Origin of the sequence: Mesorhizobium sp. IMUNJ 23033 (assembly GCF_044778005.1) — a bacterium.
GTDB classification, from domain to species: domain Bacteria; phylum Pseudomonadota; class Alphaproteobacteria; order Rhizobiales; family Rhizobiaceae; genus Mesorhizobium; species Mesorhizobium amorphae_A.
Genome location: NZ_JBJACT010000038.1, coordinates 1 through 54,353, shown reverse-complemented (window position 1 = coordinate 54,353; position 54,353 = coordinate 1). Strand labels below are relative to the sequence as shown.

At 64.3% G+C, this 54,353-nt stretch carries 55 protein-coding genes and 1 riboswitch (1 of these 56 running past the window's edge); of the genes, 31 read left to right on the top strand and 24 right to left on the bottom strand.

Annotation, left to right across the window (positions count from 1 at the left end):
* Nucleotides 1-172: the 5' portion of a hypothetical protein gene (locus tag ACFX5Q_RS30380; RefSeq protein WP_404283802.1), read on the bottom strand. Its footprint begins 116 nt before the window's first position; the window shows 172 of its 288 coding nt (coding positions 1-172); it begins with the start codon at nt 170-172; the stop codon falls past the left edge of the window.
* Between the two features lie 198 nt (nt 173-370).
* Here ACFX5Q_RS30380 and ACFX5Q_RS30375 point away from each other — a divergent pair, with 198 nt between their 5' ends.
* Nucleotides 371-1,273, top strand: coding sequence for a DMT family transporter (locus ACFX5Q_RS30375; protein ID WP_404283800.1), 903 nt, complete (start codon nt 371-373; stop codon nt 1,271-1,273).
* Here ACFX5Q_RS30375 and ACFX5Q_RS30370 read toward each other — a convergent pair.
* Complete coding sequence (locus tag ACFX5Q_RS30370; RefSeq protein WP_192182506.1) at nt 1,243-2,094, bottom strand: YihY/virulence factor BrkB family protein; 852 nt, start codon at nt 2,092-2,094, stop codon at nt 1,243-1,245. The genes ACFX5Q_RS30375 and ACFX5Q_RS30370 overlap by 31 nt on opposite strands.
* Nucleotides 2,095-2,151: 57 nt before the next feature.
* Here ACFX5Q_RS30370 and ACFX5Q_RS30365 point away from each other — a divergent pair, with 57 nt between their 5' ends.
* From ACFX5Q_RS30365 to ACFX5Q_RS30335, 7 genes are all read left to right on the top strand, one after another.
* Nucleotides 2,152-3,018 (top strand): SDR family oxidoreductase, encoded by an 867-nt coding sequence (locus ACFX5Q_RS30365; protein ID WP_404283798.1) that lies wholly within the window; start codon nt 2,152-2,154, stop codon nt 3,016-3,018.
* A 24-nt stretch (nt 3,019-3,042) separates the two neighbouring features.
* Entirely contained in the window at nt 3,043-3,234 is a 192-nt protein-coding gene (locus ACFX5Q_RS30360) for a twin transmembrane helix small protein (RefSeq protein WP_006199891.1), read from the top strand.
* An 18-nt stretch (nt 3,235-3,252) separates the two neighbouring features.
* Nucleotides 3,253-3,834: a cob(I)yrinic acid a,c-diamide adenosyltransferase gene (locus tag ACFX5Q_RS30355; protein WP_404283797.1), complete on the top strand. Its 582-nt coding sequence runs from the start codon at nt 3,253-3,255 to the stop codon at nt 3,832-3,834.
* 34 nt (nt 3,835-3,868) lie between these two features.
* Nucleotides 3,869-4,672, top strand: coding sequence for a rhomboid family intramembrane serine protease (locus ACFX5Q_RS30350; protein WP_404283796.1), 804 nt, complete (start codon nt 3,869-3,871; stop codon nt 4,670-4,672).
* Nucleotides 4,673-4,844: 172 nt separating this feature from the next.
* On the top strand, nt 4,845-5,594 hold the full coding sequence (locus tag ACFX5Q_RS30345) for an electron transfer flavoprotein subunit beta/FixA family protein (protein WP_192182502.1): 750 nt from the start codon (nt 4,845-4,847) through the stop codon (nt 5,592-5,594).
* A gap of 23 nt (nt 5,595-5,617) precedes the next feature.
* Nucleotides 5,618-6,547, top strand: a complete 930-nt coding sequence (locus ACFX5Q_RS30340; protein WP_404283794.1) for an electron transfer flavoprotein subunit alpha/FixB family protein — start codon at nt 5,618-5,620, stop codon at nt 6,545-6,547.
* Nucleotides 6,548-6,667: 120 nt separating this feature from the next.
* Entirely contained in the window at nt 6,668-7,546 is an 879-nt protein-coding gene (locus ACFX5Q_RS30335; protein ID WP_404283792.1) for a 3-hydroxybutyryl-CoA dehydrogenase, read from the top strand.
* 47 nt (nt 7,547-7,593) lie between these two features.
* Here the strand turns inward: ACFX5Q_RS30335 and ACFX5Q_RS30330 are convergent, their stop codons facing one another.
* From ACFX5Q_RS30330 to ACFX5Q_RS30320, 3 genes are all read right to left on the bottom strand, one after another.
* The gene (locus tag ACFX5Q_RS30330) at nt 7,594-9,567 is read right to left on the bottom strand and encodes a PAS domain S-box protein (protein ID WP_404283816.1); all 1,974 of its coding nucleotides are present in this window, start codon (nt 9,565-9,567) and stop codon (nt 7,594-7,596) included.
* Nucleotides 9,568-9,764: 197 nt separating this feature from the next.
* Nucleotides 9,765-10,403, bottom strand: coding sequence for an NrsF family protein (locus tag ACFX5Q_RS30325; protein ID WP_404283791.1), 639 nt, complete (start codon nt 10,401-10,403; stop codon nt 9,765-9,767).
* A gap of 1 nt (nt 10,404) precedes the next feature.
* A complete protein-coding gene (locus ACFX5Q_RS30320) occupies nt 10,405-10,941 on the bottom strand; it encodes a sigma-70 family RNA polymerase sigma factor (protein ID WP_120016336.1) in 537 nt (178 codons plus the stop codon).
* Nucleotides 10,942-11,147: 206 nt separating this feature from the next.
* On the opposite strand from ACFX5Q_RS30320, the gene ACFX5Q_RS30315 reads away from it, so the two are divergent.
* From ACFX5Q_RS30315 to ACFX5Q_RS30305, 3 genes are all read left to right on the top strand, one after another.
* A complete protein-coding gene (locus ACFX5Q_RS30315) occupies nt 11,148-12,155 on the top strand; it encodes an iron ABC transporter substrate-binding protein (protein ID WP_404283789.1) in 1,008 nt (335 codons plus the stop codon).
* A 175-nt stretch (nt 12,156-12,330) separates the two neighbouring features.
* Nucleotides 12,331-13,917, top strand: coding sequence for an ABC transporter permease (locus tag ACFX5Q_RS30310; protein WP_404283787.1), 1,587 nt, complete (start codon nt 12,331-12,333; stop codon nt 13,915-13,917).
* A complete protein-coding gene (locus ACFX5Q_RS30305) occupies nt 13,914-14,996 on the top strand; it encodes an ABC transporter ATP-binding protein (RefSeq protein ID WP_404283785.1) in 1,083 nt (360 codons plus the stop codon). Before ACFX5Q_RS30310 ends, ACFX5Q_RS30305 begins: the two co-directional genes overlap by 4 nt.
* A gap of 54 nt (nt 14,997-15,050) precedes the next feature.
* Here the strand turns inward: ACFX5Q_RS30305 and ACFX5Q_RS30300 are convergent, their stop codons facing one another.
* The 4 genes from ACFX5Q_RS30300 to ugpB form a co-directional block, all read right to left on the bottom strand.
* The gene (locus tag ACFX5Q_RS30300) at nt 15,051-16,112 is read right to left on the bottom strand and encodes a sn-glycerol-3-phosphate import ATP-binding protein UgpC (protein WP_404283784.1); all 1,062 of its coding nucleotides are present in this window, start codon (nt 16,110-16,112) and stop codon (nt 15,051-15,053) included.
* 7 nt (nt 16,113-16,119) lie between these two features.
* Nucleotides 16,120-16,968 (bottom strand): sn-glycerol-3-phosphate ABC transporter permease UgpE, encoded by an 849-nt coding sequence (ugpE, locus tag ACFX5Q_RS30295; RefSeq protein WP_404283782.1) that lies wholly within the window; start codon nt 16,966-16,968, stop codon nt 16,120-16,122.
* A 9-nt stretch (nt 16,969-16,977) separates the two neighbouring features.
* On the bottom strand, nt 16,978-17,862 hold the full coding sequence (ugpA, locus tag ACFX5Q_RS30290) for a sn-glycerol-3-phosphate ABC transporter permease UgpA (protein WP_404283814.1): 885 nt from the start codon (nt 17,860-17,862) through the stop codon (nt 16,978-16,980).
* Between the two features lie 74 nt (nt 17,863-17,936).
* Nucleotides 17,937-19,247, bottom strand: a complete 1,311-nt coding sequence (ugpB, locus tag ACFX5Q_RS30285) for a sn-glycerol-3-phosphate ABC transporter substrate-binding protein UgpB (protein ID WP_404283781.1) — start codon at nt 19,245-19,247, stop codon at nt 17,937-17,939.
* A gap of 318 nt (nt 19,248-19,565) precedes the next feature.
* Between ugpB and ACFX5Q_RS30280 the strand changes: the two genes are divergently transcribed.
* On the top strand, nt 19,566-22,001 hold the full coding sequence (locus tag ACFX5Q_RS30280; protein WP_404283779.1) for an EAL domain-containing protein: 2,436 nt from the start codon (nt 19,566-19,568) through the stop codon (nt 21,999-22,001).
* Here the strand turns inward: ACFX5Q_RS30280 and ACFX5Q_RS30275 are convergent.
* On the bottom strand, nt 21,993-22,679 hold the full coding sequence (locus ACFX5Q_RS30275; protein ID WP_404283777.1) for a TlpA disulfide reductase family protein: 687 nt from the start codon (nt 22,677-22,679) through the stop codon (nt 21,993-21,995). The two genes, ACFX5Q_RS30280 and ACFX5Q_RS30275, sit on opposite strands and share 9 nt — an antisense overlap.
* Before the next feature lie 36 nt (nt 22,680-22,715).
* On the opposite strand from ACFX5Q_RS30275, the gene argH reads away from it, so the two are divergent.
* From argH to ACFX5Q_RS30245, 6 genes are all read left to right on the top strand, one after another.
* The gene (gene argH, locus ACFX5Q_RS30270) at nt 22,716-24,116 is read left to right on the top strand and encodes an argininosuccinate lyase (protein ID WP_404283775.1); all 1,401 of its coding nucleotides are present in this window, start codon (nt 22,716-22,718) and stop codon (nt 24,114-24,116) included.
* An 88-nt stretch (nt 24,117-24,204) separates the two neighbouring features.
* Entirely contained in the window at nt 24,205-24,411 is a 207-nt protein-coding gene (locus tag ACFX5Q_RS30265) for a hypothetical protein (protein WP_120016324.1), read from the top strand.
* 52 nt (nt 24,412-24,463) lie between these two features.
* Complete coding sequence (lysA, locus tag ACFX5Q_RS30260; protein WP_404283774.1) at nt 24,464-25,732, top strand: diaminopimelate decarboxylase; 1,269 nt, start codon at nt 24,464-24,466, stop codon at nt 25,730-25,732.
* Between the two features lie 47 nt (nt 25,733-25,779).
* Nucleotides 25,780-26,721 (top strand): threonine/serine dehydratase, encoded by a 942-nt coding sequence (locus tag ACFX5Q_RS30255; RefSeq protein WP_404283773.1) that lies wholly within the window; start codon nt 25,780-25,782, stop codon nt 26,719-26,721.
* A 113-nt stretch (nt 26,722-26,834) separates the two neighbouring features.
* Nucleotides 26,835-29,423 carry a TIGR02302 family protein gene (locus ACFX5Q_RS30250; protein ID WP_404283771.1) on the top strand — a complete coding sequence of 863 codons (2,589 nt, stop codon included), beginning with the start codon at nt 26,835-26,837 and terminating at the stop codon, nt 29,421-29,423.
* 41 nt (nt 29,424-29,464) lie between these two features.
* Entirely contained in the window at nt 29,465-29,857 is a 393-nt protein-coding gene (locus ACFX5Q_RS30245; RefSeq protein ID WP_404283769.1) for a glyoxalase superfamily protein, read from the top strand.
* On the opposite strand, the gene ACFX5Q_RS30240 is transcribed toward ACFX5Q_RS30245, so the two are convergent.
* Nucleotides 29,841-30,725, bottom strand: a complete 885-nt coding sequence (locus tag ACFX5Q_RS30240) for a LysR substrate-binding domain-containing protein (protein WP_404283767.1) — start codon at nt 30,723-30,725, stop codon at nt 29,841-29,843. The genes ACFX5Q_RS30245 and ACFX5Q_RS30240 overlap by 17 nt on opposite strands.
* Before the next feature lie 209 nt (nt 30,726-30,934).
* Here ACFX5Q_RS30240 and ACFX5Q_RS30235 point away from each other — a divergent pair, with 209 nt between their 5' ends.
* Nucleotides 30,935-31,885: a DMT family transporter gene (locus ACFX5Q_RS30235; RefSeq protein WP_404283765.1), complete on the top strand. Its 951-nt coding sequence runs from the start codon at nt 30,935-30,937 to the stop codon at nt 31,883-31,885.
* Between the two features lie 61 nt (nt 31,886-31,946).
* Here the strand turns inward: ACFX5Q_RS30235 and ACFX5Q_RS30230 are convergent, their stop codons facing one another.
* The 3 genes from ACFX5Q_RS30230 to ACFX5Q_RS30220 all read right to left on the bottom strand — a co-directional run bounded on the left by ACFX5Q_RS30230 (nt 31,947) and on the right by ACFX5Q_RS30220 (nt 33,677).
* Entirely contained in the window at nt 31,947-32,318 is a 372-nt protein-coding gene (locus ACFX5Q_RS30230) for a response regulator (RefSeq protein ID WP_192182480.1), read from the bottom strand.
* Between the two features lie 53 nt (nt 32,319-32,371).
* Nucleotides 32,372-32,914 carry a hypoxanthine phosphoribosyltransferase gene (gene hpt, locus ACFX5Q_RS30225; RefSeq protein ID WP_006200213.1) on the bottom strand — a complete coding sequence of 181 codons (543 nt, stop codon included), beginning with the start codon at nt 32,912-32,914 and terminating at the stop codon, nt 32,372-32,374.
* Between the two features lie 115 nt (nt 32,915-33,029).
* Nucleotides 33,030-33,677: a hypothetical protein gene (locus tag ACFX5Q_RS30220; protein WP_404283813.1), complete on the bottom strand. Its 648-nt coding sequence runs from the start codon at nt 33,675-33,677 to the stop codon at nt 33,030-33,032.
* A gap of 177 nt (nt 33,678-33,854) precedes the next feature.
* Here ACFX5Q_RS30220 and ftsE point away from each other — a divergent pair, with 177 nt between their 5' ends.
* The 3 genes from ftsE (at nt 33,855) to ACFX5Q_RS30205 (ending at nt 36,344) form a co-directional block, all read left to right on the top strand.
* Nucleotides 33,855-34,514, top strand: coding sequence for a cell division ATP-binding protein FtsE (gene ftsE, locus ACFX5Q_RS30215; protein ID WP_006200215.1), 660 nt, complete (start codon nt 33,855-33,857; stop codon nt 34,512-34,514).
* The gene (locus ACFX5Q_RS30210; protein WP_404283811.1) at nt 34,507-35,496 is read left to right on the top strand and encodes a cell division protein FtsX; all 990 of its coding nucleotides are present in this window, start codon (nt 34,507-34,509) and stop codon (nt 35,494-35,496) included. Before ftsE ends, ACFX5Q_RS30210 begins: the two co-directional genes overlap by 8 nt.
* 125 nt (nt 35,497-35,621) lie before the next feature.
* Nucleotides 35,622-36,344: a YdcF family protein gene (locus ACFX5Q_RS30205; protein ID WP_404283763.1), complete on the top strand. Its 723-nt coding sequence runs from the start codon at nt 35,622-35,624 to the stop codon at nt 36,342-36,344.
* 13 nt (nt 36,345-36,357) lie between these two features.
* Here ACFX5Q_RS30205 and ACFX5Q_RS30200 read toward each other — a convergent pair whose 3' ends face one another.
* Nucleotides 36,358-36,993 carry a pyridoxamine 5'-phosphate oxidase family protein gene (locus tag ACFX5Q_RS30200; protein ID WP_404283762.1) on the bottom strand — a complete coding sequence of 212 codons (636 nt, stop codon included), beginning with the start codon at nt 36,991-36,993 and terminating at the stop codon, nt 36,358-36,360.
* Nucleotides 36,994-37,104: 111 nt separating this feature from the next.
* Here ACFX5Q_RS30200 and ACFX5Q_RS30195 point away from each other — a divergent pair, with 111 nt between their 5' ends.
* Both ACFX5Q_RS30195 and ACFX5Q_RS30190 read left to right on the top strand, forming a co-directional pair.
* Nucleotides 37,105-38,010, top strand: coding sequence for a LysR family transcriptional regulator (locus ACFX5Q_RS30195; RefSeq protein ID WP_404283760.1), 906 nt, complete (start codon nt 37,105-37,107; stop codon nt 38,008-38,010).
* 96 nt (nt 38,011-38,106) lie between these two features.
* Nucleotides 38,107-38,907: a lysophospholipid acyltransferase family protein gene (locus ACFX5Q_RS30190; protein ID WP_404283758.1), complete on the top strand. Its 801-nt coding sequence runs from the start codon at nt 38,107-38,109 to the stop codon at nt 38,905-38,907.
* Nucleotides 38,908-38,932: 25 nt separating this feature from the next.
* On the opposite strand, the gene ACFX5Q_RS30185 is transcribed toward ACFX5Q_RS30190, so the two are convergent.
* From ACFX5Q_RS30185 to ACFX5Q_RS30175, 3 genes are all read right to left on the bottom strand, one after another.
* The gene (locus ACFX5Q_RS30185; RefSeq protein ID WP_404283757.1) at nt 38,933-39,553 is read right to left on the bottom strand and encodes a LysE family translocator; all 621 of its coding nucleotides are present in this window, start codon (nt 39,551-39,553) and stop codon (nt 38,933-38,935) included.
* A 95-nt stretch (nt 39,554-39,648) separates the two neighbouring features.
* Nucleotides 39,649-40,596 carry an aldo/keto reductase gene (locus ACFX5Q_RS30180; protein ID WP_404283755.1) on the bottom strand — a complete coding sequence of 316 codons (948 nt, stop codon included), beginning with the start codon at nt 40,594-40,596 and terminating at the stop codon, nt 39,649-39,651.
* Nucleotides 40,597-40,717: 121 nt separating this feature from the next.
* The gene (locus tag ACFX5Q_RS30175; RefSeq protein ID WP_404283753.1) at nt 40,718-41,254 is read right to left on the bottom strand and encodes a gamma-glutamylcyclotransferase; all 537 of its coding nucleotides are present in this window, start codon (nt 41,252-41,254) and stop codon (nt 40,718-40,720) included.
* Between the two features lie 123 nt (nt 41,255-41,377).
* On the opposite strand from ACFX5Q_RS30175, the gene ACFX5Q_RS30170 reads away from it, so the two are divergent.
* Both ACFX5Q_RS30170 and ACFX5Q_RS30165 read left to right on the top strand, forming a co-directional pair.
* Nucleotides 41,378-42,376 carry a DUF2125 domain-containing protein gene (locus tag ACFX5Q_RS30170; RefSeq protein ID WP_404283752.1) on the top strand — a complete coding sequence of 333 codons (999 nt, stop codon included), beginning with the start codon at nt 41,378-41,380 and terminating at the stop codon, nt 42,374-42,376.
* A gap of 9 nt (nt 42,377-42,385) precedes the next feature.
* Complete coding sequence (locus tag ACFX5Q_RS30165) at nt 42,386-43,309, top strand: sugar kinase (protein WP_404283751.1); 924 nt, start codon at nt 42,386-42,388, stop codon at nt 43,307-43,309.
* 153 nt (nt 43,310-43,462) lie between these two features.
* Here ACFX5Q_RS30165 and ACFX5Q_RS30160 read toward each other — a convergent pair whose 3' ends face one another.
* The gene (locus ACFX5Q_RS30160; RefSeq protein WP_404283750.1) at nt 43,463-44,398 is read right to left on the bottom strand and encodes a prephenate/arogenate dehydrogenase family protein; all 936 of its coding nucleotides are present in this window, start codon (nt 44,396-44,398) and stop codon (nt 43,463-43,465) included.
* A gap of 6 nt (nt 44,399-44,404) precedes the next feature.
* Nucleotides 44,405-45,514: a histidinol-phosphate transaminase gene (hisC, locus tag ACFX5Q_RS30155; RefSeq protein ID WP_404283749.1), complete on the bottom strand. Its 1,110-nt coding sequence runs from the start codon at nt 45,512-45,514 to the stop codon at nt 44,405-44,407.
* A 135-nt stretch (nt 45,515-45,649) separates the two neighbouring features.
* Nucleotides 45,650-45,727, top strand: a riboswitch (SAM riboswitch).
* A 77-nt stretch (nt 45,728-45,804) separates the two neighbouring features.
* On the opposite strand from hisC, the gene ACFX5Q_RS30150 reads away from it, so the two are divergent.
* Complete coding sequence (locus tag ACFX5Q_RS30150) at nt 45,805-46,974, top strand: homoserine O-acetyltransferase (RefSeq protein ID WP_404283747.1); 1,170 nt, start codon at nt 45,805-45,807, stop codon at nt 46,972-46,974.
* A gap of 58 nt (nt 46,975-47,032) precedes the next feature.
* Entirely contained in the window at nt 47,033-47,647 is a 615-nt protein-coding gene (gene metW, locus ACFX5Q_RS30145) for a methionine biosynthesis protein MetW (RefSeq protein ID WP_006200229.1), read from the top strand.
* Between the two features lie 25 nt (nt 47,648-47,672).
* Here metW and ACFX5Q_RS30140 read toward each other — a convergent pair whose 3' ends face one another.
* Nucleotides 47,673-47,993 (bottom strand): DUF1330 domain-containing protein, encoded by a 321-nt coding sequence (locus ACFX5Q_RS30140; protein ID WP_404283745.1) that lies wholly within the window; start codon nt 47,991-47,993, stop codon nt 47,673-47,675.
* Nucleotides 47,994-48,318: 325 nt separating this feature from the next.
* On the opposite strand from ACFX5Q_RS30140, the gene ACFX5Q_RS30135 reads away from it, so the two are divergent.
* Nucleotides 48,319-49,254, top strand: a complete 936-nt coding sequence (locus tag ACFX5Q_RS30135; RefSeq protein WP_404283743.1) for a glycosyltransferase family 2 protein — start codon at nt 48,319-48,321, stop codon at nt 49,252-49,254.
* A gap of 56 nt (nt 49,255-49,310) precedes the next feature.
* Here the strand turns inward: ACFX5Q_RS30135 and ACFX5Q_RS30130 are convergent, their stop codons facing one another.
* The 3 genes from ACFX5Q_RS30130 to ACFX5Q_RS30120 all read right to left on the bottom strand — a co-directional run bounded on the left by ACFX5Q_RS30130 (nt 49,311) and on the right by ACFX5Q_RS30120 (nt 52,916).
* On the bottom strand, nt 49,311-50,111 hold the full coding sequence (locus ACFX5Q_RS30130) for a DUF1194 domain-containing protein (RefSeq protein WP_404283741.1): 801 nt from the start codon (nt 50,109-50,111) through the stop codon (nt 49,311-49,313).
* Between the two features lie 83 nt (nt 50,112-50,194).
* Nucleotides 50,195-52,021 (bottom strand): ABC transporter ATP-binding protein/permease, encoded by a 1,827-nt coding sequence (locus ACFX5Q_RS30125; protein WP_404283739.1) that lies wholly within the window; start codon nt 52,019-52,021, stop codon nt 50,195-50,197.
* Nucleotides 52,022-52,145: 124 nt separating this feature from the next.
* Nucleotides 52,146-52,916, bottom strand: coding sequence for a class I SAM-dependent methyltransferase (locus ACFX5Q_RS30120; RefSeq protein WP_192182585.1), 771 nt, complete (start codon nt 52,914-52,916; stop codon nt 52,146-52,148).
* A gap of 105 nt (nt 52,917-53,021) precedes the next feature.
* Between ACFX5Q_RS30120 and gloB the strand changes: the two genes are divergently transcribed.
* Both gloB and ACFX5Q_RS30110 read left to right on the top strand, forming a co-directional pair.
* Nucleotides 53,022-53,789 carry a hydroxyacylglutathione hydrolase gene (gene gloB, locus ACFX5Q_RS30115; RefSeq protein ID WP_404283738.1) on the top strand — a complete coding sequence of 256 codons (768 nt, stop codon included), beginning with the start codon at nt 53,022-53,024 and terminating at the stop codon, nt 53,787-53,789.
* 22 nt (nt 53,790-53,811) lie between these two features.
* The gene (locus tag ACFX5Q_RS30110; protein ID WP_404283736.1) at nt 53,812-54,279 is read left to right on the top strand and encodes a cupin domain-containing protein; all 468 of its coding nucleotides are present in this window, start codon (nt 53,812-53,814) and stop codon (nt 54,277-54,279) included.
* Nucleotides 54,280-54,353: the final 74 nt, after the last annotated feature.

Genomic DNA, 54,353 nt, shown 5'->3' with positions numbered 1-54,353 from the left:
TGGCGACCATCACCGCGACGAAGAAGCCGAGCGTGAACAGCAGCGTGTTGCCGGTCGAACCGAAGCCATCATCCTTCATGATGGCGTCGAGTGCGGTGCCGAAGAAGAAGCCGAAGACGGCCACCGTCGCGACCGTCATCAGCAGCCAGCTGGCGTCGAGGTGCAAAAGCATGCCTACCCATGGCGACCGAGCCGCCATGCCCCTGGGATCAATCGGTTGACCGATTGTCCCGATGCCGTTGTTGAATTCGAATGAGCTTATGGATCAATCGTTTCATTTTGCTTGCACGATTGAACGGCATTAGAGCAATCGCCGTAGTCAGTTCTTCATCGAATACGTCTCCACCCGGTTCACGAACGGCCCCCGAAAATGCACAGCATCAAGCGGTTCATCCCCGCCTCCTTCGTCGTCCTGTGGGCGACCGGCTTCATCGGTGCGCGCTATGCCATGCCCTGGGCCGAACCGTTCACCTTCCTGGCCGTGCGCTTCGTTCTCGCCGCCATCCTGCTGGGCGGCTTGACGGTCGTGCTCGGCTCCAAAGGAGCCACCCGGGCGGAAGCGCTGCATGCGATGGGCGCCGGCGTGCTGATGCACGGCGTCTATCTCGGCGCCGTGTTTTGGGCGATCCACAGAGGCATGCCGGCCGGCTTCTCTGCCCTGATCGTAGGTCTGCAGCCGCTGGTCACGGCAGTGCTTGCCGGCCGGTTTCTCGGCGAAGCGATCCTGCCGCGCCATTGGGCGGGTCTCGCCGTCGGCCTTGCCGGCGTCGTCATAGTGCTGTGGCCGAAGCTCGGAGCGCTCGGCGGCGGCGTAACGGCAGCGACGCTGACCGCCTCGCTCATCTCGGTGCTTGGCATGAGCGCCGGCACGATCTGGCAGAAGCGCTTCGCCTCCGGTGGCGACCTGGTGGCGGCGACGATGTGGCAATATGTCGGCGGCGCCGCGCTGATGGCGCTCGCCTCGTTCGCCTTCGAGACTCGCACCGTCACCATTAATGGCGAGCTGATCTTCGCCATGGCTTGGCTGGTGCTGGTGCTGTCGATCGGCGCCATCTTCCTTCTGATGGTGATGATCCGCGACGGCGAGATGTCGAAGGTCGCTTCGCTGTTCTACCTCGTCCCGGCCGTCACCGCGGTCATCGCCTGGGCGCTGTTCGGTGAACAGCTCAATCTTGTGCAGATAATCGGCATGGCGATCGCCACGCTGGGCGTCGGGCTCGCCACCGCCCAGCCAACCAGGAATCAACCAACGCGGGCGCGCGCCTCGAGATAGCGGCTGATCGCGGCGTTGAGCTCGCCGCCGAGGATGAAGATCGCCGAGAGCATATAGAGGAAGACCACCGCGATCATGATCGAGGCGAGGCCGGCATAGGTCGTCACATAAGACGAGAAATGATCGAGATAGGTGGCGAAGATGGTCGAGCCGGCAAGCCAGGCGACCAGTGTGAAGATGATGCCGGGCACGATCGAAAGGAAGCGGCGCTTGCCCGCCGGCAGCCAGAAATGAACCGCGAACAGCCCGCCAACAATGACGGTCGAGGCGATGACGTAACGCCATAGCGTGATCGTGCCCATATAGGGCTTGATCCCTTCGATATGTGCTTCGGCAAGCCGCGCCAGCAGCGGCGCGAACACCAGGAGCACGCTGATCACCAGGAAGCACGCCGTGGCGATCAGCACGAAGATGATGCTCTGCACCCGGCGATAGATGATGCCGCGTGTCTCTGACACGCGATAGGCCCGGTTGAGCGAGGTGCGCAGCGCCTCGATCCCGTTCGAGGCAAAATAGGCGGCAAGCAGCACGCCGTAGGTCAACAAGTCGGTGCGGCGGACGGTGAGCACGTTGAGCACCTCGCGCGCGATCGGCTTGGCGATTTGTTCGGGCCAGGTGTCGAAGACCAGGTGCACGGCGGTGTCGGAAAAGGCCTGCGCGCCGAGAAAGCTCGCCAGGGTCGTGGCGAAGATCAGGAACGGGAACAGCGCCATCAGCGATGTGATCGCCAGATGGCTGGCCATCGCCCAGCCGTCGTCGGTGTTGAAATGACCGATCGCGTCATAGAGCACGCGGCGCAGGACGACGATTTTCCGCAACAAGTCCCGCGTTCCCTTCGATTGTCTCGACGCCGCGAATATGGGAAGGGAATGCGGCAAATGGCAACCCTTGGTCAAACCGCTAATCCCGCCGCGAGAGAATTGCGCACCATCATCGTCACCGGTGCGTCTTCCGGAATAGGCGCCTATTGCGCCCGGACGCTCAAGGCGGAAGGCTGGCGGGTGTTCGCGACGGCGCGCAAGCCCGCCGACATCGCCGCGCTCGAGGCCGACGGCATCGAGACCTTCTATCTCGACTATCGCGAGCCCGGCTCCATCGAAGCGCTGGTCGCCTCGGTGCTGGAACGCACCGGCGGGCGGCTCGACGCGCTGTTCAACAACGGCGCCTATGCCCAGCCGGGCGCAGTCGAGGATCTGCCGGTCGCGGCGTTGAGAGAACAGTTCGAGGCCAATCTCTTCGGCTGGCATGACCTTACCCGCCGCATCGTACCGGTGATGCGCAGCCAAGGCCATGGCCGCATCGTGCACTGCTCCTCGATCCTCGGGCTGACGCCAGTGCGTTTTCGCGGCGCCTATTCCGCCTCCAAGCATGCGCTGGAAGGGCTGATGCTCTGCCTGCACCAGGAACTCGCGGGCAGCGGCATACACGTCTCGCTCATCGAGCCGGGACCAGTGACCTCGAAGATCGCCAGCAATGCGTTGTTCTGGTTCCTCAAGAATATAGACCACGAGAACTCGGTTCACCGTGCCGACTATCAGGCGCAACTGGCACGGCTCAGGGCCGGTGGCAGCATCTCCAAGCTGAAACCCGGTCCGGAGCTGGTCCATACGGCCTTGCGCCATGCGCTTCTGTCGCGGCGCCCGCGACCGCACTATGTGGTAACAGTGCCGGCCAGAATCGGCGTGATCCTCAAACGCATACTGCCGGCATCGATGCTCTACCGCTTGCTTGCCAAACGCGCCTGAATGCAATCGAACTGGGAACAGACTATGGCAACCGTCTTCAACGTCCTCGCCGTCCTCGTTATGGTCGCCGTGGTGATCGTGCTGGTCCGCGGCCTCATCAACATGATGCGTGGCGGCGACGGCATGACCTCGAACAAGCTGATGCAGGCACGCGTGCTCTTGCAGTTCGTGGCCTTGGTGCTGATCCTGCTGGCGGTGTATTTCACCCGCAAGTGAGCATTCCGGAGGTAGAGCGTGGTCAAGCTCAACAAGATCTACACCCGCACCGGTGACGACGGCACCACCGGCCTTGGCACGGGCGAGCGGCGGCTGAAGTCCGACCTGCGCGTCGACGCCTACGGCACGGTCGACGAAGCCAATGCCTGCATCGGCATGGCCCGCATCCACACCGCTGCCACCCATCCGGCGATCGACGCGATGCTGTCTCGCATCCAGAACGACCTTTTCGACCTCGGCGCCGATCTCTCTGTGCCGGACGATGGCAAGCCGCTCGAATACGAGCCGCTGCGTATCATCGCTTCGCAGACCGACCGTGTCGAAAAGGATATCGACCTTCTCAACAAGGACCTGCAGCCGCTCAAATCCTTCGTCCTGAACGGCGGCACGCCGGCGGCCGCCACCCTTCACCTCGCCCGCACGGTGGCGCGGCGGGCCGAGCGCATCATGGTGGCGCTGGCGCAGGATCCGCGCGAGCACGTCAGCCGCGAGGCGATCAAGTACATCAATCGCGTTTCGGACTTTCTGTTCGTCGCCGCCCGCGCGGTCAATGACAACGGAAACGCCGACGTGTTATGGGTGCCCGGCAAGAACCGCTGAATCGGCCGAAGCGGAAGGGGCAAGTTCAAACCTCATGTTCATCCCGCTCTACGATACCAACAGGCTGCGGCACATCCGGCTGCAATATGTGACGATCGGCCTGATCGCGGTTAACGCGTTGGTCTTTCTCATCACCTCGATCGGCGGCGAAAACTTCAGGAACGCTGCCGTGCTCGGCCTCGGCTTCATCCCCTCCGTCGTCCACGACAGGGTCGAGCTGTCGCCCGAATTCGTCGTCATCCCCGAGAGCCTGAGCTACCTCACCTATTCCTTCCTGCATGCCGACATCTTCCACCTCGGCGGCAACATGCTGTTCCTGTGGGTGTTCGGCGACAATGTCGAGGACGCGCTCGGCCATATCCGGTACCTTATCTTCTACCTGCTTTGCGCCGCTGCCGGCGCCTTCTTCCAGGGCCTGGTGGCGTGGGATTCGCAGGTGCCGCTGATCGGAGCGTCCGGCGCCATCGCCGGCGTCGTTGCCGCCTATCTGATCCTCTATCCCCGGGTGAAGGTGTGGGTTCTCGCCTTCGCCCGCATCCCGCTGCGCATCCCGGCTTTCATCCCGCTCATCCTGTGGATCGTCTTCCAGATCGTGATGTTCGCCGCCGGCGGCGAGGACCAGGTTTCCTGGGCCTGCCATATTGGCGGCATCATCGCCGGCGCCGTGCTGGTGCTTGTCCTGCGCCGCCGCGGCGTGCCGCTGCTTGCCGGCGCCGACGGTGAGCCTGCGGCGGAAGCCAATCAAGCGCATGTTGCTGCCGAGCAGGTCGCCAGCGATCTGCCTGCAGCCCAGCAGGCGCCGCAATGGGGCCGTGGCGGCGCTTCCAGTCCGAACTGAACCGATTTGACTGCGTCACGCATATTGACGCGCCGGGTTGTCGCAACTACGGAAGCGCCACCATTAGGCGTTTGAAGAGCAGAATTCCGTCCGGAATGTCGGCTTTCGACAACTCAGAAAGGGCGCGCGCTGCTATAGCGCGCCCAAATATTCTTGAAAGAGGTGACAGGAAATGAAGATCCTTGTGCCCGTGAAGCGGGTTGTGGATGCGAACGTCAAGGTGCGCGTCAAGGCTGACGGTTCGGCGGTTGAGCTTGCCAACGTCAAGATGGCGATGAACCCGTTTGACGAGATTGCGGTCGAAGAGGCGATCCGGCTGAAGGAAGCCGGCAAGGCCGAAGAGATCATCGTCGTCTCGATCGGCCCGCAGCAGGCGCAGGAAACCTTGCGCACCGCGCTCGCCATGGGCGCGGACCGCGCCATCCTGGTCAAGACCGACGAGCAGACCGAGCCGCTCGGCGTCGCCAAGGTGCTGAAGGGCGTGGTCGAAGCGGAACAGCCCGGCCTGGTGATCCTCGGCAAGCAGGCAATCGACGACGATTCCAACCAGACCGGCCAGATGCTGGCGGCGCTGCTCGGCTGGGCGCAGGGCACTTTTGCTTCCAAGGTCGTTGTCGAGGGCGACAAGGCCAAGGTGACGCGCGAAGTCGACGGCGGCCTGCAGACGGTGGAACTGAAGATGCCGGCGATCGTGACGGCCGACCTCCGCCTCAACCAGCCGCGCTATGCCTCGCTGCCCAACATCATGAAGGCCAAGAAGAAGCCGCTCGACGAGAAATCGCCAGCCGACTATGGCGCCGACGTCAAGCCGCGGCTCAAGGTGCTCAAGACCGAGGAGCCGGGCGGCCGCAAGGCAGGCGTCAAGGTCAAGAGCGTCGCCGAACTGGTCGACAAGCTCAAGAACGAAGCCGGCGTGCTGTAAGCGGTCAGGAAAGGAACAAGAACATGGCAATTCTCCTCATCGCCGAACACGACAACGCAACCCTTTCCGACCAGACCGCCAAGGCGCTGTCGGCAGCCCTGCAGATCGGTTCGGACGTGCATGTGCTGGTGGCCGGCAAGGGCGCCAAGGGCGCCGCCGACGCCGCTGCCAAGCTCAAGGGCGTGACCAAGGTACTGCTGGCCGAGGCCGACGAACTGGCCGAGCGCCTCGCCGAGCCAATGGCGGCGCTGGTTGTTTCGCTGGCCGGGTCCTACGACACGATCGTCGCCCCGGCGACCTCGTCGGGCAAGAATGTCGCGCCGCGCGTGGCGGCCCTGCTCGATGTCGCGCAGGTCTCCGAGATCATCGAGATCGTGTCACCCGACACCTTCAAGCGGCCGATCTATGCCGGCAATGCCATCCAGACCGTGCAATCGACCGACGCCAAGAAGGTCATCACGGTGCGCACCGCCTCCTTCCAGGCAGCGCCCGAGGGTGGCTCGGCCGCGGTCGAGACCGTCAAGGCCGCCGCCAATCCCGGCCTGTCCTCCTTTGTCGAGAACAAGCTCTCCGAGACCGACCGTCCGGAGCTGACCTCGGCCAAGATCATCATCTCGGGCGGCCGCGCGCTGGGCTCCTCGGAAAAGTTCCAGGAAGTCATCCTGCCGGTCGCCGACAAGCTCGGCGCGGCGGTCGGCGCTTCGCGCGCGGCAGTCGACGCCGGCTATGCACCAAACGACTGGCAGGTCGGCCAGACCGGCAAGGTGGTGGCCCCTGACCTCTACATCGCCGTCGGCATCTCCGGCGCCATCCAGCACCTCGCCGGCATGAAGGATTCCAAGGTCATCGTCGCCATCAACAAGGACGAAGAGGCGCCAATATTCCAGGTTGCCGACTACGGCCTCGTCGGCGATCTCTTCGTCATTCTGCCGGAACTGCAAAAGGCGCTTTGACGCTATCTGCCGAACCGTATTAAATTGTGAAGGGTGGGGTAGACGAAGCTGCCCCGCCCTTTTAGTTTGCACCGCACAAAAAGCAGGCCGCAAAGGCCTTTCTTCGACGGGATCGGTGTAATGAGCAAGATCGAGACGATCGGCATCATCGGCGCGGGCCAGATGGGCGGCGGTATCGCCCATGTCTCCGCGCTTTCCGGCTACAAGGTGCTGATCTACGACATCTCGCCCGAGCGCATCGAGAAGGGCATCGCCACCGTCAGCGGCAACATGGCCCGTCAGGTCGGCTCGGGCAAGCTCGAGGAAAAGCTGCGCAACGAAGCGATGGCGCGCATTTCCGCCGCGCCCGCCATGGCCGATCTTGCCGGCGCCGATCTGGTGATCGAGGCAGCGACCGAGGACGAGACGGTCAAGCGCAAGATCTACGCCCAGCTCTGCCCGCAGCTCAATCCCGAGGCGATCCTGGCGACCAACACCTCGTCGATCTCGATCACCCGGCTTGCCGCGCAGACCGACCGTCCCGAGCGCTTCATCGGCATACATTTCATGAACCCGGTGCCGGTGATGAAGCTGGTCGAGCTGGTGCGCGGCATCGCCACCGAAGACCAGACCTTCGAGGCGGCCAAGGCCTATGTGAAGCAGCTCGACAAGACGATCACAGTCTCGGAGGATTTTCCGGCCTTCATCGTCAACCGCATCCTGCTGCCGATGATCAACGAGGCGATCTACACGCTCTACGAGGGCGTCGGCTCGGTCGACGCCATCGACACCGCCATGAAGCTCGGCGCCAACCACCCGATGGGGCCGCTGCAGCTTGCCGATTTCATCGGCCTGGACACCTGCCTGTCGATCATGCAGGTGCTGCATGACGGCCTGTCGGATTCGAAATACCGCCCCTGCCCGCTGCTGGTGAAATATGTCGAAGCCGGCTGGCTAGGCCGCAAGACCGGGCGTGGCTTCTACGACTATCGCGGCGAGCATCCGGTTCCGACGCGCTAGAATCCGAAGACTTCGGCGCGGCAGCTCACAGACTTAGCAAGCGTCCTTCAGGAGGCTGCGGCAAGCGGCTTGGGCGACGCTGTCTCGTCGGCTTTGATGTCCTCGTCCGCCGTTGAGACGCAGCCCCTTCCGGCGGCCTTGGCCGCGTAGCAGGCGGCGTCGGCCCGTGCGATGATCTCATCCACTTCGCCACAGCCGGCGCGGATCGGAGCCAGGCCGATGCTGGCGCCGATAGAATGCGCCCGTCCGTCCCAAGTGAAATTCAGGCTGCGGATCGCATCGATGATGGATCGTGCCGCAATCATGCCGCTGGCGGCCGAGCCCGACCTCAGGATGACGGCGAACTCGTCGCCTCCGAGGCGGGCGACGATGTCTTCAGGTCCAAGCACGCCACGGATCGCCTCGGCGACCCGCTTCAACAGGGCATCGCCCGCGGCATGGCCGCCGGTGTCGTTGACCAGCTTGAAGTGGTCGAGGTCGACAAACATGAACTGATGCTCCCCGATCGACCCTGTCGTATCGCCGGCCGAGTTCGTCGTGCCGCCGACCGGCCCCGTCGTGTCGGCCACGTCGGCCTTGCCGCTCCGATCGACCAGTTCCTCCATCGTGCGGATGAAGCTCGAACGGTTGGCGAGACCGGTGAGCGCGTCATGGGCGGCGGCATAGGCGAGTTGGCGCTGCAGGGCGCGCGCATCGGTAAAATCCTGGAAGACGATGACCAGTCCGCAGAATTCAGCTCGCTCGTTCATGATCGGCGACACGACCTGACGGATGCTGCAGCGCGTGTCGTCGCGGCGGACCAGCACGGCGCGACTGTTCTGCTCGGCGGGACCTGTGCCGCCGGTCGAAGCCCGTGCCACGCCGATCCTCTGCCCGGTCTCTTCGTCTACCGCCCAGTAGACATGACCGAGCGTCTTGCCGAGCGCCTCGCCGCTGGTGACGCCGGTCAGCTTTTCGGCCACCGGATTCATGAAGGTGACGCGGTTTTCGGCATCCGTGCAGATCACGGCATCGCCGATCGACTGCAGGGTGACGCGCAGCCGTTCCTTCTCGTCGGCCAGCATCGCCGCCGAGACGATGAGGCGCGCTTCGGCCTCCTTGCGCTGAGTGATGTCGGTCAGACTGCCGATGGCCCTGATCAGCCGCCCGACGGCGTCACGCTCGATGGCCTTGCCGCGGTCGAGGATCCAGACCCAGTGCCCGTCCTTGTGGCGCATCCTGAACTCGGCTTCGAAAAACGGCGTCTCGCCGGCGAGGTGGGCGCGGTCGGCCTCGGCGACGAGCTCGCGGTCGTCGGGATGGATCATCGTCAGCCAACGGTCGGGGTCGCCGTCCAGTTCGCCATCTGCATAGCCGAGCATCTTCACCCAGGTACCGGAGTAGGTCGTGCCGCCCTTGCGCATGTCGAGATCCCAGACGCCCTGACCAGCGCTGGCCAGCGCAAAGTTCCAGCGCGTTTCGGCTTCCGCGATGCGGGCCTCGGACTGCTTGCGGGCGTCGATGTCCTCAATCTGTGAAACCAGGTAGAGCGGACGGCCGCTGTCTTCGTCGCGGATGACCGAGCCGGCAAGCTGCGCCCAAACCGGCGTCCCGTCCTTCCGCAGGTAACGCTTCTCGAAGTGGAAGGCGTCGATCTTGCCCTCCTTCAGGCTGATCATCGTGTCCCTGCCGATCTGCAGGTCGTCGGGATGCGTGATCTGGAAGAAGGTCAGCGCCTCGATCTCCTCGCGGCTATAGCCAAGCATGGTGGCGAAAGCCGGATTGGTCTGCAGGATGCGGCCGTCGAGGCCGACGATGGCGACGCCGATCGCCGAATCCTCCATGGCGCGGCGGAACCGCTGTTCGCTCTCGCCGATCTGCCGGCGGTCCTCGACGATCTGGCGAACGAACAGGGCGGTGAGGAAAAGCGACGCCGCGATCATGGCGACCGCTATCTGCAGGCAGAGTTTCAGGGCCTCGGCGCCGAGCTCCAGGCGCGACAGCAGGATCGACGCAAGGACGGCGACAAGGCCGACCACCATCAAAACCAGCGCAGCATGTCTGTCGGCCCGCAGGCCTTTCCAAGTCCACGTCACAATGCGGATCCACCCCGTTGCGCAATTGCACGTTGCTGCAACCCTGGCGGATCGATTTTAAGGAAAGGTTGCGCTGGCGGTCCCGGCGACGATGCTAACCGGCAAACAATTGCCGGCATGATTAAGGATCGGTGTGCGTTCCCCTACCAGCGCACGAAAAGCCGCCCGCCCAGGGCTCCCAGCGCCGTAAGGATGATGATCGCGACCGTGTACCAGGTGGCGACAAAGAGCGGCGAATCGTCGACGCAGTGCGCGGCATACAAGGTCGCCGCCAGCCCACCGGCGAGCAGGCCCGCAACCGCGCCGGCAAGCACCGGCCGCGTCGGCGCGCCGTAGCGCAGCATCCACAGGAAAATCGCCAGCGGGCCAATGCCGATCAGCGGGATGAAGCCCATGCAGAGCATCATGTTGGAGCCGACCAGCCGCGTGCCCCATTGCGTCTCAGGCACCGCGAAGAGTTCCAGAACCACAGCCACGAGGACGAGCAGCGGCGCTGCGGCCATCCAGGCTGCTGCTTTTCCCGCCGACGCGCCGGGCGTCGACAAAGCGTGGATCAGCGCGAAGGCGGTGCCGGCAAGCACGATGGTGAAGACGAACTTCGACAGGAAGCGCATCGTGTGCATGGCGATCATGATGTCGGAACGTGGACCGATGGTGAACCAGAAAACCACCGCCGCGATCACCGCCGCAACCGCGGTGGCCATCCACCAGGCCGAGCGCAGCGGCATCGCCTTGCTGCGGGCGTCGGCGTCCAATGCCTTGATGAGATCCTCGGTCCTCATGTCATTCCCGCCCGAAACGCCTGGCAATGGCGGCAAGGCCGCGATGCAGCGACACCCGCACCGCCGTCTCCGTGATACCGAATTTCGCCGCCGTCTCGCCGATCGAACGGCCCTCGACCGACACCGCCGAGACCACCGAGCGCTGCGCCGGCGGCAGGCTGTCCAGCACCCGGTTGATGTCGCGCTCGCTGACGGTCTCGGTCTCAGGCTCGGCGAAGGTTTCGGCGATTTCGTCGATCTCGATCTCGACACGCCGTCCGCGCCGACGGAAGGCATCGATCAGCTTGAAGCGCGCTATGGCATAGACCCATGGCAGCACCGGCGCATCGTCGCGCCAGGTATGCCGTTTCACATGAATGGCCAGCAAGGTTTCCTGCACGACATCCTCGGGGTCGACCCCGCCCTGTACGATCTTGCGCCGGGCAAAGCCGCGAACGAGAGCAGCCGTCCGGTGCAGAAAGTCGGCGTAGGCCCTTTCATCTCCGGCGATTGCGGCCTTGAGCAGCCGGGAAAGCTCGGCCTCATCCTTGCCGGTCACAAGAGTTCACTCCCCCGATGTTCGCGTCTCGGCGCTGTTTTGTTACGTGGCCGGCGAAATAATGTCCAAGCCAAACTGCCGGAGAATCACGAAAGTTTGCGCCCCGGCTGCCGATTGAACCAGCTCACCAATGTTGACTCGGACAATCAGGTATTGGTAGGTGCAGCCGTGCCAAGACCAGCCAACAAGATCGAGGACGACGCCCCATGAGATACGCCCTTTCCGCCCTCGCCGGCGCCACCGCGCTGGCGATCAGCCTGATCGCCGCCCCAGCCACGGCCGAGGATGCCGGCATCGTCGTCTACAACGCCCAGCATGAGAGCCTGGCCAAGGAATGGGCCGAGGGCTTCACCAAGGAGACCGGCATCAAGGTCACGCTGCGCAATGGCGGCGACAGCGATTTCTCCAACCAGATCGTCGCCGAAGGCGCTGCCTCGCCGGCCGACGTGTTCCTGACCGAAAACTCGCCGGCCATGGCCCTGGTCGAGGCCGCCGGCCTGTTCGCGCCGGTCGATGCCGACACGCTGGCGCAGGTTCCGCAGGAATACCAGCCGACCACCGGCAAATGGGTCGGCGTTGCCGCGCGCAGCACCGTCTTTGCCTACGACAAGACCAAGCTGAAGGAAGACCAGCTGCCCAAGTCGCTGCTTGAGCTCGCCGATCCGAGCTGGAAGGGCCGCTGGGCCGCCTCCCCCTCCGGCGCCGATTTCCAGGCCATCGTCAGCGCTCTGCTGCAGCTGAAGGGCGAGGCCGCGACGGCCGACTGGCTGAAGGCGATGAAGACGAACTTCACCGCCTACAAGGGCAACAGCACGGTGATGAAAGCGGTCAATGCCGGCGAGATCCAAGGCGGCGTCATCTACCATTATTATTATTTCGGCGATCAGGCCAAGACCGGCGAGAACAGCAAGAACGTCGCCATGCACTATTTCAAGAACCAGGATCCGGGCGCTTTCGTCTCGATCTCTGGCGGCGGCGTGCTGGCCTCGAGCAAGCACCAGAAGGAAGCTCAGGCCTTCCTGAAGTGGGTGACCGGCAAGGGTGGCCAGGAGGTGCTGAAGAACGGCACGTCCTTTGAATATGCGGTCGGCAAAGGCGCCGATTCCAATGCGAAACTGGTGCCGCTCGCCGATCTGCAGGCGCCGAAGGTCGATCCGGCGACGCTGAACTCGAAGAAGGTCACCGACCTGATGACGGCAGCCGGCTTGCTTTAGTTCGCGTTCGTCCTAAAAGGGCAACCGACTGCGCTCCCGCGGGATACGCTCTCCGCGGGAGCGCTCTGTTTTCGAGGTGGCATTCGTCGATGACGACAAGCTGCGTTTCCGGCCGCATTCGGCGTGCCTTCGATGACCTCCGCCAGCAGGCGGAAGCAGCGCGGCGTCCGGCCTGATGCAGTCTGCAGTCGATCTTTCGCGTCCGGGCCTGCCGGCCGGCTTCAAGACCGGACACGGAACGCGCCGTCGGTCCCTCTCCTGGATCCTGCTCGCGGCCACCCTTGTCTCGCTGCTTGCATTGCTGCCGCTTGCCTTCATCGTATGGGTGGCGGTGCAGACCGGCTGGGAAACCGCATCGGCGCTGGTCTTTCGTCCACGCGTCGGCGAGCTTCTGGTCAACACCGTCCTTCTGGTGGCGGTGTCGGTTCCGATTTCGATCGTGCTTTCGGTGACGCTGGCCTGGCTGACCGAACGCAGCGACCTGCCCGGGGCTCGCCTATGGGCTTGGCTGTCGGTTGCCCCGCTCGCCATCCCCGCCTTCGTCCACTCCTATGCCTGGATCAGCCTGGTGCCGGGGCTGCACGGCCTGTGGGCCGGGGTGCTGGTTTCGGTCCTTGCCTATTTCCCGTTCCTCTATCTGCCGATTGCGGCAGCGCTGCGTCGTCTCGACCCCGCGCTTGAGGATGCCGCGGCCGCCCTCGGCCTCGGCCCGTGGCGGGTCTTTGCCCGCGTCGTGCTGCCGCAGCTGAGGCTCGCCATTTGCGGCGGTTCGCTGCTGGTCGGCTTGCATTTGCTTGCCGAATACGGCCTCTATGTCTTCATCCGCTTCGACACCTTCACCACGGCGATTGTCGACCAGTTCCAGTCGACCTTCAATGGACCGGCGGCCAACATGCTGGCCGCGGTGCTGGTCACGTGCTGCTTCGTGCTGCTCGCGCTGGAAGTGCTGGTGCGCGGTGAGGAGCGCTATGCCCGCGTCGGCTCTGGTGCGGCGCGCCAGCAGCAGCGCACGAGGCTCGGCCGCGCCACGCTTGCCTGCCTGACGCTGCCCGCCGTCACCGCGCTGCTTTCGCTCGGCGTGCCTTTCGTCACCATCGGCCGCTGGCTGATCGCCGGCGGCGCCGATGTCTGGCGCCTCGACGAGATCGGCCTTGCACTCGGCCAGACCCTGTTCCTGGCGATTGGCGGCGCGCTGCTCGCTACGATCGCCGCCATGCCGATGGCATGGATTTCGATCCGCGCGCCGGGTCCGCTGCAGCGGCTTCTCGAAGGCTGCAACTACATCGTCGGCTCCCTGCCCGGCGTCGTCATTGCGCTGGCGCTGGTCACCATCACCGTGCGCATCGCCATGCCGCTCTACCAGACCCTGTTCACCATTCTTTTCGCCTATGCGCTGATGTTCCTGCCACGCGCTTTGATCAGCCTCAGGGCATCGATCGCGCAGGCGCCGATCGAATTCGAACGCGCTGCCTCGAGCCTCGGCCGGCCGCCACTCAAGGCGCTGTGGTCGACGACGATCCGCCTGTCGGCACCGGGGGCTGCGGCGGGCATGGCACTGGTGGCGCTCGGCATCACCAACGAGCTGACCGCCACCCAGATGCTGGCGCCCAACGGCACCCGCACGCTGGCGATGGCGTTCTGGTCCTATAGCGGCGAGATCGACTATGCCTCGGCCGCACCTTACGCCTTCATCATGGTGGCGATGTCGCTGCCTTTGACCTGGCTGCTTTACGTCCAGTCGAAAAGGATGGCTGGACGATGAGCTTTCTCGAACTCAGCGGCGTGCAAAAACACTACGGCCCGGTGGCCGCACTTGCCGGCGTCGACCTCAGTGTCATGCGCGGCAGCCGCACGGCGATCGTCGGACCGTCCGGCTGCGGCAAGACGACCTTGCTCAGGCTGATCGCTGGTTTCGAGGCGCCCGACCAGGGCCGCATCGTGCTCGACGGCGAGGTGCTGGCCAATGGCGGCGCCGCCGTTCCGGCGTATCGCCGCGGCATCGGCGTGGTGGCGCAGGACGGCGCCCTGTTCCCGCATCTGACCATCGCCGACAATATCGGCTTCGGCATGGCGCGCGGCGCCGACAAGCGCACCGAGCACATCGTCGAGCTCGCCTATATCGTCGGGCTGGACAAGGCGATCCTCAAACGCCGCCCGCACGAGCTCTCCGGCGGCCAACAGCAGCGTGTGGCGCTGGCCCGCGCCATGGCGATGAAGCCCCGGCTGATGCTGCTCGACGAGCCGTTCTCGGCCCTCGACACCGGCCTGCGCGCCTCGATGCGGAAGGCGGTGGCCGAGCTTCTGGAAGCCGCGGGGATCACCACGATCCTGGTCACCCACGATCAGGCCGAGGCGCTGTCCTTCGCCAGCCAGGTCGCTGTCATGCGCGACGGCCTGTTCTCGCAGGTCGGCACGCCGCGAGAGCTCTATTTCCAGCCGAAAGACAGGATGATCGCCGAGTTCCTTGGCGACGCCATCATCCTGCCGGCGAGGATAGCGGACGGCTTCGCCACCTCGCCGCTCGGCCGTATTGCCGTCGACACGGCAGACAGGCGCGATGTCGCCCGCATCATGCTGCGGCCGGAGCAGGTGATGCTGAAAAGGACGTCGCGAGAAGGCATGTCGGGCACGCCGGAAATGCTGTTCGGCGAAGTGACGGAATCCGAATTCGCCGGTTCCATATGCACCATCGCCGTGCGGCTCCTGAACAGCCCCGATCCGCCGGACGCTGCCGCAATCGGCAACACGCCGCTCATCCTGCGCAAGCCCGGCATGGACGCGCCGGCCCTTGGCGAGATCGTCCGGCTGACGGTTTCAGGCAAGGCGCATGTATTTGCCTGAACGGCTGTTGGCCATTCGTTGTAGGGTGGTGCTGGTTAGAGCGAGAGGCTGTCCTCAATCGACCCGCTTCCCCGCACTGTCGAACCAATGCAGCTTTTCGGTCTTGGCCACGACTCGCAACTGGTCGCCGGGCTTGGCAGTTGCACGGCCGGCAACACGCACGACGATACGGTTGCCGCCTGCCGCGCAGTGAAGGAAGCTCTCGGCTCCCACCGGTTCGACCGCCTCGACCATTGCCGGCAGGATGAACGCGCCGGACGGTGCCTCGGCGCCGAAGGTGACGTCGGCATCCTCAGGGCGGAAGCCAAGCGTGGCAGCGTTCGCAGGGGCAAAGCCAATCGTCTTGCCGTCAGTCAGCGCCAGACCAGCCGGCCCTTGCGATAGGGGCAGAAGATTCATCGGCGGTGCGCCGATGAAGGAGGCGACGAAGGTCGAGGCCGGCTTCTCGTAGATGTCGAGTGGCGCGCCCGTCTGCTCGACCAATCCGGCGTTCATCACGACGAGGATATCGGCCAGCGTCATCGCCTCCAACTGGTCGTGGGTGACGTAGACCGAGGTGACACCGAGCGAACGTTGCAAATTCTTGATTTCGACCCGCATCTGGCCGCGCAGTTTGGCGTCAAGGTTGGAGAGCGGCTCGTCGAACAGGAAGACTTTCGGATTGCGCACGATGGCACGCCCCATGGCGACGCGCTGGCGCTGGCCGCCGGAAAGCTCGCGCGGGCGCCGGTCTAGCAGCGCCGAGAGTTCGAGCACCCTGGCAGTCGAGCGGACCCTGCTGTCGATCTCGTCCTTCGGCGTGCCGCGGTTACGCAACCCGTAGGCCATGTTGTCATAGACCTTCATATGCGGGTAGAGCGCATAGTTCTGGAACACCATGGCAATGTCGCGCTCGGTCGGGCCGATGGTGTTGACGATCTTGCCGTCGATGGCGACCGTACCGGAAGAAATGGTTTCCAGCCCGGCAATCATCCGCAGCAGCGTGGACTTGCCGCAGCCGGATGGGCCAACCAGCACGCAAAGCTCCTTGTCGGGAATGGCTATGGAGACGCCCTTCACCGCTTCGACGCCGCTGGGATAGACCTTCTTCACATCCTTCAGAGCAACGGTCGCCATCGGCTTCTCACTTTTCGGAATCGACCAGTCCGCGCACGAACCAGCGTTGCATCAGCACCACGATCAGGATCGGCGGCAAGATGGCCAGCATCGCGCTGACCATGACCAGATGCCATTGGGTGTCGGCATCGGCGAAGGAAACCATCTTCCTCAGCGCGATGACGATGGTGTTCATGTCGTTGCTGTTGGTGACGAGCAGCGGCCAAAGATACTGCGTCCAGCCATAGATGAAGAGAATGACGAACAGCGCAGCGATGTTGGTGCGCGACAGCGGCAACAGGATGTCGAAAAAGAAGCGCCATGGCCCGGCGCCATCGACACGCGCCGCTTCCACCAGCTCGCCCGGGATGGTCATGAAGAACTGGCGGAACAACAGCGTTGCGGTGGCAGAGGCGATCAGCGGGATGATCAGGCCGGCATAGGTGTCGATCATGCCGAGATCGACCATTACCTTGTAGGTCGGCAGGATGCGCACCTCGACGGGAAGCATCAGGGTGATGAAGATCAGCCAGAAGAAGACCATGCGCAGCGGAAAACGGAAGAACACGATCGCATAGGCCGACAGGATCGAGATGAAAATCTTCCCTGCAGCGATGCCGAGCGCCATGATCGTGGTATTGAGCAGCAATCGGCCGACACTGACCCCACCGATGCGGCCGACACCGCCGAACAGTGCCTCGCTGTAATTGTTCCAGAACTGGTCGCCGGGCAAGAGCGGCAATGGCGGCTTGAGGATCGTTTGCAGCGTCTGTGTGGAGGCGACGAAGGTGTAGTAGATCGGGAAGGCGACGATCAGTATGCCAAGGATGAGCACGGCATGGGCGATGAAGGTGCGGAGCGGGGACTGGCCGATCATCGCTCGCCCTCAGCCGTAGTGGACTTTGCGTTCCACATAGCGGAACTGGATGGCCGTGAGCGAGATGACAATGACCATCAGGATGACCGACTGCGCCGCCGAGTCGCCGAGGATCAGGTTGACGAAGCCGTCATTGTAGACCTTGTAGACCAGCGTCTCGGTCGTCTTTCCCGGCCCGCCGCCGGTGACGGCATGGACGATGCCGAAGGTGTCGAACAGGGCATAGACGGTGTTGACGACCAGCAGGAAAAAGGTCGTCGGCGCAAGCAGCGGGAAGATGATGGTCCAGAAGCGCTTGGTCTCTCCGGCGCCGTCCATGGCCGCCGCCTCGATCAGCGTCTTTGGCACCGCTTGCAGCCCAGCGACGAAGAACAGGAAATTGTAGCTGATCTGCTTCCAGGCAGCCGCAGACACCAGCAGGATCATGGCGTGGTCACCGTTGAGCAACGGGTCCCAGTCGATGCCGAGACCTCTCAAGGCGTAGGCCAGCGAACCAATCGATGGGTTGAACAGGAACAGCCACAACATGCCGGCAATCGCCGGCGCCACCGCATACGGCCAGATCATCAGCGTACGATAGAGGCCTTTGCCGCGCACCACCCTCTCGGCCATGACGGCAAGCAGCAGTGCCACCCCCATGGCGACGATCGCGGTCGCCAGCGAAAACACCACCGTGACCTTGATCGAATTGAGGTAGGCCGGTTCGGCCAGTACCTTCCGGAAATTGGCAAGCCCGACGAACTTGCTCTTCAGCCCGAACGGGTCTTCTCTGAGCATCGACTGGTAGAGCGCCTGACCAGTTGGCCAGTAGAAAAAGATCAGCGTAATGGCGAGTTGCGGCGCCACCAGCAGGTAAGGCAGGGTCTTGTTGGGAAAGACGACGCGCGGAGACAGGGGGATTTCCCTCGCTATTCAGGAAGTCGTCCACGCGTGTCTGCGTGGACGAGATTCAACCGAGGCGAACCGCTTCAGTTCCCGATCGCTTCCTGGATCGCCTTGTTGCCACGCGTGACCGCGTTGTCGAGCGCCTGCTGGGCAGTCTGCTGACCGGCCAGCATCTTCTCGAATTCCTCGTTCTCGATGTCGCGCACCTGCGGCAGGTTGATGAGGCGCACGCCCTTCGAATTCTCGGTCGGCGCCTTGCCCAGCATCTGCAGGATCGGCGTCTCACGGCCCGGGTTCTTGTCATAGAAGCCGGACTTCTTGGTCGCCTCATAGGCAGCGAGCGTCACCGGCAGGTAGCCCGACTTCTGATGCAGATATTCCTGCACTTCGGTCTTGGACAGGTAGGCGAAAAACGCCGCGACGCCCTTGTACTCCTCGTCCGATTTGTTGCCGAATACCCACAGGCTGGCGCCGCCCGGCGTGGTGTTCTGCGGCGCGCCCTTGGCGTCGGTATCATAGGGAAGTTGGCCGATGCCGTAGTTCATGCCCGACTTGACGATATCGCCGAGACCTCCGGACGATTCGGTGAAGATGCCGCATTCGCCGGCGAGGAATATCTGCTTGGCTTCCGAGGTGCGCCCGCCATATTTGAAGGTGCCGTCCTTGGCGAGATCGGCGAGCGCCTGGAAGTGGTTGACGAAAATCGGCGCATTGATCTTGAGCTCGACGTCCGTGCCGGCAAGTCCGTTCTGGTTGGTGCCATAGGAAACATCATTCCAGGCAGCGAAGGCCTCGAGGTGGATCCAGGTCAGCCAGGTCGAGGTGTAGCCGCAGGAGGCGGCGCCGCTCGCCTTGATCTTCTTGGCGTCTTCCCACACCTCGTTCCAGGTCTTGGGCGGGTTGTTCACATCAAGCCCGGCCTTCTGGAAGATATCCTTGTTGTAGTAGAGGATCGGCGAGGAGGAATTGTAGGGGAAGGACAGCATGGTGCCGTCCGGCTTCGAATAATAGCCGACGATGCCGGGCAAATACTGGCTCTTGTCGAAGGTCATGCCGGCGCTGGTCAGCACATCGGCCACCGGCTTGATCGCGCCTTCGGCGGCCATCATGACGCCGGTACCCACGTCGAACACCTGGATGATGTCGGGCGCTTGGCCCGCACGAAAGGCAGCGATGCCGGCATTCAGCGTTTCGGGATAGGTACCCTTGAAGACGGGGAGGATTTCATAGTCGCTCTGGCTGGCATTGAAATCCTTGGCGATCTTGTCGACCACCTCGGCATTGGCGCCGGTCATGGCATGCCACCAACTGATCTGGGTGACGGCTAAAGCGGAGGTGGGGGAAAGCAGGGTCAAGGTGGCGGCAACACCGGCCGCGAAGCCGAACAAATTCATGTTTCATCTCCCGTTTGTCATTGGCGAAAGGGGCGCTCCCGCAACGGCAATATGTGTCGCTCATGACGATCGGACAACGGTTTTGTTGCGGATCGGTGAACTTCGCCCCTTTCGCGTGCGAGGTTCGTTTGCATGCAGGCAACCGATCTCAAAAGAATTGCCAATCCGGCTGCCCTGCAGCAACAACATGAACCTCCCGCCGCTACCACAACCCGGCACAGCACGCTGCGGTTGCATGCGCGATAACTGATTCTTCAACCGTCGAGCCCTAAACAATACCATTGCCTTGATTGTTGCGGGAAGATCAGGTGAAGCGAGATGTTGACCGTCTATAATTGTATCGTGCACGAACACGATCTGAGACTGGTTGCACTGGCGGCGCTTATTTGTGGCATTTCTTCCTTCTCCGCGATCAATCTGCTTCGCCATGTTGACCGGTCGACCAACAGAAACCGCTACGCCTGGCTGATGATTGCCGCCACCTCGACCGGTTTCGGCATCTGGGCGACCCACTTCATCGCCATGATTGCATTCTCGCCGGGAATTCCGAACGCATACAATGCAGAACTTTCCGTGCTTTCGCTTGCCGCCGCCGTCATCCTGACCGCCGTCGGCATGTGGATCGCCACCTTGCGCGGCGGCATCGATCACTACCTTGTCGGCGGCGCCGTGCTCGGCGGCGGCATCGCCACCATGCACTATACCGGCATGGCGGCGTTCGAGGTGCAGGGCCGGATCGTCTGGGATCAGCTCCTCGTCGCCGTCTCGCTGGTGGCCGGCATCACGCTTGCCGCACTCTCGCTTCTCGTCGTGCTGCGCCGGCCCTCGACATCAGGGACAATCGTCGCCGCCGTGCTTCTGACGCTGGCGATCTGCACCTTGCATTTCATCGCCATGGCCGCGGTGTCGATCTATCCGGACAGCTCCATAGAAATATCGAAATACACTGTCGAACCGATGTCACAGGCCTTCGCCGCCGCCGCGGTCAGCCTGGTGATCCTCGTGCTTTCGGCCGCGGCACTCTGGATCGATCTGCGCTTCCGTCGTCACAAGGTCGAGGCCGAACGCATGCATGGCCTGGCCAATGCCGCCGTGGAGGGTCTCATCGTCTGCGACGGCGCTCGCATCGTCAGCGCCAATGACAGCATCGCGGCGCTGACCGGCATCGCGGCCGGTACGCTGAACACGATGCTGCTCGGCGATCTGTTCGGCGAGCGTGCCGCGTCGAGCATGATCGAAGGACAGGCGCAGGAAGCCGAACTGCGAAGCCACGACGGTGCCCACATACCCGTGGAGCTGATCGCCAGAAGCATCGACTATTGCGGCAAGCCGCACAATGTGGTCGCTGTTCGCGACATCCGCGAACGCAAGAAGGCCGAGCAGGAGATCGTCCGCCTCGCTCATTTCGACCCGCTGACCGGGCTTGCCAACCGCCGCAGCTTCACGAGCCGCCTCGAAGCCGAAATTGCCGCGGCGGACCGAGGCGGCAAGGGCGGCAATCTAGCGCTGCTGCTGCTCGACCTCGACCGGTTCAAGGAAGTGAACGATCTCTTCGGCCATGCCGCCGGCGACGCCATGCTGCAAAAGGTTGCGCAATGCGCCTCCGCCGTGCTTCGCCACGGCCAGATGCTGGCGCGCCTCGGCGGCGACGAGTTCGCCATCATCGCGCCGAACCTTCCCGATCCTCAGGCGGCGGGCCGTATCGCCGAGGCAGTGCTTGCCGCCATGCGCGAGGAGAACAAGCTGTCGCCCGGCGGTGGCCTGGTCTCGGCCAGCATTGGCATCGCCCTCTACCCGCTCGACGCGGACGACCAGGCAGCCCTCGTCAGCCATGCCGACACCGCGCTCTACCGCGCCAAGGCCGAGGGCAAGGACACCTACCGCTATTTCGAGGCCTCGATGGGCGCCGAGGCGCGCGACCGGCGGGTGCTGGAACATGATTTGCGCCAGGCGGTGGCGCGCAATGAATTTCGCCTCGTCTATCAGCCGCAGAAGGAAATCAGCAGCGGCAGGATGATCGGCTTCGAGGCCCTGATCCGCTGGCAGCACCCGCAGCGCGGAGAGGTTTCCCCGGCCGTGTTCATCCCGGTGGCCGAGGACAGCGGCGCCATCCTGCAGATCGGCGAGTGGGTTCTGGCGACGGCCTGCGAGGAAGCCGCCCGCTGGAAGAACCCGCTGACGGTCGCCGTCAACGTTTCGGCCGTGCAGCTGCACAATCCGAATTTCAGCCGCAAGGTGCACGAAGTTCTGCTTCGATCCGGCCTGGCCCCGGGCAGGCTCGAGCTGGAGATCACCGAAACCGCGCTGGTCAAGGACATGCCGCGCGCGCTGGCGACCTTGCGACAGGTCAAGGCGCTCGGCGTCCGCGTCGCCATGGACGATTTCGGCACCGGCTATTCCTCGCTTTCCAACCTTCGCGCCTTCCCCTTTGACAAGATCAAGATCGACGGTTCCTTCATCAAATCGGTCGACAGGAACGGCCAGGTCGCTGCGATCGTTCGCGCCGTGCTGGGACTGGGTCGCGGCCTTGGCTTGCCTGTCCTGGCCGAGGGCGTCGAGACATTGGGCGAGCTGCGCTTCCTCGACGCCGAGGACTGCGAGATCGGACAAGGCTTTTATCTTGGCAGGCCGAGCCCGATCGAGACGTTCGGCGAACTGACCGGCGTGACGGGGCCAGCGGTCAACGACGACGCCAGGCAACGCGGCGGCAGCATCCTGATGCTGGAGCCGGCCGCTGCGCTGCGCTCAATCTGACGGGCCAAGTGCGGCTTCGACCAGCCGCTTGGCGTCGGGGCTCGACCATTCGGCCGGGCCGTTCATATGGGCGATCAGGCAGCCATCGCCATCGATCAGCATCGTCACCGGCAGGCCCAACGCCAGGCCGCGCTTCTTGACGTCGTTGAACAGCCCCATCGTCGAATCCCGGTAATAGCCGAGCGTCTCGATGCCGATATCGCCGAGAAACTTCTTCGGCTTGGCGTCGTCGCCGGTATCGACATTGACCGCGACGACCTGGAAGGCATCGCTGCCCTTTTCCTTCTGCAGCGCATCGAGCGCCGGCATCTCGGCACGGCATGGCGCGCACCATGTCGCCCAAAGATTGAGCAGCACCGTTTTTCCGGCATGGTCGGCGAGCGTCATCGGCTTGCCGTCGGGATCGTTGAAGGCAAGGCTTTTCAGCGATTGCGGCGGGTCGGCCGGCAAAAGTGCTGCAACCTGCCCGGTGGCGGCAGCCGCAACCTTCTTGGCGCGGTCGGCCTTTGCCGCGCAGACGGCATCGTCCTTGCCGTCGCCGGCAGCGGCTTGGCGCCCGGCGTTGTTGCCAGAACCGCTCTCGCTGACATATACCGCGACCGCGCCGGCCAGCACGCCCGCCGCCAAGGCGGCGAGGATGAGGCGCGGGGCCGGGAATAATCTATTGCCGTCTGCCATTTTCTTAAAACTGCTCCGGAGCACGGGTTTATAGCGATGAGCGACAAGAAGGCCAGCAACCAGATGTGGGGCGGACGTTTTGCCTCGGGTCCGGGCGCGATCATGGAAGCGATCAACGCGTCGATCTCGTTCGACCGCAAGCTCTACGCGCAGGACATCAGAGGCTCGATCGCGCATAGCGATATGTTGGCGCAAACGGGCATTATTTCGGCGGCCGATCAAGAAAAAATCGCTCACGGGCTGAACACGATTCTGAAAGAGATCGAGGCCGGCAGCTTCGAATTCTCGACCCGGCTGGAAGACATCCACATGAATATCGAGGCTCGCCTCGCCGATCTGATCGGCCCGGCCGCCGGCCGCCTGCACACCGCCCGTTCGCGCAACGACCAGGTGGCGGTCGACCTCCGGCTTTGGGTCAAGGACGAGTGCTTGCGTGTCGCCGAAGCGCTGAAGGGACTGATCGCCGCCTTCCTGGAGCGGGCCGAGGAGCATGCGGCAACCGTGATGCCGGGCTTCACCCATATGCAGGCGGCGCAACCGGTGACCTTCGGCCATCACTGCATGGCCTATGTCGAGATGTTCTCGCGCGACCTGTCGCGGGTGCGCGACGCCATCGAGCGCATGGACGAAAGCCCGCTCGGCGCGGCAGCACTTGCCGGCACCAGCTTTGCCATCGACCGCCACCTGACCGCCAAGGCGCTCGGCTTCCGCGAACCGATGCGCAACTCGCTGGACAGCGTCTCGGACCGCGATTTCGCGCTCGAGTTCCTGGCGCTGGCGGCGATCTGCGCCACTCATCTGTCGCGGCTGGCCGAGGAGATTATCATCTGGTCGACGCCGCAATTCGGTTTCGTCAGGCTGTCGGACAGCTTCTCCACCGGCTCCTCGATCATGCCGCAGAAGAAGAACCCCGACGCCGCCGAACTGGTGCGCGGCAAGACCGGCCGCGTCACCGGCCATCTTGTCGGCCTGCTGACGGTCATGAAGGGCATGCCACTGACCTATGGCAAGGACATGCAGGAAGACAAGGAATCCGTCTTCGACGCCGCCGAGACGCTCGACCTGATGCTGGCGGCGATGACCGGCATGGTGCGCGACATGACAGTGAATGCTGCCGCGATGAAGAAGGCGGCGGGCTCCGGCCATGCGACCGCGACCGACCTTGCCGACTGGCTGGTGCGCACGCTCGGCCTGCCGTTCCGCGAGGCGCATCACGTCACCGGCCGCGCGGTGGCGCTGGCCGAGGAAAAGAAGGTAGGTCTGGAGAAGACCTCGCTGGAGGATTTGCAATCGATCCATCCCGGCATCACCGCGGACATTTTTTCGGTGCTGGCCGTGCAGAACTCGGTCAAGAGCCGCGTGAGCTTCGGCGGCACCGCACCATCGGAAGTCAGGAAGCAGATCCGCTACTGGAAAAAGCGTCTGGCCAAGGCGTGACCTCAGCGGCGGCCTGATTTGCCGGGGTGCAAAGGCCCAAAAATTTCGCTAGAAGCAGGCAACGGATTTTTCTCGGACGGATGGATCGATGACCGGAAGCAGGATTTTGGTGACGCTGACGTTGCTGGCGGCGATGGCCGCCGTGACGGCCTGCGGCAGGAAGGCCGGCCTCGACACCCCTTACGAGGCCGCCGTGCAGGCCCGCAAGGACGCCGAGAAAGCCAAGCAGCCCGTGCCGCCGGAGCCGGAAAAACCGGTCGAGGACAAGAAGTTCATTCTCGACCCGCTGCTCTAGAGCCGATGAGATCACCCGATCTCATCGTGCTCCAACTTCCGGAACCACTCTCGTGAACCATTTCGACTACCGCGACGGCGTGCTCTACGCCGAGGACGTGGCGATTTCAGACATCGCCGCAAGCGTCGGCACGCCGTTCTATTGCTATTCGACGGCGACGCTGACCAGGCATTTTCGTGTCTTTGCCCAGGCTTTTGCCGGGCTCGACGCGTTGGTCTGCTATGCCATGAAGGCGAATTCCAACCAGGCGGTGCTGCGCACGCTGGCCAGGCTCGGTGCGGGCGCCGACGTCGTATCGGAAGGCGAGTTGCGCCGCGCGCTGGCCGCCGGCATCCCGGCCAGCAAGATCCTGTTTTCGGGCGTCGGCAAGACCGCGCGCGAAATGGACTTTGCGCTGTCAGCCGGCATCCTCTGCTTCAACGTCGAATCCGAGCCCGAACTCGAGCTGCTGTCGGCCCGCGCAGCGGCACTCGGCAAGGTGGCGCCGGTCTCGCTGCGCATCAACCCGGACGTCGACGCCAGGACCCACAAGAAGATCTCCACCGGCAAGGCCGAGAACAAGTTCGGCATTCCCTGGCAGAAGGCGCGGCAGGTCTATGCCCGTGCGGCAGCGCTGCCCGGCATCAAGGTCACCGGCATCGACACCCATATCGGCAGCCAGATCACCGAGTTGCAGCCCTTCGACGATGCCTTTGCCCTGCTCGTCGATCTGGTCGGCGCGCTGCGCGCCGACGGGCATGCGATCGAGCATGTCGATCTCGGCGGCGGCCTCGGCATTCCCTACCGAGTCGACAACAGCCCGCCACCGCTGCCCGACGCCTATGCCGAGATCGTCAGGAAGCACGTCACCAAGCTCGGCCTCAAGGTCATGTTCGAACCGGGCCGCCTGATCGTCGGCAATGCCGGCATCCTGGTCTCGGAAGTGATCTTCGTGAAGGAAGGCGACGCCAAGAATTTCCTCGTCGTCGACGCCGCCATGAACGACCTGATCCGGCCGACGCTGTACGACGCCTTCCACGACATCAGGCCGGTGGTGCAGCAGCCGGCGGCAGCACCGCGCATGACGGTCGACGTGGTCGGCCCGGTCTGCGAGACCGGCGACTATATCGGCCTCGACCGCGACCTGCCCAGGCTGAAGGCCGGCGACCTGATCGCGATTGCCACCGCCGGCGCCTATGGCGCGGTGCAGGCCGGCACCTACAACACCCGGCTCTTGGTGCCGGAAGTGCTGGTTGACGGCGACCGTTTCCATGTCGTGCGCCCGCGCCAGACCTATGACGAACTGATCGGACTGGACTCGGTGCCCGACTGGTTGAAATAGGCTGCGGTCCCGAACCGGGGTCCACTTCAAACCCCAGAGAGCAAGATATGGCCAGCAGCACTTTGATCACCCGCGAACGCATTGCCGCGATGGAGCCCCGCATCCGGCCCTTCGTGCGCCACACGCCTGTGCTGCGCGTCGACATGGCCGATTTCGGCCGCCCGTCCCTGGCCGTCGACCTCAAGCTCGAATGCCTGCAGCATTCCGGCTCGTTCAAGGCACGCGGCGCCTTCACCAACCTCCTCGAACGCCCCGTGCCCGAGGCCGGCGTCGTCGCCGCGTCGGGCGGCAATCATGGCGCGGCTGTCGCCTATGCGGCCATGCGGCTCGGCCACAAGGCCACCATCTTCGTTCCCGAAGTGAGCCCGCCGGCCAAGCTCGACCGGATCCGCGGCTACGGCGCCGAACTGGTCGTCGGCGGCGCCCGCTACGCCGAGGCACTGGCCGCCAGCGAGAGCTTCGCCGAGAAAACCGGTGCGCTGCAAATCCACGCCTTCAACCAGGAGGAGACGCTAGTCGGGCAAGGCACGCTCGGTCTCGAGATAGAAGCCGACCTGCCCGAGATCGATACCTTGCTCGTCGCCGTCGGTGGCGGTGGCCTGATCGGCGGCATCGCCGCCTGGTTTGCCGGCCGCATCAGGATCGTCGCCATCGAGCCGGAAGGCGCGCCAACGCTGCATCGCGCTTTCGAGGCCGGACGGCCCGTCGACGCGCCGGCCGAAGGCATCGCCGCCGATTCGTTGGCGCCGAAGCGGGTCGGCGAAATGATGTTCCCGATCGCCGAAGCCTATGTCGAACTTTCCCTTCTGGTCAGCGACGACGACATCATCGCCGCCCAGAAAGCGCTGTGGGACCGGGTGCGAATCATCTCCGAGCCGGGCGGTGCGGCGGCCTTCGCGGCCGTGCTGTCCGGCCGCTACCAGCCGGCGCCGGGCGAGCGTATTGCGGTTCTGGTGTGCGGCGCGAACACCAATCCCGCAAAATTCTGACCATAACCGGTCAAGAATTCTTCTCGTTTTCGGAACCGCCTCGCCTTTGCCGTGTTTGCTGGTAAACTTCTGTCCGTAAGGTTCGGGCTATCCCGCCCGGACAGGAAGGGCCGATGACGGAACGACCCACTTCCAGCGGCGATCGCGGACTGGCCGGGCGTCTTGCCTTGAGCCGGCTGGCGACGCGGGTCTCAATGGTTGTCGAACGCGGCTGGCCGTTGCTTCTGCCGCTGATCATTATCGCCAGCCTGTTCCTCAGTGTTTCATGGCTCGGCCTGTTTTCGCTTCTGCCCGATCCGGCGCGCATCGGCGTCCTTGCAGCGTTCGCCATCGCCGCCCTTGCCGCCCTCTATCCGCTGCGTTTCTTCCGCCTGCCCTCCGCCGCTGAGATCGATCGGCGCATCGAAGCGGCCAACGAGCTTCTGCACAGCCCGGTTCTGGTGCAGACCGACCGGCCGAGCGGGCGCGAGAGCATCTTTTCGCAGGCGCTGTGGCGCGAACACCAGAAACGCATGGCCGAGCGGCTGGGCAACCTTGGCGGCGACCGGCCGCGCACACGCGTGCCGGAGCGCGACCGCTGGGGCTTGCGCGCCGTGGCGGTGCTGCTGCTCGTCACTGCCTTTGCCTTCTCCTTCGGCCCCTCGGGCGGCAAGTTGAGCGACGGCTTCGTGGCGCGCGCGGCGCGCGACACCGTGCCGCCGCGCATCGATGCCTGGGTGACGCCGCCAGCCTATACCGGCAAGCCGCCGATCTTCCTCACCGCCGACGCCAACCAGGCCGCTCCGACCTTCACCGTTCCGCAAGGCAGCGATGTCTCGCTGCGCGTCACCGGCGGCTCGGGCGAGGAAACGCTTGATTACGCCGACAAGGACGGCAATGCCCGCGCCATAGACCCCGCCGGGCCCCCTGCAGCCAAGCCTGTGGCGAACACGGCGGCGCCCAAGGTGCGCCGGTTCACCGGCAAGCTGACCAGCGACGGCACGCTGACGCTGAAGTCGGGCGAGGATGACCTCGGCCACTGGGCCTTCGCCGTGATCCCTGACAAGCCGCCGACGATCCGTTTCGTCGGCGAACCCAAGCGTGCCGTCAACGGTGCCTTCGAGCTCAACTACCAGATCGACGACGACTATGGCGCAGCCTCCGCCAAGGCGGTTATCGTGCCCGCCGACCCGCAGCCGCCGAATGCGCATCCGCTCTATGGCCCGCCCGATCTACCGTTGGTGCTGCCTCGCCGCGGCGGCAAGGGCAATGCCGCCAAGACCAGCAAGGACCTGACCGAGCACGTCTGGGCCGGCAGCAACATCAAGCTGACGCTTGTCGCCACCGACGACGCCGGACACACCGCGAGCAGTGAAACCAAGACCCTGGTCATGCCGGAACGGCCCTTCTCCAATCCGCTGGCGAGAGCCGTGATCGAGCAGCGCCGCATGCTGGCGCTCGACGCCAATGCCAAGCCGCGCGTGCTCGACTTGATGGATGCCATCACGCTGCGCCCCGAAGACACCTTCGACAACATGGCGCACTATCTCGCCATCATGAGCGCCCACAGCCGGCTGAAGATGGCCGGCAACGACGACCAGTTGCGCAACGTGGTGTCCTATCTCTGGGAGATCGCGCTCGGCATTGAGGAAGGCAATCTGTCGGCGGCCGAAAGGCGGCTGCGCCAGGCACAGCAGGCCCTGCAGGACGCCATCAAGAACGGCGCCAGCGACGCAGAGATCGACAAGTTGATGAAAGAACTGCGCGAGGCGATGAACCAGTTCCTGCAGGAGTTCGCCGAGCGCGCGCAGCAGAACCCGAACGCACCGCAGATGCAGCAGAACGGCCAGGAGCTGCGCCAGAGCGACATCGATCGCATGATGGACGAGATCGAGAACCTGGCAAAATCAGGCGACCGCGACCGCGCCCAGCAGCTTTTGTCGGAATTGCAGGACATGATGAACAATTTGCAGGCCGGCCGTCGCCAGCCCGGCGGCGAGCAGGACAGCGAGATGCGCCAGCAGATGGACAAGCTCGGCGAGATCATGCGACGCCAGCAGGAGATGATGAACGACACTTTCCGCATGGACCAGATGCAACGCGGCCAGCGCCAGCGCGGCGAGAATCGCGACGAGCAGCTCGGCGAAAACGGTGGCGGCCAGGATGAGGACAAACCCGGCCCGGGCGACGACCGCGATCCGCTCGCCCGCCCGAAGCAGATGACGCCGCAGGAATTCGCCGAAGCGCTGAAGCAGCTTCAGGAAGGCCAAGGCAAGCTGCAAAGCGACCTCGAGCAGCTGAAGAAGGGGCTGGAAGGCATGGGCATGCAGCCCAATGAGGGATTTGGCGAGGCCGGCAAGTCCATGGGCAATGCCGAACAGGCGCTCGGCGAGGGCGAGGGCGACCAAGCCGTCGGCCACCAGGGCCGCGCGCTGGAGGCGCTGCGCAAGGGCGCCAAGGACATGATGAAGCAGATGCAGGCCATGCAGGGCGACGAGGGCGGCAGCGAGCAGGGCGGCCGCCAGCAGAACGCCGACCGCGACCCGCTCGGCCGGCCGCGCGCCACAAGGGGTCCCGACGACGGCACCGAGGTGAAGGTGCCTGACGAGATCGACGTCCAGCGCGCGCGCCAGATCCTGGAAGCAATCCGCAAGCGGCTCGGCAATGCGCTCAGCCCCGACATCGAACGCAGCTATCTCGAGCGGCTGCTGGACCTGAAATAGCGGGTCCTGCCACCCCAATCTCCTCGAACGGTCGCAACGCCATGCCGAAGCTCGGTGCTAGCACCCCGATCCTGCGCATCTTCGACATCGCCAAGGCGCATGAATTCTATCTCGGCTTTCTCGGTTTCGAGGTGCGGTTCGAACATCGCTTCGACGACAATGCGCCGCTCTATACAGGCATTGCCCGCGACGGTTGCGAACTGCATCTGAGCGAGCATCACGGCGACGGCTCGCCGGGCTCCCACATACGCATCGCGGTGGCCGATATCGCGGCATTGCATCGCGAACTGATCGGCAAGAAATACCGCTTTGCCAGGCCGGGGCTGGAAGAGACGCCCTGGCGGACGAAGGAAGTCACCGTCGGCGATCCGTTCGGCAACCGCCTGACCTTCTACGAGGACATGCCCGCCCCGACAGTCACAGATCCGGCGTGATACCCGCCTGACTGGTGAGCATGAACGCCTCGCGGATCGCCTGTTCCATGCTGTCGATGGCTTCGCCGGAAACGCTCGGATTACGGTGCAGAACGACATTCGAGGAATCGATGTCGCCGAAGCCGTCGGCTGCGCCGAGCTCGCGGCAGCCGGCGGGAATGTTGCTGCGGGAGATCGGCGCGATCGCCAGGCCCGAGGTCACGGCGAGCGTCAGGCCGCCATTCGTGTCGCTGGTATAGGCGACGCGGTAGCCGACGCCGCGCTGCTCCAGCGACTTGATGGCGAAGTCGCGGCACCAGCCGCCGCGGTTGTAGAGCGCGATCGGCACCGGCCGCTCCTCATGCATGTGATGGATGGCCGACGTGACCCAGACGGTCGGGTCATGCATCAGCACCTCGCCGCCCGACAGACCTTCCCATTCGAACACCACGGCGAGATCGAGCTGGCCCGCCGCCAGCGCCCGCATCTGCGAGTCGGAATGGGCGTAGCGCACCGTGACCTCGACCTGCGGATGGCGTTTGGCGAAGGCGCCGAGCGCGCGCGACAGGATCGAATGTCCATATTCGGCCGGGATGCCGATGCGCACCGGGCCATCGAGCGGCGGCGCCACCAGCGACGCCGCCGTCTCGTCGAGCAGCGAGACGATGCGCCTGGCATTGACGATCAATTCACCGCCGCGGCGCGTCAGCGAAACGCCGCGCGAGCCGCGCTCGAACAGGCTGTCGCCGACCATGCCTTCGAGCTTCTTCATCTGCATTGAGACAGCCGACTGGGTGCGGCCTGCCTGTTCCGCCGCCTTGGTGAAATTGCCGGTCTCGGCCACCGCGACGAAGGTGCGCAGGAGGTCGCTGTCGAGGGTAGGCTTCATCGCAATTCGCCATAAGAATTTTTGATCGCTGACATCATTTCAATTCGTTTGCAACATGTCAAACGCCAGCCGATAGTCACCTCTCCCATTGGATATGTGACCGCGAAATCGGTTGCGGACCAATCGAAGAGTCCTCACTCATACCCGCTGCCCGAAAACGGTGGCGGGTTCTTTTTATGTAGGCAGTGGCTCGCGGGGGGCCGAAGCATATGCAGAACCGGATGACGCTTGGCATCCTGAGCCTCTGTCTGGGCGTCCTGGTCTTTTCGCTGCAGGACCCGCTCGTCAAAGCGGTATCGGGAGCCTATCCGGTGACCGAGGTGATGGCGATCCGCGCGATCGTCGCTCTTCCCATACTGATCGTTCTCGTCCACGCCGATGTTGGATTGCGGGCTTTGCTGTCGCGGCGCTTCGGCCTGCTGACGTTGCGCGCCTTCATCCAGTTCTCGTCCTACACGGTCTATTATCTGGCGATCGCCGCCCTGCCGCTGGCCGACGCGGTGGCGCTTTATTTCATGGCGCCTTTATTCATCATGGCGCTGGCCGGCCCCTATCTCGGCGAGCGCGTCTCATGGCAGACGCTGGCGACCGTTCTGATCGGCCTGGTCGGCGTTCTGGTGATGCTGCGCCCCGGCGCCGGATTGTTCGACTGGGCGGCCCTGCTCTCGCTCGGCTCGGCGGCGCTCTACGGTTTTTCGCAACTTATGGCGCGCAGGATCGGCGATACCGAATCGTCGACGGTCATGGCCTTCTACCAGAACGGCGCCTATCTCACTGGCGCCATCGTGGTCGCCGGCGCGTTTCACCTCGCCGGCATCACCCATGCGGTCCATCCGAGCCTCGAATTCCTGGTTCGGCCATGGGCGTGGCCCGCGCTGCCGGATTTCCTCAAGATGGCCGCCTGCGGCTTCGTCGCTTCGGCCGGCATGATCCTGTTGTCGCAGGGCTACCGACTGGCGCCGGCCAACCGCGTCGCCACCTTCGAATACACCGGCATCCTCTGGTCGCCGCTCTGGGGTTTTCTGTTCTTCGCCGAGGTGCCCAGGGGAACCACGATGCTAGGTGCGGCGCTGATTATCGGCGCCGGCCTGTTGGCGCTCAACGGCGAGCGGCGCCGCAGTGCCGTACCCGCGCTCGCCGCAACCGGCGACGCGGCTTAGAGCATTTCAGGAAAGGTGGGCAGCGGTTTTCTGTCCGAAATTGCGAAAAACAAAAAGGCGATCAGGCGAAACAGGTCAGCGCGCGTCCAACACGGGCGCGGATCTCGGCCAGCGTAAACGGCTTCTGCACGACGTCGAGAATGATGCCGTTCAGTTCCTCGGCGCGCTCGCGCTGGTCGGCATAGCCCGTCATCAGCAGGATCTTCATCGCCGGGAACAGCTTCGCTGCAGCGGTCGCCATCTCGATGCCGTCCATCTCCGGCATGCGAATGTCGGAAACCACCAGATCGTAGCCGCCACGGGCCTGCTGGATCAGCGCCAGCCCTTGTGCGCCATCGGCGGCGATGGCCACGCTGTGCCCATCGCGTTCAAGCGCGCGGGCGGCGAGAGTGCGGACGGACTCATCGTCCTCGACGATCAGAAGCTTTGCCATGGGCGGCATATTTGGCGGTGAAAAGTTGACTTTTCCTGAACCGCGAACGGCTTTTATGCATCCCCTTTGACGACGCCTACGAACGGCAATTCGCGAAACGCGTGCGCGACATCCATGCCGTAGCCGACGACGAAATAGTCGGGGCAGTCGAAGCCGACATAATCGGCGTTGAGCGCCGTCTGGCGGCGCATGCGCTTGTCGAGCAGAACGGCGATCGAACAGCTTTTGGCGCCGCGCGACAGCATCAGGTCACGGGTGAAGGAGAGCGTCTTGCCGGATTCGAGAATGTCGTCGATCAGCAGCACGTCGCGGCCGGCGACCTCATTGTCAATGTCGCGCAGCACCCTCACCTCGCCGCTGGTGGTGCCGGCGCCATAGCTGGAAATGAAGATGAACTCGACCTCCGGCGACAGGCCGACATCGTGCATGGCGCGGATGAGGTCGGCGGCAAAGATAAAGGAGCCCTTCAGCACCGAAATCACCAGGAGGTCGTGGTAGTCGTGACCGGCTATCTCTTTGGCGAGTTCAAGATTGCGCCGGGCGATCGCCGACGCCGAAAACAGGACCTCGATGTCCTTGCCACGCACAACTGGCATTGTTGGCCCTCCAGGCGCTCTGCCTACAGGGCCACGGCCTTTTGGGCCTGCGGAAGCGCTGTAGACCTTTTTGATTTTGCACACGATCTCAGGAAACCGGTTCCTGGACCGAGCCTTAGCCGGCGAATGTGACCGATACGGCCTTGACCCCGTTTCTAGGCACATCGAGGCGGCTGGAAAAGCCGAATCTTTCGCCGGGCGCCAAGGACCGGCTGGATGTCCCCAGCGTATAGCGCGTTACCCGGCTGTCATTGCCGGTGACCCGAATCTCCAGAGGCGGCAACGGTGCGGCCTTTGCCCCGTCATTGGCGGCTTCGCCATCGACGAACAGGACCGGCTTCAGCCCCGAAGCATCGATGCGCGAGGTGACGCCCGAGATGCTGACCGCGACACCGGCTTGCCGCTCGGCGGCCCAGAACGGCGATTGGCGCACCAGTGCGTGGCCGCCCGAGACCCAGAAGGCGGCAAGTGCCGCGCCGACGCCGGCGATCCAGAAGATCGGCCCGCCGCGCGAGGCCGGCGGGCGCTCTGCTGCGGCTTCGGGTTTGAGCAGCATCTCCATGCCTTCGATCGAGGGCGCATCGCTCATGCGCGATGCAGGCGGCGACAGGATTTCCGCCTTGACGCCATGGCGCGGCAGCACCTCATAATCGGCATCGACGATGTCGGCGGCCGGCGCGCGCGGTTCCGCCGCGGCACTTGTCCCCAGCCCGGTCATGATTTCGCCGGAAACCGGGCGCGCGGTTCGATCTTCAGCCATTATGGCCCTTGTTCGTCTTCGTTTCTTTTGCGTAAACGGAAATGGTTAACGCTTCCCCACCGGAACCCCTTTGTTGAACCGAAAAACACCGAAAATTAACCGACGGTTAACCATGCCGGCCGATGGTCATTTGAGAGAAAGGGCTGGCACGCCGCCGCTGCAAGTTTCAGGTCGTCGAACGTGATCCGCTTTGAAAATGTCGGCCTCCGCTATGGCATGGGTCCGGAAATCCTCCGTGACATTTCCCTGCACATTCCGGAGCGCTCGTTCCAGTTCTTGAGCGGCCCTTCGGGCGCTGGCAAGACGACGCTGCTGCGCCTTCTGTTCATGTCGCTGAAGCCGACGCGCGGGCTGATCACCATCTTCGGCAAGGACCGCTCGCGCATCTCGCGCAGCGAACTGCCGCATCTGAGGCGCCGTATTGGCGTCGTGTTCCAGGATTTCCGTCTGCTCGACCACATGACCACCTATGAGAACGTGGCCTTGCCGCTGCGCGTGCGCGGGCGCGAGGAAGCGAGCTATCGCACCGACGTCACCGAACTGTTGAAATGGGTCGGTCTCGGCGAGCGCATGCATGTGCTGCCGCCGGTGCTGTCGGGCGGCGAAAAACAGCGCGCCGCGATCGCCCGGGCGCTGATCGAGCAACCCGAGATCCTGCTTGCCGACGAGCCGACCGGCAATGTCGACCCACCGCTGGCGCGCCGGCTGCTCAGGCTGTTCATCGAGCTCAACCGTCTCGGCACCGCGGTGGTGATCGCAACCCATGATCTCGGCCTGATGGAGCAGGTCGACGCGCGGCGCATGATCCTGGCCGGCGGGAGGCTTGATGTCTATGACTGAGCTTTCCGCAGAACACCTGCACGAACAGCCCGCCGAGATGGCCGGCGCGGCGCAGCGCGTCCAGCGCAAGATGGCGCCGATCGTGCCGGCGCAAAACATTGCTGGCCGGGCTCTGGTGCTGGTCATAGCCATCATGACCTTCCTGTCCTGCCTGACCTTCGGCGCCGTGACGCTGGTGCGCGACACCGCGTCCGTCTGGGAGAACCAGATCTCGCGCGAGGCGACGATCCAGATCAAACCGGTCGAAGGTCTCGATATGGAGGCAGCCCTTGCCCAGGCCTCGCAGATCGCCGGCGAATTCCCTGGCGTGAAGGAGACCAAGATCATCGACCGCGACGCGACCGCCCGGCTGCTGGAGCCGTGGCTGGGCTCGGGCCTCAACATCGACGAATTGCCGGTGCCGCGCCTGGTCGTCGTCACCATCGACGAGAACAACCCGCCCGACTTCGCCGCCATGCGCGCCGCGATCACGCCCAAGCTGCCGAGTGCCGCACTTGACGATCATCGCACCTGGGTCGATCGGCTGGTTGCCATGGCCCGCACCACGGTGACCATCGGCATCGCCGTGCTGGCGCTGATGCTATCGGCCACCGTGCTGACTGTGGTGTTCGCAACGCGTGGCGCCATGGCCGGCAACGGCCACATCATCGAGGTGCTGCATTTCGTCGGCGCCGAGGCGCGCTTCATCGCGCGCGAATTCCGCTGGCACTTCCTGGTCACCGGTATGAAGGGTGCTGCCGCCGGCGGGGCCGCCGCCATTCTGGTATTCATTGTCTTTTCCTGGTGGTCGTCGCGCAATATGGCGACGCCGCAGGCCGACCAGGCGACCGCCCTTTTCGGCAATTTCGCCATCGGATCGGCGGGCTATCTCGGCGTCGGCCTGATGGTCCTGGTGATCGGCGCGCTGACGGCGGCGACGTCGCATGCCACCGTGGTCACCTATCTCAGCGACATCGACATCCGTCAGCCGGACGCGGGCTGAGGTTGGGATGGCGGCATGCAGAAGAAAACGAAACTTAACCAGGAACGATCACGGGCAGAAAACTGACGTAACGCAATGTGCGCATTTTTTCCTATCAAAGGCCACATTTCAGGATTAACCATAGGATGATGGACGCGAGGGATTCAACCGGAACGGCTGGACAGATGCCAGTGGTTGGTTCCCTTTCGCATGCCCGGGGCTGGCCGAGCCGATTGGCAAGAGCCTTGCGCATCTCCGCTTTCTCCATTCTCGTGTTGGCCGCGTTGTTTACCGGCGGTTTCGGCTGGTTCGCCAGCACAGTCAGCCATATGACCACGCCAGCCAATCCGGCCAAGGCCGACGCCATCATCGTGCTCACCGGCGGGCAGTCTCGCCTCGACGCGGCGATGGACCTGCTTGCCTCCGGCAAGGGCGAGCGTCTGCTGATCAGCGGCGTCCACCCTTCGGCCAGCCGCCGCCAGCTCCAGGCCGCGACCGGCGGCGACAAGGCACTGTTTTCCTGCTGCGTCGACATCGACCGTGCCGCGCTCGACACGATCGGCAACGCCGAGGAGAGCGCCAAATGGGTGGAGAGCCACGCCTACGGTACCGTCATCCTCGTCACCAACAACTACCACATGCCGCGCAGCCTGCTGGAGATGAGCCGGTTGCTGCATGGCGCCAGGCTCGAACCCTACCCGGTGGTCAACACCAATCTCGGCAATGGTGGCTGGCTGACCAAGCCGGAAGCGCTGCGCGTGCTTTTGACCGAGTACAGCAAATATGTGCTGGCGCTGGCCCGCGGCATCGTGCCGGCTCGCCAGACCGGCAGCATCGCGGTGGCGCAAGCCGCGACAGCGCACAACTGAGCGCTGCTGGCGGTCATCTCTCTGCAGCAGCAGTGCCCAAGGCGGCGCGCAGGCCGGCAATCTCCGCTTCAAGACGTTCTATGCGCCGGTCGCGCTCGGCCAGCGCGGCTGCCACGTCGGCCGCCTCGAAGCGCTGCGGAATGTGCTGCGGGCAATTGGCGTCCCAGGCCGCAACGGTGAACAGGATGACCTGCTCGGGGCGCGCCTTGTAATCCCCTGGCATCAGCTTCGCCATCAGCTCGACGTCGTCCTCGACGATGCGGGCCGTGCCCCAGATCTTGATGCGTTGCCTGCGGGCGTAGTCGATCAGGAACAGGAAAGCCCGGGAATTGTCGCTCAGATTGCCCTGGGTGATGAATTGCCGGTTGCCGGAGAAGTCGGCAAAGCCGACCGTGCGCTCGTCGAGCACTTTCAGGAACCCGGCCGGCCCGCCGCGATGCTGGATATAGGGTTGGCCCTCGCCATTGGCCGTCGCCAGGAAGATGCTGGTCTGCGCCTCGATGAAGCCGGCAAGGTCGGGGGTGATTTCCGATTGCCAGCCGCCGCGCCCCTCGACGCGGGCATAAGCATCGCGCGAACCCTTGCGGCTCTGGATCGCCTTGACGGTCGGTGTGAAGGCGACGTCGCTGGTGAAGGTGTGGGCATTCATGGGAAACCTCCTCGGGGAACCTGTGGTCATCGCCCACGACAGGTAGAACCTTCCATCTTTCGGATGTAGATGGCATATCTGCAACTCATACTTCCATTTTTCGGGAGAATTATGGATCGTCTCGAGGCCATGTCGCTGTTCGTCGCCGCGGTGGAGACCGGCAGCCTTTCCGCGGCGGGGCGCCGTTTCGGCATCCCGCTGGCGACGGTCAGCCGCAAGGTCTCCGATCTGGAAAGACATCTGAAGACGCGTCTTTTGAACCGGTCGACGCGACGGTTGACGCTGACCGATGCCGGGCAGGCCTATTTGGTCGCATGCCGCCGCATTCTGGACGACCTCGGCGAGACCGAACGCAGCGCCGCCGGCGAATACAGCGTGCCCACCGGCGAACTGATCATCACCGCGCCGATCGTCTTTGGCCGCCTGCATGTCCTGCCGGTCGTCACTGCCTTCCTCGCCGCTTACCCCGAAGTGGCAGTCCGGCTGACGTTCGCCGACCGGATCACCCAGTTGGTCGAGGAGCATATCGACCTTGCCGTGCGCATCGGCGATCTGCCCGTCTCGAGCCTGGTCGCCATTCGCGTCGGTTCGATCCGCCGCGTCGTCTGCGCTAGCCCCGCTTATCTTGCCGCCCACGGCACGCCGCAAACCCCGCAAGACCTTGCGGCGCACAGCTGCATCACCTTCGAGAACCTCTCCGCCCCCGCAGCCTGGACCTTCGTCGCCGGCAAAAGCGAACTTGCCATTCCGGTCCGCTCTCGGCTTCGGGTCAATACGGCGGAAGCCGCGATCGATGCCACTATCGCCGGCGTCGGGGTGACGAAGGTGCTGTCCTACCAGATCGCCGCCGAGGTCCGCTCCGGCACGCTGTGCCCCATCCTGCAGGAGTTCGAGTTGCAGCCATGGCCGGTGAGCCTCGTCCATGCCGGCCAGGGCCTGCTGCCGGTAAAACTGCGCGCATTCCTCGACTTCGCCGCGCCGCGTCTGAAGGAGCGCCTGACGCAGATCATGTGGTAGATGGCGCGCAAGCCCGGGATCATTCCCGGCATCGCGTTTCCTTTTTGCCCGCGCTTGGTGTAACCAACGCACACCTCCTCACCGGGCCCTTCCCGCATGCTCTACATCCGCTCGCTGGCGTTCAACCTCGTCTTCTACGTCAACCTGATCGTCCAGATGGTCCTTTGGACCCCGTATTACTTCCTCTCGCCGCGCCATCGTGCCTGGTTCGTGCCGAAATTCTGGTCAGGCACCTGCATGTGGCTCTACGACAAGATCGCCGGCACCAAGAGCGAGATCACCGGCCTCGAAAACCTGCCCGAGGGCTCGTTCATCCTGGCGCCGAAGCACCAGTCGTTCTGGGACGCGATCGCCTTCTTCCCATTCTTGCAGGACCCGCTCTACATCCTGAAGCGGGAACTGACCTGGATCCCCTTCTTCGGCTGGTACATCATGAAGATGCGCATGATCCCGGTCGATCGCGGCAGCCGCTCAAAGGCGCTGAAGGCGGTGGTCTCCGCGACCAGGGAAGAGATGGCGCGCAATCCGCGCCAGCTGATCATTTATCCCGAAGGCACGCGCCGCGCGCCGGGCGACGAGCCGGCTTACAAATATGGCATCGTCGAGCTCTACACCCAGCTTGGCGTCCCCGTGGTGCCCGTGGCGCATGTTGCTGGCCTCTACTGGCCACGCCGCAAGTTCCTGCGCTACCCCGGCACCGTAAAGGCGCGCTTCCTGCCGCCGATCCCCGCAGGGCTCGACAGGGAAGAGTTCATGGAGCGGCTGATCGGCGAGACGGAAGCTGCCTGCGACCAAATGCTTGTTGAGGCCTCGCGCGCGCCAAACCCGCCGCCGATGCCGCCGACGGCAGTCAAGCGGCTGGCAGAACTCGGCGCGGCGAACAAGGCGAAGGCCTGATCCCCAGCCATCCCGCCCGGTCGGCTCACGGCCACGCCGCCAGTGCTGTGGTCAGCACCAGCGTTGCCGCGAACGCCAGATTGATGATGCGCGAAGCCAGCGGCTGACGCAGGAAGCGGGCGAAGGCCGCCCCGGCGAGAAGCCACAGCGCATGGATGGCGACGATCATCAAGGCCAGGACCGCCAGCCTGGCCGGGATGCCGAGATCCCCGGCTCCCGATGAAGCGCCGGCGAGCACGGCGGCAATCGCCACATAGGCTTTCGGGTTGGCGACGGCGAGCAGGAACCCGCCGAGGAACGTGGGACGGTCAGCGCCACTTTCACGCCCGGTCAGCGGCGGCGCGGTCGCTATTTTGTAGGCAAGGTAGAGGATGTAGGCGGCCGAGGCGATCGCCAGCAGCGGCGCCAGTCCCGGCATCGAGGCAAGCACCGCCATGATGCCGGTGGCCACCACCAGCAGCACCGCGATCGTGCCGATGACGATCCCCGATGCGTAACGGAGCGAATCGCGCAGGCCGAAGGCGGCGCCTACGGCGGTGACGCTGATCGTCGCCGGGCCTGGACTGCCCATGACGACGGTTGCCGCCAGCACCAATGCGAGCAATTGCTGCCACTGCTGCGTATGCGAAAGAACCTCTCCGGCCATCTCGGCTTCCCGCATCTTGCCACGATGCGAAAACGCTATGACAGGCAGCGCGGCGCGTCTTGAACGATCGTGCGTCGGTGAAAGGCCGCCGGCGGCTATGCACTCGCCTCGTCCAGCGCGGCCATATCGTCCACGCCGAGCCTCAGCGAAGCGGCGCGTACCAGGCTGTCCATCTGGGCGAGCGTCGTGGCGCTGGCGATCGGCGCGGTGATGCCCGGCCGGGCCATCACCCAGGCCAACGCCACCTCCGCCTGCGTAGCCGAATGACGCTCGGCCACGGCATCGAGTGCGCTCAGGATGCGCATGCCGCGTGGATTGAGATAGTCCTTGACGCCTCCGCCGCGCTGGCTTTTGCCGAGGTCGGCCTCGCTGCGGTATTTGCCGCTCAGAAACCCCTTGGCGAGACCGTAATAGCTGATGACGCCAATGTCCTCCGCGAGGCAGAGATTGCGCAGCGGACCATCGAAGGATGAGCGGTCGTAGAGATTATAGGCAGGCTGCAGCACTTCGTAGCGCGGCAGGCTGCGCAAGCTTGCCACGTCCAGCGCCGCGCGCAACTGGCCGGCATCGAGGTTGGAGCAGCCGGCATGGCGGATCTTGCCCTTGGCGAGCAGGCTCTGGTAGGCGCCGAGCGTTTCCTCGTAAGGCGTCGCCGGATCCGGCCAATGCGACAGATAGAGGTCGATCACATCGGTCTGCAGCCGCTTCAGCGACTGGTCGACCGCCTTTTCGATATAGGCAGCAGAGAGATCCCGCCTGCCCTGGCCCATGTCCGAGCCGACCTTGGTGATGACGATGACCTCGTCGCGGTTGCCGCGGCTTTTCATCCACTTGCCGATGATGGTTTCGGATTCGCCGCCCTTGTTGCCGGCATGCCAGCGCGAATAGGCGTCCGCCGTATCGATGGCGTTGAGGCCGGCGCCGGCAAAGCGGTCGAGCAAGTCGAAGGACGTCTTTTCGTCGGCGGTCCAGCCAAAGACATTGCCGCCCAGAACCAGCGGCGCGATGGAAAGGTCGGTACGACCGAGACGGCGTTTCTGCAAGATTGGCTCCGTGATGCTGGTATGGGACGGGCGAAAACCCGAGGGTTCGGGGCTGGAGCTAAGCTAGGTCTCGTCATGCCAAGGTCAAAGGCCTGGCTGCTCTTTCCTGCGGGCCAGCGCTTCACAAAGGCGCGAGGCGCCGGGCCACCTCTTCCAGCCAGTGGTCGCTTATGCCCAGCGCCTCCAGATGTTCCAGCGTGCTGAGCAGATAATCCTCGTTCCTGCCGGACTGGCCGACGGCGCCGCGGACAATATCAGCCGCATGCGCCGCGTCGAGCCCGCCGGCATACTGCTCATGCGCGCGGTCGACGATAAAGGCGACCGCGCTCACCGTCTCGCCCCCGCTCGTGCCATTCTTGTCGAGGCGGATATCGAGCTGCCGTTCGAGGTAGACGCTCGTCACCAGTTCGCGCTCCCGCAGATAGGTGAGCACCTCGTCGCGCAGCTCGCCGGGCACGCGAAACGCCAGCCCGACACAGGAGCCGCCACGGTCGAGGCCGAGCACAAGGCCCGGCCGCGCGCGCGTTCCGCGATGCACGAAGGAGTAGACGCAGAGCGACCGGCGGTAGCCGTAAAGGCGGGCGCGCCGCGTTTCGACATGCGCGAATCCCGGTCGCCAGATCAGCGACCCATAGCCAAAAACCCAAAAATCGCCCATATCGCCAAGCCTGATTGCACGAGAGTGACGACACTGCATCGGAATCGGTGCTTTTTCCGTCTATCTGCTTGTTGCGTAAACGACAGTCCACCCGCAACAGGCGGCGTTAATGAAAGCTGCAGCATGACGTCAAGTGACGAGCGCCCGCCGAACTTTCGCCGCCGGCTGTTCTGGCTTTTCGCTTTCATCGCCGTGCTGTTCGCCATCTACAGCGGCGGCTGGTTCTATCTGGCCGACCGCGTCAGGAGCGAAGCCGACAAGGCGGTGGCCGCGCTCAACGGCAACGGCATCGAGGCCGGTTGCTCCAACCTGACCGTCAGCGGCTATCCGTTCAGCTTTGCCGTTTCTTGCGACACCCTGGCCTATGAGGACGACACCAGGAATGTCGCCGCCTCGACCGGCAGCTTCAATGCCGTCGCGCAGATCACCCGGCCTCTGTCGCCGGTCGCCGACCTGCGCGGGCCGCTCAGGACCTCCGTGCCGGGCATGACACCGCTCTGGATCGACTGGGACAGACTGCGGGCAGACGTGAAGCTCTCCTGGCCGCTGCCGCGGCGCATTGCGCTGAAGGCCGAGGGCCTATCCGGCCAGACCGACCCAGCCGACGACACGGATCCCGTCTCGCTGTTCAGCGCCGGGACGGCGGCGGGGCAATTGCAGCCCGATGGCCAGGACATCGCCTACACTGGAAGCGTCGGCGATCTCGAGATCGACGCCAACGCCATCGGCGGCCGCGTACTGCCGGCGCTCGACGGCAGCGGCGAGGCGACGCTAAAGAACGGCGTCGCGCTGATCGGAAAGCAGGTAAAGAGCCTGCGCGGCCAGGCCGTCGACATCGCCAAGCTGGACCTCTCGTCAGGCACGGCGCGCGTTACCGTCTCCGGGCCTCTGTCGGTCGATGCCGAGGGCCTGATCGATGCCGATCTGACGATCAGGCTGAAAGATCCCAAGGCGGTGGCGGCAATCCTCGGCGCCGCCATCCCCGAGCGCAAGAGTGAGATCGAGCAAGGCTTTGCCGGCCTGGCGATGCTCGGCAACGAACCGTCGATGCCGCTCAGGATCGTCAAGGGCAAGGCATCGCTCGGCTTCATTCCGCTGGGCAAGATCAAGCCGGTCGATTAGGAACAACGAATGAGCAGACCGGTAAGGCTCCTGAGCGTTGGCGCGCTGACGCTGGACACCATCCTTCGTCTCGACACGCTGCCCATGCATCAGGGCAAGTTTATCGCCTCCGACGCTGCCCAGATGGCCTCGGGCATGGCTACCAGTGCTGCTTGCGCCGCGCAGCGGCTCGGCGCCGATGTCTCGCTGTGGGCAAGTGCGGGTGACGATGCCGTCGCCGACCAACTCATTGCCGGCATCGAGGCCGAAGGTGTCGACTGCGGCTTTGTCCGGCGCGTCAACGGCGCGCGTTCGGCACTGGCCGCGATCCTGGTCGACGCCCATGGCGAACGCATCATCGTTCCCTTTTACGACCCGAAGGCGCAGGCCGATCCCGAGAAATTGCCCGCCGATCTTTCCGGCTTCGACGCCGTGCTGGTCGACGTGCGCTGGCCGGGCGCCGCCGCACTGGCCCTGACCTCGGCGCGGGCGATGGGCCGTCCGGCGATCCTCGATGCCGACACCGCGCCGCTGGAGGTGCTGGAACAGCTGTTGCCTTTAGCCACGCACATCGTCGCCTCGGAGCCGGCGGCACGCATCGTCTGCGGCCAGGCGCTGGATCCGGAGACCGCCTGCGCCGATCTCGCCAGCCGTACCGATGCCTTTGTCGCGGTTACCGGCGGAGCACAGGGAAGCTGGTGGCATGACCATTCGACCGGCTGCGTGCGCCATGTCGCGGCGCCGAGGATCAAGGCGGTGGACACGCTCGCCGCCGGCGACGTGTTTCACGGCGCCTTTGCCGTCGGCATGGCGGAGGCGATGCCTCCCGAGCAGGCCTTGCGCTTTGCCAGCGCTGCCGCCGCGCTCAAATGCCAGCGCTTCGGCGGTCGGCTGGGCGCGCCGGACCGGGCCGAGACGCTGGCGATGATGGCGGCCCACTGGCCTGCGTCATGATAGCCTCAACCAAGGTCCGTTGAGACTCTGGTCAGGCCGAGCCGAAAATGTTGGTTTCCGAGAACCGGAGCGGAGCGTACTTGAAGTACGTGAGCACCGGAAGCGCAGGAGACCGCCATTTGCAGGCCGGCCTCACCTGAATATCAATTGACCTTACCCCTTGGCCGGGTGCTCAACCGCCTGCCGGCCGAAATCCGGCACGTCGATGTCCTGGCCGGCCTCGATGATCGAGCGGCGCACGGCACGGGTGCGGGTGAACAGGTCGAACAGCTTTTCGCCGTCGCCCCAGCGGATCGCCCGCTGCAGCGAGGCAAGATCCTCCGAGAACCGCGCCAGCATTTCGAGGATGGCGTCCTTGTTGTGCAGGCAGACGTCGCGCCACATTGTCGGGTCGGAGGCGGCGAGACGGGTGAAATCGCGAAAGCCGGAAGCCGAATACTTGATGACTTCGGATTTGGTCACCGACTGCAAATCGTCCGCGGTGCCGACGATGTTGTAGGCGATGATATGAGGCAAATGCGAGACGATGGCCAAAGTCATGTCGTGATGCTGCGGGTCCATCGTATCGATGTTGGAGCCGCAGCGCCGCCAGAACTCCGACAGCTTTTCCAATGCAGCCGGATCAGTACCTGGAACCGGTGTAAAGATGCACCAGCGATTGTCGAAGAGGTCGGCGAAACCGGCGTCCGGCCCGGATTTTTCCGTGCCGGCGAGCGGATGGCCGGGAATGAAATGGACCCCCTCCGGCACATGCGGATGCATCTGCGCGATGACGGAGGCCTTGGTCGAGCCGACATCAGTGAGGATGGCGCCCTTCTTCAGTGCTGGCGCGATTTCTTCGGCGATCGCGCCGGAGGAGCCGACCGGCACCGAGACGATGACCAGATCGGCATCGCGCACCCCTTCCTTCGCATCGGTGGTGTAGGAATCGCCGAGGCCGAGTTCCTGCGCCCGCGCCAGTGTAGTCGGGCTGCGCGTCGCGATGGCGACATGGCCGGCCAGCCCCTCGCGGCGGATGACGCGGGCCAGCGACGAGCCGATCAGGCCGATGCCGACCAGCGCGACTTTTTCGAACAGCGGTGATGTCATGGCGTTCTAGCTTTTCAGGAATGTCGTCAGGGCGTCGATGACGCCGCGATTGGCTTCTTCGGTGCCGATGCTCATGCGCAGTGCATTGGGAAAGCCGTAGCCGGAAACGCGCCGCAAGATGAAGCCGCGCGCCGTAAGATAGTCGTCCGCGGCCGCAGCCGAATGCTTCTTGTCGTCGGGAAAGTGGATCAGCAGGAAATTGCCGACGCTCGGCGTTACCCTGAGCCCGAGCTTTGTCAGTTCCTCGCTCAGCCATGTCAGCCATTTCTCGTTATGCACCACGCTGCGCTCGATATGGCCGCGGTCGCGGATGGCGGCGATGCCGGCCTCGATCGCCGTGGCATTGACGTTGAAGGGGCCGCGAATGCGGTTGATCGCATCGACAATGTGCATCGGACCATACATCCAGCCGATCCGCGCCCCGCCAAGGCCGAGCTTGGAGAAGGTACGGGTCATGACCACGTTCTCGGCGCTGCCCGCCAACTCGATGCCGGCTTCATAGTCGTTGCGGCGCACATATTCGGCGTAAGCCGCGTCGAGCACCAGAAGCACGTTTTTCGGCAGGCTGGCATGCAGGCGCCGCACTTCCTGGAATGGCACATAGGTGCCGGTCGGGTTGTTGGGATTGGCGAGGAACACGATCTTTGTGCGCGGCGTCACCGCCGCCAGTATCGCATCGATGTCGGCGCGCTCGTCGGTTTCCTTGACCGCGACCGGTGTTGCACCGGCCGACTGGATGTAGATCTTGTAGACCATGAAGGCGTGTTCGGTAAAAACAGCTTCATCGCCAGGCGCCAGGTAGGTCTGTGCCAGCAGGCCCAAAATCTCGTCGGAGCCGTTGGAGCAGATGATGTTCGCCGCATTCAGTCCATGCACCTCGGCGATCGCCTCGCGCAGCCGCCTGGCGGTGCCGTCGGGATAGACGTCGAGCTTTGCCGCGACTTCGCGCGCGGCCTCGATCGCCTTCGGCGATGGGCCGAGCGGGTTCTCGTTCGACGACAGTTTGTAGACCTTGGCAACACCGGCCGGCGCCGTGCTCTTGCCTGGCACATAGGCGTCGATGTCCATGATCCCCGCGCGGGGCGTTGGCCGTGCCTGATCCGGTCTCTTGTTCATGTCTAACAAATCCATCGAGATTTCTTCCGCCGGAAGCCGCAGCGGAAATACTAGCCGTGGCCCGGAATGTCGAGAGCCGGCAGTGGCGCGAGTGGCCGGCCGTTGACGGCAAGGCGCGCGAGTTCTAGAAGAATGTGACAGTTCCGTGGTGATTTGGCCGGTCGGCTTGCAGCCACGTTAAACAACTCGCTAAAGGGCCGTTTGCATCCTGTAACCGGCTTTGCGAAGGCATTGCCGGTTTTTTTATTGTCCGCCGCCGGCCGGACGATGCGTACTGCAAGAGCGATATGATGGCCGTTCCGCGCCCTGGAAGAACCAACAACGAGATCGACGCACCGTCGAGCCCGGTGTTGCGGTTCGGCGCCGACAAGCCGCTGAAGCTCGACGCCGGCACGCTTTTGTCGCCGTTCCAGATCGCCTACCAGACCTACGGTACGCTGAACGACGCGCGCTCCAACGCCATCCTCGTCTGTCATGCGCTGACCGGCGACCAGCATGTCGCCAGCACCAATCCGGTGACCGGCAAGCCGGGCTGGTGGGAGGCGCTGATCGGCCCCGGCAGGATCATCGACACCAACCGTTTCTTCGTCATCTGCTCCAACGTCCTCGGCGGCTGCCTAGGTTCCACCGGCCCCGCCTCGACCAATCCGGCCACCGGCAAGCCCTACGGGCTCGACCTGCCGATCATCACCATCCGCGACATGGTGCGGGCACAGCTTATGCTGGTCGACCATTTCGGCATCGAAAAACTGTTTTGCGTGCTCGGCGGCTCGATGGGCGGCATGCAGGTGTTGGAATGGGCCTCGACCTATACCGAGCGCGTCTTCTCGGCGCTGCCGATCGCCACCGGCGCCCGCCATTCCTCGCAGAACATCGCCTTCCACGAGGTCGGTCGGCAAGCCGTGATGGCCGACCCGGACTGGCATGGCGGCAAATATTTCGAGCATGGCAAGCGCCCGGAAAAGGGGCTCGCGGTGGCGCGCATGGCCGCGCACATCACCTATCTGTCGGAAGCAGCACTTCACCGCAAGTTCGGCCGCAATCTGCAGGACCGCGAGGCGCTGACCTTCGGCTTCGACGCCGATTTCCAGATCGAGAGCTACCTGCGCCATCAGGGCATGACTTTCGTCGATCGCTTCGACGCCAACTCCTACCTCTACATGACCCGTTCCATGGATTATTTCGACCTCGCCGCCGACCATGGCGGACGGCTGGCCGATGCTTTTGCCGGAACGAAGACGCGCTTCTGCCTGGTGTCCTTCACGAGCGATTGGCTGTTCCCAACCGAGGAGAGCCGCTCGATCGTGCACGCGCTGAACGCCGCCGGTGCCTCCGTCTCCTTCGTCGAGATCGACACCGACCGCGGCCACGACGCCTTCCTGCTCGAGGAACCGGAACTGTTCGCCGCCATCAACGGCTTCATCGGCTCGGCCGCGCGAGCGCGAGGGCTCAGCGCATGACCCCGAAAAGTTGCAGACTTTTCGGACCGGAATCATGCGCCAGGCAGGAGGCGAAGCCATGAGTGTAAATCGCGCCCAGCGCGTCGACCTCGAAGTCGTCGCCGGTCTCATCCCGGCGCGGTCGCGGGTGCTGGACGTCGGCTCCGGCGACGGCCTGCTGCTCGAATTGCTGCAGGCGACCAAGCAGATCGACGGCCGCGGCCTGGAACTGTCGCAGCGCGGCGTCAACGAATGCGTGGCGCGCGGCCTCAGCGTCATCCAGGGCGACGCCGACACGGACCTCGAATTCTATCCCGACAAGGGTTTTGATTTCGTCGTCCTGTCGCAGACCCTGCAGGCCACCCGCAACCCGAAGCTGGTGCTCGACGAGTTGCTGCGGATTGGCAACCGCGCCATCGTCTCCTTTCCAAATTTCGGCCACTGGCGGGTGCGGCTGTCGCTGTTCGTCAAGGGGCGGATGCCGGTGACCAAGGACCTGCCCTATTCCTGGTACGACACGCCAAACATCCATTTCTGCACCATCCGCGACTTCGTCAATCTGTGCGAGGAGCTCGGCGCCACGGTGGAAAGGGCGACCGCTCTCGACGCCAACGGCCAGAAGATCGGCCTGTCGATGCCGTGGTGGTTCTGGAATTTCTTCGGCCAGCAGGCGGTGTTCCTGCTGAAGCGATGATCTTGGCCAGCTGCCGGCCACGCAGCTATTCCAGAACGTCGGTGGCCTTGTGGGGATGCTCGACGCCGTCGACGAAGATGACGTCGGACTGCGAGTTTTCGGTGCGCAGCGCCAGGATCGCCTGATAGGCGGGCGAGTTATACCACCGGCGTACATGGTCACGGTCGGGGAATTCGATGACGATCAGATGTCCCGGCCAGGTATTCTCGACGACCTCTACCGCACCGCCATGCACCAGGAAGCGGCCGCCGAAGGGTTCCAGCGTGGCGTCGATCTTGTGCAGATATTCGACAATCTCAGGTCCCAATGTGGCCTGGCGCATATGGGCAACGGCGTAAGCGGTCATGGCTGAACTCCTCTTTTGCAACCGCGGCAGTCTTGCCGACATGCGGTAGGCAGGTCGATTACGTGACAGGTAATAGCGGCAGCTATTTCCCTAGGCGGGCAGTTGAATCGACTCTCATTCCTTCCGGATGAGCTTGCCAGCCAGCAGACGGTGTTGCAGTTCAGGCGCGGCTTGTGAAATTCGACGGGCGCACGGCTTGCCTGCCGACAGTCGGGATGACACAGGCTTTTCTTTTTTGTACGGTCGAATCGAACGCAATCCCGGGGTGGTATGGAAGGCGGCCATCAAATCTATCCGCACATCGCAGAACCCGGGGCATAGCCGCATGGGCAAAACCATCGACCCGGCCCCCCTTATCACGGTGATCACGCCGACCCACAATCGTCGCGACCAGGTGGTGCGCGCGGTGGAAAGCGTGCTGGCGCAAAGCCTTACCCAGTTTGAGCACATCGTTGTCGATGACGGCTCGACTGACGCCACGGCCGCGGCCCTTGCCGCCATCCGCGATCCACGGCTGGTCTATGTCGGTGCGAAATGGCGCGGCGCCAACGCTGCCCGCAACGCCGGCATCGAGCGTGCGCGCGCGCCGATCGTGGCCTTCCTTGATTCGGACGATGTCTACCTGCCGGACCGGCTGGAGCGGACGCTGGCGCGTTTCGACGAGAACCCGTCGCTGGAAATCCTCATCAGCTCGTTCGTCTCGGTGAAAGGCGGCCGCAGCACCAAATGCGTCAATCGCGAAGCGTTCCTGACCCGCAGTTCGCTGGAGAAGGCGCTGGTCGGGCAGACGATCTTCATCGCCGGCTCGGCGATTACCGCCCGCCGCGAATCCCTGCTGGCGATCGGCGGTTACGACAGCGACATCGCGCGCATGCAGGATCGCGAATTGCTGCTGCGATTTGCCCGCCGCAGCGGGGCGCTGCTGTCCGAGGACATCGACTGGAAGAAGTATAATTCGGAGAATTCGATCTCCGGCCGCCGCGACGGTTATGTCGAAGCCTACGCAAACCTGATCGACAAACACCCTTACATCGCCGATCGCTATCCCGACGTCCCGCCCTACATGATCGCGCGCCAGATCATCGCCGATGCGATGAAAGGCAGGGTTTCCCAGGCATTCGCCGGCTATCTGGCCAACCGGTCGTCGAAAGCGCTGGGCTACTCGCTGCCGCAGCTGTTGCGCGGCTATGTCGGTGGCCGGCGCTGGCGCCGCGATCTCTACGATGAGTTCCGCGAGAAATACGGCACGCGGCCGGCCTGAACCACCCCGAACCGGAGGTTCGGGAAAGCTCAAGGTTCATCGATCGAGTTCCGGGTTCATCGATCGAGTTCCGGAAAATACGGGTCTGAAAAAAACCGCCGGTCGCGCTCGCCCTGCAGGCAGTCGATGGGAGGCGCGGCGTCGATCCGGACTGTCGTCGCGTTGGCTATGCCGCTCACTTCGAGGATGAGCTTGCGCCGAATGGCGGTCGAAAATTCTGAAGCTGCGTAGATCGGCAGCACGAAGGACCCAGGGCCGCCGGTGACGCATTGCTCATAATAGCTGTCGAGATGGCTGAAGGTCGGCGAAGGGCTGATCAGGATCGGCAGGCCGTTGATGACGATGCCCTTTGCCAGCGCCGCATCGCGCGTCGCGGTGACCGGCGGGCCGATATTGTTGGGGCCGTCGCCTGAAATGTCGATAACGCGCCGCGCGCCAGCGAAGACGGTCTTTTCGAAGAGATCGGCGCCGAAGGCAAGTGCGCCGGAAATCGAGGTGCCGCGAAAGCTGCGGAACGGGCGGGCCGCGATCCTGTCGGCGAAGGCGTTGGCGCTGTCGCTGCCGTCGATGATCTGCCAGGCGAGGATGGCGTCGTCGCGGACGGTGCCCGCCCACTCGAAATAGGTCAGCGCAATGCGCCCGTTCGTGCCCGAACGCACCGCCTTGATGAAATCCGGATGCCTGAGCGCCTCGACATAGCCGGCACGCTGCAGGGCGAACTCCTTCTCGTTCATCGACAGCGAGATGTCGACGGCCAGCACCAGTTCGACATCCACGGCAATCGCGTCGGCCGGCACAGGCAGGGGTGCTGCCTGGGTACAGGCGAAACAGGCAAGCAGGCTGAGCATGTCGAGCATGGCTGCGTGCGTCCGAGTGATGCGGACAATTTTCACCGCGATCGCGGCAAAATAAAGCTTACCGGATTGCGTCTTCGGCGAGCCTACTTCTTCCGCCTTGCGGCGGGCGGCGGCGGCTCGATGGCGCCGGCTCTGACGCGGGCCGGCTTGAGCGCCGATCCGCCGGTATCCTTCACGATCGTCAGCGAGCGCGGGAAGAACTGGTTGTTGTGCTGGCCGCGGCCGATATTGAGGATGGCGGCGTCGGGCAGGCGCCGCGCCAGCATCGACAGCACCTGCCTCAGCGTCGCGCCGTCGAACGTATCCAGCGCCTCATCGATGATCACCCATTTCGGTCGCCTGAGCGCAAGCCTGGCAATAGCCAGCAGACGCTGCTCTTCATCGGCCAGCTCATGCTCCCAGCGCGCCGAGCGGTCGAGCGAGGATGCAAGCCGCTCGAGACCGGCCTCGGCCAGCACCGCCGCGATCTCGGCATCCTCGACCGGTGCCGTGCCATTGGTATGGTTGAGCACCTCGCGCAGCGTGCCGAGCGGGAAATAAGGGGTTCGCGGAACGAAGATCGGCGCCTCGCCGGCCGGCATGCCGATCCGCCCGCTGCCCCATGGCCAGAGGCCGGCAATGGCGCGAAAGAACAGCGTCTTGCCGGCGCGCGGGTCGCCGGTGATCATGACGCGCTCGCCGGGGTGGATCTCGACATGCGGCTCGGCGAGCTTTGTGCACCCATCCGGCGAAGCGACCTCGAGCCGCTCGAAGCTCAGCTTGCCATCCGGGTTTTCGCCGAAGACGATGCGCTTTTCCTTGTCGTGGAGGATGTCGGTTTCGCCAAGCGCGATGCGGAAATCGGCGACGCGCATCAGCGTCGCCCGCCAGTCGGCGATGCCGCCGATGTTGTTGATGAACCAGCGCAGCGAGGAATGCACCTGGTTGAAGGCGCCGACCGCCATCATCAGCCCGCCGAAGCTGATATCGCCGGCGAAATAGACCGGCGACGCGACCAGGATCGGCGCCACCACGGTGATCCAGCCATAGGTGTCGGTGACCCAGGACAGGTTGATCTGCGCGCTGTAGATGCGCTTCATGGCGCCGAGCACCGTGCCAAGATCGAGCTCGAGTTGCCGCCTGGCGTCAGCCTCGCCATGCGCCAGCGCGATGGCGTCGACATTTTCGTTGACGCGAACCATCGAGAACCTGAGTTCCGCCTCGCGCGTGTAGCGATCGCTGTTGAAGCGGATCAGCGGCCGTCCGACCAGCCAGCTCAGCCATGAGGCGATGCCGGCATAGAGGATCGCCGCCCACACCATGTAACCCGGTATCGCTAGCGAACGGCCGCCTATGTGGAAGACGAAGCCCGAGGACAGCGTCCACAAGACACCGATGAAGGACACAAGCAGGATGAAGGACTGCAGCAGGCCGACACCGAGATCGGTCGACAGATCGGACAAATGCGCGGCGTCCTGCTGCATGCGCTGGTCGGGATTGACGCCGATGGCACCCGCATGCGCCAGCCGGAAGGCGCGCGCCGGCCGCATCCATTCATCGATCAGGTCAAGTGTCAGCGCCTGTCGCAGCTTCAGCCGGATCGTCTGGTTGAGCCAGGTCTGGCCGACGTTGAGCACCAGCAACCCGCCGGCAATTTCGGCAAAGACGAGAAGCTGGTGCAGGAAGCCCTGCATGTCGCGCCGCGCCAGCGCATCGTAGAAGGGCTGGTTCCAGCGGTTGAGCAGAACCTGCCCGATCGCGGTCGCGACAATGACGGCCACGATGCCGATCGAGGCCCAGACGAGTGGCTTGCGTACCGGCGAGGTCTTCAGCGCCTGCCGGATCGTCTTCAACTGGTCGCCGAGGCTGCTGGCTTCGACCGACACGGCGGCCTGTCCCGCACCGGCTATGACATCCGCTTGATCCGCCATGCGCGATATCCCTGCATTCGGAAGAGTGGTGGAGCCGATCAGAACCATGACCGGCCATGTTCAGGCGGCGGCACCGCACTCGACAGATAGGGAGTGACAAAGCCCGGGTCCGATCACGAACGCGTCACCCGCCCGGGGAAGCCGCCTCACCGCCGCGCGACCGGCCGAGCCTGGTCGCGCCTTGCGGCGAGAGCACCGGCACGAAGACGCGGCGCGATGCACGCTGGGCGACCGGTACACCCTGATAAAGCCGCTTCTGCGCCTCGACCACGATGACACCGGAAAAAATCGGCCAGAACCGCCGGCCGGCGCGCTCCAGCACATTGTGGAACCGCATCATGAAGCGCCGGGGCGACGGCGGAAAGAACAGCGCGTCGGACCATGCCGCCGGGGTGAAATGCGCCTCGCGCAGCAATTCGGTGAGCTGGCCGCGCGAGAACGGCCGGCCATTGCCGAACGGCGTATGCTCGAAACGCGCCCAGACGCCGCGGCGGTTGGGCACGACGATGACGACGCGGCCGGCTGGCGACAGCACCCGCCAGATCTCGTTCAGCGTCTCGCGCGGGTTCTCGACATGCTCGAGCGAATGGACGAGCAGCATGCGGTCGATGCAGGAATCGACCAGCGGCAATTCCTCGTCGAAGACCAGTGCCGTCGCCGTCGGACCCGTCGCCGGCCAGACCACCGCGCCCTGCGTTGCCGGCATGAAGGCAAAGACGCGCTCGGCATCGGCGCCGAACCGCTCCAGCCACGGCAAGGTGTAGCCGAGGCCGACGAGCCGCTCATTCGGCACCGCGGCCCATATCGAGGACAGCGCCATGGTGATCGAGTGTTCGGCAAGCCGGCCGAGCGTGGTCGAATAGAAGGAACGGAGATCGACGATATCGGAATGCATGGCCGGGACGGTAGCCGCGATATCCGCCGAGTTCAACAAAGCTCAATTCCAGATGACATTGGCCGGCAAGCGCCCTATGTCTGCGGCGACAAATGGAGAGATGCGATGCCGGTCGAAATCGAACAGTTCATGTGCCGCAGCGACAATTTCGGCGTTTTGGTGCACGACCCAAAAAGCGGCCAGACCGCGATCATCGACGCGCCCGAAGAGGCGCCGATCCTGGCCGCGATCCAGCGCACCGGCTGGACGCCGACGATGATCCTGACCACCCACCACCATGTCGATCATGTCGAGGCCAACCTGGCGCTAAAAGAGCGTTTCAAGCTGCGCATCGTCGGCCCGGAAGCGGAACAGGCGAAGATCCCCGGCATCGACGAGACGGTCGAAGAAGGCTCGGTCGTCCATCTCGGCGACGAACGGATCGACGTGATCGCCACGCCCGGCCACACGGCCGGCCATGTCTCCTACCATTTGCCGGCCTCGAAGGTGGCGTTCACCGCCGACACGCTGTTTGCGTTGGGCTGCGGCCGGCTGTTCGAATGCAAGCCGCCGGTGATGTATGACTCGCTGAAGAAGCTGGCGGCACTTCCCGCTGAGACGGTCATCTATTGCGGCCATGAATACACGCTTTCGAATGCCCGCTTCGCGCTGACCGTCGACCCGACCAATTCCGCCCTGAAGGAGCGCGCCGCCCGGATCGAGGCGCTGCGCGCCGACGGCAAGCCGACACTGCCGACGACGATCGGCGAGGAATTGTCGACCAATCCGTTCCTGCGCTGGCACGACCCGGCAATCCGCAAGCATCTCGGCATGGAGAAGGCCACCGACGCCGACGTGTTCGCCGAAATCCGCAAGCGCAAGGACAATTTCTGAGCGCGGTGCTAGCCTGCAGCCGATGACAAGTGCCGCCGAAATCATCGCCACGCTCGGCCTGAAGTCGCATCCGGAAGGCGGCTGGTATGCCGAGACCTTTCGCGATGGCGCGGAAGGCACGCGCGGCCACTCGACCGCGATCTATTTCCTTCTGGAAGAGGGTCAGCTATCGGCCTGGCACCGGGTCAAGGATGCGGCCGAGGTCTGGCATTTCTATGCCGGCGCGCCGCTGGCGCTGTCCATGCAGGAGGAAGGCGGCACCGTCATCGAGCAGGTGCTCGGCACCGCCCTTGCGGCGGGCGAGCGGCCGCAGATCGTGGTGCCCGCCGGCTGGTGGCAATCGGCGCGCAGCCTTGGCGAATGGACGCTGGTCGGCTGCACCGTGGCGCCGGGCTTCGACTTCGCCGCCTTCGAGATGGCCGAACCCGGCTGGCGGCCTAGGACCAATCGACATTCAGGATTCAAAATTGCGTTGATGCATGATTCATAGGCTTCCAGATTCGATCTGGAGGACAATGGATGGTGTCGCGCTACGAACTGAGCCAGCGGCAATGGCAGCGCATC

Excerpts from the sequence above, each read along its gene's own strand:
- ACFX5Q_RS30375 (WP_404283800.1), top strand. The coding sequence starts at position 371 with ATGCACAGCATCAAGCGGTTCATCCCCGCCTCCTTCGTCGTCCTGTGG.
- ACFX5Q_RS30365 (WP_404283798.1), top strand. The coding sequence starts at position 2,152 with ATGGCAACCCTTGGTCAAACCGCTAATCCCGCCGCGAGAGAATTGCGC.
- ACFX5Q_RS30360 (WP_006199891.1), top strand. The coding sequence starts at position 3,043 with ATGGCAACCGTCTTCAACGTCCTCGCCGTCCTCGTTATGGTCGCCGTG.
- ACFX5Q_RS30350 (WP_404283796.1), top strand. The coding sequence starts at position 3,869 with ATGTTCATCCCGCTCTACGATACCAACAGGCTGCGGCACATCCGGCTG.
- ACFX5Q_RS30345 (WP_192182502.1), top strand. The coding sequence starts at position 4,845 with ATGAAGATCCTTGTGCCCGTGAAGCGGGTTGTGGATGCGAACGTCAAG.
- ACFX5Q_RS30340 (WP_404283794.1), top strand. The coding sequence starts at position 5,618 with ATGGCAATTCTCCTCATCGCCGAACACGACAACGCAACCCTTTCCGAC.
- ACFX5Q_RS30335 (WP_404283792.1), top strand. The coding sequence starts at position 6,668 with ATGAGCAAGATCGAGACGATCGGCATCATCGGCGCGGGCCAGATGGGC.
- ACFX5Q_RS30330 (WP_404283816.1), bottom strand. The coding sequence starts at position 9,567 with ATGGTGGTCGGCCTTGTCGCCGTCCTTGCGTCGATCCTGCTGTCGCGC.
- ACFX5Q_RS30325 (WP_404283791.1), bottom strand. The coding sequence starts at position 10,403 with ATGAGGACCGAGGATCTCATCAAGGCATTGGACGCCGACGCCCGCAGC.
- ACFX5Q_RS30315 (WP_404283789.1), top strand. The coding sequence starts at position 11,148 with ATGAGATACGCCCTTTCCGCCCTCGCCGGCGCCACCGCGCTGGCGATC.
- ACFX5Q_RS30310 (WP_404283787.1), top strand. The coding sequence starts at position 12,331 with ATGCAGTCTGCAGTCGATCTTTCGCGTCCGGGCCTGCCGGCCGGCTTC.
- ACFX5Q_RS30305 (WP_404283785.1), top strand. The coding sequence starts at position 13,914 with ATGAGCTTTCTCGAACTCAGCGGCGTGCAAAAACACTACGGCCCGGTG.
- ACFX5Q_RS30300 (WP_404283784.1), bottom strand. The coding sequence starts at position 16,112 with ATGGCGACCGTTGCTCTGAAGGATGTGAAGAAGGTCTATCCCAGCGGC.
- ugpE (WP_404283782.1), bottom strand. The coding sequence starts at position 16,968 with ATGATCGGCCAGTCCCCGCTCCGCACCTTCATCGCCCATGCCGTGCTC.
- ugpB (WP_404283781.1), bottom strand. The coding sequence starts at position 19,247 with ATGAATTTGTTCGGCTTCGCGGCCGGTGTTGCCGCCACCTTGACCCTG.
- ACFX5Q_RS30280 (WP_404283779.1), top strand. The coding sequence starts at position 19,566 with ATGTTGACCGTCTATAATTGTATCGTGCACGAACACGATCTGAGACTG.
- ACFX5Q_RS30275 (WP_404283777.1), bottom strand. The coding sequence starts at position 22,679 with ATGGCAGACGGCAATAGATTATTCCCGGCCCCGCGCCTCATCCTCGCC.
- argH (WP_404283775.1), top strand. The coding sequence starts at position 22,716 with ATGAGCGACAAGAAGGCCAGCAACCAGATGTGGGGCGGACGTTTTGCC.
- ACFX5Q_RS30265 (WP_120016324.1), top strand. The coding sequence starts at position 24,205 with ATGACCGGAAGCAGGATTTTGGTGACGCTGACGTTGCTGGCGGCGATG.
- ACFX5Q_RS30255 (WP_404283773.1), top strand. The coding sequence starts at position 25,780 with ATGGCCAGCAGCACTTTGATCACCCGCGAACGCATTGCCGCGATGGAG.
- ACFX5Q_RS30250 (WP_404283771.1), top strand. The coding sequence starts at position 26,835 with ATGACGGAACGACCCACTTCCAGCGGCGATCGCGGACTGGCCGGGCGT.
- ACFX5Q_RS30245 (WP_404283769.1), top strand. The coding sequence starts at position 29,465 with ATGCCGAAGCTCGGTGCTAGCACCCCGATCCTGCGCATCTTCGACATC.
- ACFX5Q_RS30240 (WP_404283767.1), bottom strand. The coding sequence starts at position 30,725 with ATGAAGCCTACCCTCGACAGCGACCTCCTGCGCACCTTCGTCGCGGTG.
- ACFX5Q_RS30235 (WP_404283765.1), top strand. The coding sequence starts at position 30,935 with ATGCAGAACCGGATGACGCTTGGCATCCTGAGCCTCTGTCTGGGCGTC.
- ACFX5Q_RS30230 (WP_192182480.1), bottom strand. The coding sequence starts at position 32,318 with ATGGCAAAGCTTCTGATCGTCGAGGACGATGAGTCCGTCCGCACTCTC.
- hpt (WP_006200213.1), bottom strand. The coding sequence starts at position 32,914 with ATGCCAGTTGTGCGTGGCAAGGACATCGAGGTCCTGTTTTCGGCGTCG.
- ACFX5Q_RS30210 (WP_404283811.1), top strand. The coding sequence starts at position 34,507 with ATGACTGAGCTTTCCGCAGAACACCTGCACGAACAGCCCGCCGAGATG.
- ACFX5Q_RS30205 (WP_404283763.1), top strand. The coding sequence starts at position 35,622 with ATGATGGACGCGAGGGATTCAACCGGAACGGCTGGACAGATGCCAGTG.
- ACFX5Q_RS30200 (WP_404283762.1), bottom strand. The coding sequence starts at position 36,993 with ATGAATGCCCACACCTTCACCAGCGACGTCGCCTTCACACCGACCGTC.
- ACFX5Q_RS30195 (WP_404283760.1), top strand. The coding sequence starts at position 37,105 with ATGGATCGTCTCGAGGCCATGTCGCTGTTCGTCGCCGCGGTGGAGACC.
- ACFX5Q_RS30190 (WP_404283758.1), top strand. The coding sequence starts at position 38,107 with ATGCTCTACATCCGCTCGCTGGCGTTCAACCTCGTCTTCTACGTCAAC.
- ACFX5Q_RS30185 (WP_404283757.1), bottom strand. The coding sequence starts at position 39,553 with ATGGCCGGAGAGGTTCTTTCGCATACGCAGCAGTGGCAGCAATTGCTC.
- ACFX5Q_RS30175 (WP_404283753.1), bottom strand. The coding sequence starts at position 41,254 with ATGGGCGATTTTTGGGTTTTTGGCTATGGGTCGCTGATCTGGCGACCG.
- ACFX5Q_RS30170 (WP_404283752.1), top strand. The coding sequence starts at position 41,378 with ATGACGTCAAGTGACGAGCGCCCGCCGAACTTTCGCCGCCGGCTGTTC.
- ACFX5Q_RS30165 (WP_404283751.1), top strand. The coding sequence starts at position 42,386 with ATGAGCAGACCGGTAAGGCTCCTGAGCGTTGGCGCGCTGACGCTGGAC.
- ACFX5Q_RS30160 (WP_404283750.1), bottom strand. The coding sequence starts at position 44,398 with ATGACATCACCGCTGTTCGAAAAAGTCGCGCTGGTCGGCATCGGCCTG.
- hisC (WP_404283749.1), bottom strand. The coding sequence starts at position 45,514 with ATGAACAAGAGACCGGATCAGGCACGGCCAACGCCCCGCGCGGGGATC.
- ACFX5Q_RS30150 (WP_404283747.1), top strand. The coding sequence starts at position 45,805 with ATGGCCGTTCCGCGCCCTGGAAGAACCAACAACGAGATCGACGCACCG.
- metW (WP_006200229.1), top strand. The coding sequence starts at position 47,033 with ATGAGTGTAAATCGCGCCCAGCGCGTCGACCTCGAAGTCGTCGCCGGT.
- ACFX5Q_RS30140 (WP_404283745.1), bottom strand. The coding sequence starts at position 47,993 with ATGACCGCTTACGCCGTTGCCCATATGCGCCAGGCCACATTGGGACCT.
- ACFX5Q_RS30135 (WP_404283743.1), top strand. The coding sequence starts at position 48,319 with ATGGGCAAAACCATCGACCCGGCCCCCCTTATCACGGTGATCACGCCG.
- ACFX5Q_RS30130 (WP_404283741.1), bottom strand. The coding sequence starts at position 50,111 with ATGCTCGACATGCTCAGCCTGCTTGCCTGTTTCGCCTGTACCCAGGCA.
- ACFX5Q_RS30125 (WP_404283739.1), bottom strand. The coding sequence starts at position 52,021 with ATGGCGGATCAAGCGGATGTCATAGCCGGTGCGGGACAGGCCGCCGTG.
- ACFX5Q_RS30120 (WP_192182585.1), bottom strand. The coding sequence starts at position 52,916 with ATGCATTCCGATATCGTCGATCTCCGTTCCTTCTATTCGACCACGCTC.
- gloB (WP_404283738.1), top strand. The coding sequence starts at position 53,022 with ATGCCGGTCGAAATCGAACAGTTCATGTGCCGCAGCGACAATTTCGGC.
- ACFX5Q_RS30110 (WP_404283736.1), top strand. The coding sequence starts at position 53,812 with ATGACAAGTGCCGCCGAAATCATCGCCACGCTCGGCCTGAAGTCGCAT.